This is a genomic window from Staphylococcus sp. AtHG25 (assembly GCF_003217445.1).
GTDB lineage: Bacteria > Bacillota > Bacilli > Staphylococcales > Staphylococcaceae > Staphylococcus > Staphylococcus haemolyticus.
Genome location: NZ_QJSN01000001.1, coordinates 1 through 57671 on the forward strand (window position 1 = coordinate 1; position 57671 = coordinate 57671).

Consider the following 57671-nt stretch of genomic DNA (forward strand, 5'->3'; position numbering starts at 1 on the left):
AAACTCATTAAAAGGGTATCTTTTGGTTATAGAAATTATGATAATTTGCGTAATCGAATTATTATAACTTCGCGACTATTTGCCTCAACAACAAAGAAAGAGATTAAACAACCTAAGGTTGCTTAATCTCAATATTTGGACTCATCAGTCCGATTTGACGTAGAGCCAAATAATTCTGTCCCACGCCCAACTCCATTTTTTAATTCACTCTTAATTTAGTAGTACCTGTATTAATAACATCAATGACTGCATCAAGTGCATCAACAATTAAATTCTTAACTGCCGCATCAGTATAAAACGCAATATGTGGTGTTAACCAAATATCTTCTCTAGCAATTAATTCATCTAATAAGTCATCATTAATCACTTTATCACGGTAATCTCCAGGGAATAAACCTCGTTCATGCTCATATGTATCTAATGCAGCACCTTTAATTTGACCACTATCAATTGCATCAAGCAATGCTCTGGTATCAACGATTGATCCCCTAGCAGCATTTACAAATACGGCACCTTTTTTAAATTTTGAAAATAAATCTCTATTGAAGAGATGTGGATTATATTTCGTTGCTGGAATATGAACTGTAACAATATCTGCATCACGTAAAGTTTCTTCCAACGTATCCTTATACTCAACATATTGCCCAACCTTTTCATTAGGAAATGGATCATATGCAACAACATGGCTTCCATATCCTTTTGCAAAAATGCTTGCCGCTATCGAGCCAATACGTCCTGTTCCTATAACAGCTACGGTCAAATCACTAATTGAACGTGACAATATTGAAGGTTCCCATCTAAAATCATATTCACGAAGTTTACGTTGAATATCGTTCTGATTTCTTACAATATTAATCGCTTGTGTTACTGCAAACTCTGCAATTGAACTCGGTGAATATGACGGTACATTAGATATAATAATGCCATATTGTGTAGCTAAATTTAAGTCGTAAGTATCAAATCCAGCACTACGTTGTGCAATATGTGTAATACCAAATTGTTGCAATTTGGCAAATACATCTTCCGATATTGGGTGTTGTTGAGATAAAGAAAAGCCATCAAATCCTTGAACACCATCGACATTATCTTCTGTTAATATTTCTTTATTTAACTCTACTTCGACATTATTTTGTTCCGCCCACTCTTCAATGTAAGGAATATCTTCATCTCGTACACTCATTATTTTAATTTTAGTCATAAAATTTCATCCTTTCTATTTGTGACTTCTTGTTACTCGTTATATAAATAAGATAAAGAAGCTAATCGTTTAGCCGCTTCAGTTAATATTTGGTCATCTAATGCTAGGGAAATACGAACGTAATGACGACCATTTTCACCAAATGGAATGCCAGGCGCCACTAAAATCGATTGTTCTTTCAACAAATACTGTTCAAATGATTCACTATCATACCCTGGTGGTGTTTGAAGCCATGAGTAAATGCCACCTTTAGAATGTACAAATGGTAAATTGGCTTCTTTTAATTGCTTTTCAAACATGTCACGACGACGTTTGAATGTTTCATTTTGTTGATCTAGAAAGTCATCATAGTGATTAAGTGCGTATGTTGCTGCATCTTGAAGGGCACCAAACATACCAGCATTAGTATGTGTTTGATATTTCTTCAGCGCTTGTATCATGTCTTTGTTACCTACTGCGAATCCTACTCTAAACCCTGACATATTATAGCCTTTAGATAATGAAAAGATTTCAATTGCTACCTCCTTTGCATCTTTAGAAGCAAGTATACTTGGGTTCTTTGCATCAAATCCAAAAGCACTATAAGCGAAGTCATGAACGATCTTTGTATGTGTACCTTTAAATCTTTGAATCGCTTCATCAAACACTGCTTTAGTAGCCGTTGATCCAGTAGGATTATTTGGGTAAGTCAAATAAACGAGTGACGTACGTGCTAATGTTTGTGCATCTACTTTGCTCCAATCTGGCAAATAATGTGGTGGCTCCAAATTAAGTGGTACTGGATTGGCATCAGCAAGCATGACACCAGCGAGGTAATCCGTATAACCTGGGTCTGGAAGTAGCACACTTTCTCCAGGATTAACAATACATGTAGGCAAAGCCACTAAACCATTTTTAGTACCATAAAGTATGCACACTTCATCATCTTTATGTAGCTCAACGCCATATTGTCGTTGATAGAAATTAACAATTGCTTCTTTAAAGGATTCCTTACCATGAAATGCACCATATTTTTGATTTTCAGGAATTCGAACAGCATCAGCAAAGTGATCAACGATGCCTTTAGGCGTTTCGCCATCCGGGATACCAACTGCCATATTAATTAACGGTAGTGGTCCATGCTCAACCTTACGTCCCATTGTCTTACCAAAGTAACTATCTGGAATATTGACTAGTTTATTAGAAATTGTCATTATTTACCCCCTTTTAAAATTAAAAAAGCTATATATCACTCTCAATTGATAGTGACATATAGCTTAGTTATGACTATGACACTTATCTTTGAGGCCTACCTCTTTGGAATTAGCACAGTACTTTTGTCTTTTAAGTCTGTTGCTGAAGTTTCATTGGGCCAAATCCCTTCACTTCTCTGGATAAGTCTATTGAATTAATATTTATTGTATCAGTTCAATAAGTATTGTCAATATTTATAATTTTCAGATTTATAGCAAGTTTTACTTTATTTTCCGTGTTCTATATCTTCTAACATTGCTTCGGCAGTAATTTTAGCACTGGTCAACACAGTTGGCACACCTGCACCAGGGTGCGTACTTGCTCCTGCAAAGTATAAGTCTTTATAATCTCTCGATACATTTGGAGGTCTATAATAATTACTTTGTGTAAGTGTTGGCATAAGTACGAATGCTGAGCCGAATTTGTCATTATAACGACTCTCAAAATCAAGCGGTGTAAATATTGTTTCAGATACAATATCCTGACGTATATCTTTAAGTGCCTCAATCGTTTCTAATTTGTTATAAATGACATCCTTCGCTTGTTCAACCATACTAGGATTGTTCCAGTCAATTTCACCTGTCTTCAACTCAGAGACTGGCATTAAGACATACATTCCTCTCTGGTCTTTAGGCACTAATGCCTCGTCTTCTACAGATGGGAAGTAAAGATATAATGATGGGTCATTAGGCATCTTACCACTAAAAATGTCATCAATATTGTCTCTAAACTCTTTAGCAAATACGACATTATGTACATGTAATTTATCACGTAATTGACGATTAATACCTGCATAAATTAAAAATGCTGAACATGAATAGTCTATGTTATCTACCTTTTCAGGAGAATAGTTCTTTAAAGGTGAGTGCGCAGGCATTAAGTTTTGTGCCACACATGGAAAGTCAGCAGTACATAGCACTTTGTCAAAACGTCGAATATCACCATTAACACGTAGACCATCTGCACGTTTAAATTTAGGATCAATAATGATTTCTTGTACATCTGCATTAAGTTCTACTTTAACACCTTAGTCTTGACCAAGTTGTAGTAAACCTTTTGCTAAGCCTTACATACCGCCTTTTATATAATGAACGCCATGTACCATTTCATTCATTGGAATAATAGAATAAATTGAAGGCTCTTGTTTAGGATCAATACCTATGTATAACGTTTGAAATGCGAATAACTTACTTATTTTTTCATTGGATACATAATTTATCTATTAATTGATTCGCATTATTAAATGTTTTTAATTTTAATCCACGATATAGCGTCAATGGGTTATAAAATTCACTTGGTTTACGTAATGTTCGTTCAAGGAAGTATTTGCGTGCCACTTCATATCGTTTATACACATCCGGTAAAAATTGCATAAAATCTTGAGTAGAACCTGGTTCTATCGCTTCTAACGTTTGTCTAAGTTGTGATAAATCAGTTGATACACTCACTTTATCTTTATCAGAAAATAAATATCAAAAATATGTGTAAGTTGCTTCATATCAACGTAATCTTCAAAACGTTTGCCACTTTCTTCAAATACGGCTTTATAAACATCCGGTACCATCACTTTGGTTGGTCCCATATCAAAAGTAAAGCCATCTTTCTTAAATTGGCTCATACGGCCTCCAACTTGTTCATTCTTCTCAAATATTGTAACTTGATGACCTTAGCGGCTAATCGTGCTGCAGCTGCTAAGCCGGTAACACCAGCGCCTACTACTGCTATATTCATATATCTCACCTAATCTTTATATTTTTTCTTTAAATTGCGGTAGATTTTATGTTTTTTCCATTTAGAAACGTACGCACGGCCTTTCAATGAGTAATCTGCTTTACGTACTTCGGTTAATATACCTCGATATACTTGGGCTGCTAACTCAATAATCATACGAGCTTCTTCGTTGTATACATTAAGATGATTTAAAACCATGTCATAGTTATTATCGGCTAGTGTAGCGTAGAATTCCCAAATTTTAATGTAATTGTCAGAGGGTTGATCACGTCCTATTTCATCAGCAATTGAAACATTAAATTCACTTAAACGCGCTTTACTAAAGTAAATACGTCCGTTACGATAATCTTCACCAACATCACGTAGTATGTTCGTTAATTGAAGTGCCTCACCTAATTGCTTTCCATACTCATACGCTTCATCTGACGGTGGCGTTGCCAGTATTGGGATCAGTAATACGCCTACAGTTCCCGCAACACCATAACAATAATCTAGTAGACCACGATCTGTTTCAAACATTTCGAAATGCTGGTCTGCTTCAACCGTATCAATTAAGTCATAGAGGGCTTGGAAATTCATTTGGAAATGTGTAGCTGCATCAGCAAATGCCATCATAATGCGGTCATCACTTTCAAATATCGTTGTAGTTTGATGTTCAATAGCTTTAACATCACGGTTAATCTTATGTAGATATTCCACGTCTTGGTGTACATCGATACTATCATCAACGATTCTACAAACTGCATAAATCGCCCAGATTGCTCGTCGTTGTTGTTCTGGTAACATATCAAACGCATATGAGAAACTCTTAGAGTAATCTTTCATAATTTGATGACAATATTGATAATTTTCTTCTAATGTGCTCATGGAGAACCCCCTGCTAAATATTATTTAATACTAAATTGTCGTCCTTTCCATTTTACCTGTTTCGTGTAATGAATATGACGATATGAATTTATATAAATTAAAACAAAAAATAAAAACAATATTGGGTTGATAGATAAAAATAAAATTGAAAAACGTCCTACTCGACGATGTAAACGAATAAATTGTAATATATATAAACTATATGATAACGCCATTCGCTTAAATGACAAAGTTTTCATAAATAAACTAAATGTTAATCCGCTATATGAGGTGATACTTCCCACCATCCATAAGATAATTAATATCATGATATGAGGTTGTGTTGACGAAGCACCTACCGCTAAGTGTTTCATCCATCCCTCTATCATTGTTTTAAATCCCGCTTCATACATTCTAAAGCTAACAAATCCCTGACCTTCAAATTGTGTCACTGGCAAATGGCAACGATGAAACGCTTTTCCTAAAGAAAATCCTTCAATAACATGAGATGTAGCATTTTTATGTCCTTGTGTCAGGATATAATCGGATTTGTTCATGACTGTAACAGGTCCAAATGCTAATGACTCCCCTTTAGATTTAGATAAACTTGAAAAATTATTTGTACCTACAACTGTCATAAGATTAAACATAGCCGATAAGTGTTCATAAGGTTTATAAACAACATGATACGTTTGAATACTCATTAATCCACGATATTGTTGTCGCGCATATGACTGAATAATTGCCTCTAGGGCGTGTTCATTATTCAATTCTACGTCCGCATCCATAAATATAAGAATATCTGACGCTGTATAAGAAGCACCTAGATAACATGCATATTACTTACCACCCCAGGTATTACTATTGTTGTCATACGTCACATTATACACTTTCGCGCCCATCTCTCGTGCTATCTCAGCTGTTCCATCATTTGAATCATCGTCCATGACTATATATTCAACTCGTATTGATTGCCGAGACAAACTTTTTAATAATTTGGATAATCTCATTTCCTCGTTGCGCGCTGGTATAATCACACTTATTGATTGTGCTGTTTCGCCCTTATGTTTCCTATTAAAAGAAAGTAAATGACGACGATTATACATTAAATAACCACTGACTAATGATAGACCTGTACTTGCATGAAGAAGTGACTCCAATTTAGTCATAGTTGCATTACCTCTAATCTCTTGAAGCATTAGTAACTTTACTTTCAAGTACATTAATTTTATCAGCTACTTGTTGTCCGCTTAATGTCACCATCGGCATACCACCACCAGGATTAACTGATCCTCCTACTAAGAATAAGTTATCAAAGTATTGACTATGCTTAGGAAACTTGAATCCTTTATTTTTCTTCTTATCTGCGACTACACCATAAATGGCACCTTTATTAGAAACATACGTCTGTTCAATATCATGTGGCGTCCAAATATCTTCATATATAATATGTTGACGCAAATCTGTAAGCCCCATTTGCTCTAATTTATCCAAAACACGCTCTCGGAAGTCACGATATTGTTCCTCTGTAAACGGTTCGTCTTGAATGTACGGAATATGTGGTAATACTTTTAAATTTTCATGTCCTTCTAGCGCTTGAGATGCATCCGATTTATTTGAATTAACAAGATAAATCGTTGGGTCTTGTGGCAATACTTTGTCATGAAACACTTCTCGATAATTACGCTTAGAATCATTTGAGAATAGGAAATTATGATGTGCCAATTGAGGGTATAATTTGTCTACTCCTAAATGCATCACAAAGCCAGATGCTGCAGGTTCATAAACTTTCTCTAATTGCGCTATTTTTTTATTTAAAAAGTGCAGTAAGTCACGATACGTAGGTCTCACTTCTCTATTAGAAACAATGTAATCTGCACTCACATGTAAACCATCATCTAATCTAACGCCTGTAACATGATTAAAATACGTATCAATACTATGTATATCCATACGGTATGAATGGTTACGCCCTCTTCAATCGCTAATTGTTCCAATGCACGTGCAAGTTTATGAATACCACCTTTAACGTACCATAATCCTTGTTCATATTGCATGTGAATTAAAAGCGAAAGTACTGCTGGTGCATCATAAGAAGAAGAGCCAACATACTTTATAAAGTAGCCAAGCATATCTCTTAATTCTTGCTTCTCAACATAACGATTAATAGCTTGTTACATTGTTGAGAAGTAATCCACACCTTTAAGTGAACGCAATGGTCCCTGGCATTTAATAATTTCAGAAACTGTATCAAGCCCTAGTGCAAAGTAGCCATTTTCCGTAAAACGATGTATTTTTTCTTCATGATTTAAAAATTGATGAAGTTGCTGAATATCGTCATTGGTAAGATAGGTATTGGCATTTAACATTTGAGACAAGTCTTCATATAAATCTATAACTTTACCATTAGTGAAGAAACTACGCCATTGCAAAGGTAATCGTTCAATAGTAACATAGTCTTTCATTTGCTTATCACTATAGTTAAACAAGTTTTCAAATATGTATGGCATCGTTAATATAGATGGACCTAAATCAAAACCGAATCCCTCTGTCTCTATACGATTTACTTTCCCACCAATGTGGCTATTCTTCTCATAAAGCGAGACATCAAAGCCACTTTGAGCAAGATGAATAGCAGCTGATATCCCACCTAGTCCTCCACCTATAATGGTGATTTTCTTTTGAGACATGTACGTTCATCTCTTTTCATTCATAGTTGATAGTAATGTTCTAACCTAGGACGATTGTATCGTTGCGTGAGTATGATCGGTAAATTTGCCGAAATCATATAACACACATCAATGAATAGTATATATTTAGGCGCTTTGATAAAAACAACAATCGGTATCATTGATAACCAATGAACAAGTTCTGCACGGCGCATTTCTAAAATCATAAAATGTATATCTTCCAATTTAAATGAAGCCAGTCGCCTTTTATATAGATACGGTAATTGAATTGAGCTGCTTCTGGAATGTAATGTTTCCATTTATTAATACGAAATAGTTTATTCCATAAAGCGCCTCTCTTTTCCCACGACCTTATTTTAAAAACTGATTCATATCTCACAAATAAAGAGGACGGGTATCGTAACATGATATTAGATAGCGATAATTGTACAGTTGTCCAGAACACACTATGTATTAAACCTAGTTTTAATACTTTTCTTAATGTCATTGATATTCAACACTTTCAATTTGTATATTGTCTTAGTATCTTCCCTATAATCGCGGTCGGTAAACGTTAAGCTACAGTGTCTATTAAAACACAAAAAAAGAGGCCGACCTTAAAGTCGACCTCTTTCGTGATAACTCAATGTACTATCCAGTTACCTTAGTAAATCCTACCACCAACCGTTGTTAGCACGGAATGCAATTGCTGCATCTAATGAACCGTAACGGCTATTAGCATAGTTAATCATACCTTTAGTTTGTGAAGCTACTGAACCAGTACCCCATGATTCCATAGTTTGACCTAAACCTCTGTAACCAGCTGGGTTAACTGCGTTAGGATTACCACCTGATTCAGGCATTACGATTGCGTTCCAAGCAGCTTCAGTACCACCATTAGCTAAGAATTGAGCTTTAACTGATCCACCAGTTGAAGCTGATGATGAAGTTGAAGCTGATGATGAAGTTGAAGCTGAGTATGAAGTAGTTTTTGGTGCAGATACTGCTTCAACGTTAGTGTTGCTTGCTTGTTGGTTTGAGCTTACTGATTGAGTTGAAGCTTCATTGCTGTAAGAAGCTGAGTAGTCAGTTGATTGAGCAGCTGGAGCAGCTTGTGTAGTTGCTACTGTGTCAGCTCCACCAACGTAAGTGTAATTCCAAGACCAAGATTGACCGTCTGAAGTGAAGTTGTATTTGAAACCATCTTTAACGAATGTGATGTTGTATGCACCAGCTTGTACTGGGTGAGCATTTAATTCAGATGGGTTGTTTTGAGCTAAGTTAGCTAATTGTGCATAGTTTGTAGTTGATTCAGATGCATGTGCACTGTTATCTGTAGTTAATGCATAACCTGTTACTCCTAAAGCTACTGCTAATGACGACGCGATTACTGTTTTTTTCATAATAAAAAATTCCTCCAAAAAAATTTAGTTTATATTTTCGTTTTGTTAAATTCTTAAGTTATTGTGTTTTGCTCTGTGTTTAACTTTTGACAATAAGTACTATATCATAAAAAAACGCCAATAGTATTACGCTTATCTTACAAAAAATTACAATGAACGACTTATTCTGTAACATTGAAATATTTATATTTCATTCTGTAATATTATTTTTTGAACAAATCGTTTAAAATTTCATTATGAAATGAGGTTTTACAATACTCTTTTAAGAAATTTACAACAATTTTACATATTCTGTAATATTACAAATTGCCGTTTTGTTACAATACCGTAATATTTCTAACAACTTAGAATATATTCAATTTATTTATATAACATAGAAAAACCAAGAAACGACTCTATCATTAACCGTTTCTTGGTTTATTAATCAACTCATTACAGTATAGTCTTATAAATTAATAATCCTTGACGCCCCATAATACTTTTTCGCATTTACGAATAATATACTTCATTATTTCTATTCTTGATGTTTTCTTATGATCTGCTGGTACGACTAGCCATGGTGCATGTGTTGTATTTGTTTTTTTAACCATGTCGTGGCTGGCTTCAACGTACAAATCCCACTTGTCACGATTACGCCAATCTTCATCAGTGATTTTCCATTGTTTATCTACATTATTTTGACGATCTTTAAAACGTTTAAGCTGTTCGTCTTTATCTAATGTCAGGAAGAATTTTAGGATGATCGCACCTTCATCGGTCCACATCTTTTCAAATGCGTTGATCTCATCATAGGCTCGTTGCCATTCATTCATTGTTGCAAATCCTTCAATTCGCTCTACTAATACACGTCCATACCAACTTCTATCAAACAATTCGATATGACCGCTTCTTGGCATATCCTTTGCAAAGCGCCATAAATAATGATGTTTCAATTCAACATCTGTAGGTGCGCTGATGCCATTAACTTCATAACCAGTAGGATCAAGCTTTTCTCTAATACGCTTAATATTACCACCTTTTCCTGCTGCATCCATTCCTTCAAATACAAGAATTAACGGAATTTTTCTATCATATAAAGCAAATTGTATTTCGCGCATACGTTTCTGCAGTTCAGTAATTAATGTTTTGTATTCTTCTTTAGAAACTTTTTCTACATCTTTATCAAACAGTTCAGTAGCAAAGTGCTCTGAGAATTCACCATCATAAACTTTATCCTTCGCATGATGTTTCGCTATGGCTTGTTCTAAACGTTCAATAATGTGTTCATACATCTTTTCAATCGCCATTTGGCGTTCTGTATAGTCAATAATCTTCCATTGTTTATCCTGTTTAATAAATTGATGCATGTCTTCTAAATACGTTTCTGTTGATAGTACACTTCCATACTCTTGAACTTTCCAACGCATCAGTGGATTTTCTTTTGTTTGTTTAATATGTTCTTGTCTTTTATCTTCATTGATTTCAATAAAGAATTTGATGATTTCATAATCATCCTCGATTAACATATCTTCAAAAGATGTAATTTGTTCTTTTAAAACATCATAATTTTTATATCTATCGTGTTTAATTTCGTTTTCTCGATAATCTAAATAATGAGAGTACCAGCTTCTAAAATAGACATTGATATCACCTTTTTTAGGTAATGTATTCCAATATTTTTGTAAAAACTGATAACGCAAATCATCCTTTTGCGGTGATTGTGTCGCAATAAAATATGTATATTTGGCATCAAAATTGAGTAATAATTCATTTGAAAGTCGTGTTTTTCCAGAAGCAGGGACACCTTCAAATAGAATCATAATTGGAATACCTAATTTGTGTGTCTGTCTTGTAAGTTCAGCTGTCTTTAGTGCTAATTTTTCGATTTTATTAGCCATTAACCATTCACCCTTTAAGTAACGTATTATTTCATTTTTATTGTAACACTATTTATTTCATATTTTATCTTAATTTCTATATGTATTCTCATTTTCAAAAAAAGAATTGATAAAATGCGATAATCAACACTTTATCAATTCCTATTTAACAAATGGTTAACCCATAAATTTATATATGTCGTTTGTATAAAGATGTAATACTTTTCGGAAAATAATATCTAAAATGAATGCAGTCACTAATGGTACAACAAAGAATCCCAAAATAATGAGTAAGATACTTAATATTGCAGAATCTACATGTAAGAATTTAAAAGCGCTAATTGGTCCAATCATCCCAATGAAACCAAATCCTGCAGACTCTTTAGTTCCCGCAATACCAATCAAGCTACCTGCAATTCCTGAAATTCCAGCAGTTATAAGAATTGGTAACATTATAATTGGATATTTCACCATGTTTGGCATCATCATTTTCACACCGCCGAAGAATATAGAAATTGGTACTGCAACTCGGTTCACTTTGCTTGTCCCAATAAGTAATACTGCTTCAGTAGCTGAAATACCAATAGATGCTGAACCTGCTGCCAGACCTGTAATCCCTATAGCAATAGCTATCGCAACAGTTGATAATGGTGAAATAATAATAAAACTAAAGACCATAGAAATAAGCATACACATCAATACAGGTTGTAGTTCTGTGAAGCTATTAACCATATTACCAATGCCAGTTGTAATCATATGTACGTATGGCAATATAAGTACACCAATTGTAGCGGATAAACCACCTACGATAGTTGGATACACAATCAGTGCCATGCTACCGACACGTTTTTCAATTAATAAAATAAATAATACAGCAATCGTTGCAGTAATCATCGTATTAATCAAGTCTCCGATGCCGGCAATTACCCAGGCACCATTCTTAAATTGTGCAGCCCCGCTTCCTACATAAGATGCACAAGCAACAACTGCAATTGCTAATGGTGTCATATCAAATTTCAAAGCAATAAGCGCTCCTATTAAAGCAGGTACTGTAAATTGCATTGCTTGTACGACATGTAACAATGTTCCAAAAAATGGGTGGTGATGCATGAACGCTTTAAAGATTTCTCCCAAAATAGCATTAGGTACTAATCCAACAACGATACCAATGGCTACGCCCGATAGCACTCTAAATGTAAAATCTTTAACGCCTATTTCTCTAAGTGTTGATGTCATATAAAAAACCTCCTATTGTTTAATCTGCACACTTAATATGTTGATCAGCCTACTTACTGATGATTGATGCCACATGTAAACAACTACTCACGTCAATCATTTGAATAAGTAATGATAGATTTTACTATATCATAAATTCTAAATTTTCAGAATATTATTTTTATTTTTTCTCAAAAAAGTAACATTTAACGATAATGATTGGATTCCAAAATTTACTTCTTGGTTAATAGGTATGAATTTTTGATGTTAAAAAATCTGAAACATGACTCAGGCTTCAGATTTTTAATACTATCTATTTTGTTTTTCATATCAGATATTAAATAAACTCTTTTCATTTTCTGGTAGTTGATCAATAAATGATTGTGGATCTTCGGCATAATCATTGCCTATGCCATCCTTCATTCTTTGAAAATGTAAATGCGAGCCAGTTGTCTGTTCACCTGTATTACCGGATAAAGCAATCACATCTCCGGCTTTAACTTGTTGACCTTGAGTTACCTTGAAATCATTTAAATGCATATACCATTGTTGATATCGGCCATTATCTTCAGAGATTTGTATCACTTTCCCTCCTAAATCATCTTCAAATATTCTTGTGACAACACCATCTGTCGCTGCTAACACTTTCGTATCTTCAGGTAAGTCATAATCATTACCATAATGTTTGTCATTACCTTCAAACTCTAAACCATGATTATATGTGCCATAACCATGCGTCAAACGTCCATCACTATTCCAATCACCATATTGATTATCATCATTAAAAGACATTTGAGATGGTTGCATATCAATTTCACGAATTAAATATGTTACGGAAACACCGATACCTACACATATCAGTATAGTCATAACTATTTTGATAAATTGTTTCAAACATCGCTCTCCTTTTTAATTCATTATTATTCTGTATATTATCAAACATCACGACAAGAAAGTGTATACTTTGCTTATAATCAGACTAATTGACTAGATAATAAACAAAATTGACTATTATAATAGTAGAAACTCATCTCATAATTAATTTTAACCATAATTAAATTAAAAATTTTATTAGGAAATTGAAGTTTGACTACTCCACAGTTTAGGTTGATAGTTACATATCATTGTAAGCGTGAACTTTGACAACCATCTCACTTCGACAGATAATTTAATGTAAGCTATAGGTCAACAAGGGAGGTGCCTATATTGACTACGACTAAAGTGGATCCTCGTATTATCAGAACAAAGAAGCTGCTGGTAGAAGCGTTTCAAGAGGTTTCCCGAGAGAAAAAGATGTCACAAATCACTGTTAAAGATATTACTGAACGTGCCACGGTCAACCGTGCTACTTTCTACGCACATTTTACAGATAAATATGATATTCTCAATTACACTTTATCCGAAACAATTTTGAAAGATTTAAATAATACATTATCCGTATCAGATATTATTAATGAAACTGTCATATCAAACCTATTTATTTCTATTGCTAATTATATGGTTGAAGTGCAAGACTCTTGCAAGATGAATAGTGAAACGTTTTGTAACCAAGCTCATCAACGTATTAATAATGAATTAGAAGATATTTTTACCATTATGCTTCGTAATAGCTACCCTGAACAGGATATTGACGTTCTCGTTAATAGTGCTAGTTTTCTAGCTTCAGGATTATGTGGTCTCGCTAGACATTGGCTCGATACCGGTTCGCTTACAGCAGAAGCTTTTATAGATAAAAATTTACCTTTCTTAATTCATCACATCACACACTTGTAATTAAACCTTTAAGGCGTTGCCTTAGAGGTTTTTTTATGGAAAAAGCTAATCTAATCAACAAATACTGAGCATTGTTGTCTAAGCAACAAATTTCATAAGCATGTATGTTGCATATTATTTAAATGGGGCGTATATTACATTTATACAACATGTGTTAGTTAGATAATAAGTGTTGTATAAATATTAAATGAAGTTAGGAGGTAAGGACATGTCAGATATTGATGAACACGAGGGATTTAAACGTACGTTTAAAAATAATAAATTGACGCTAGGTTTATCCATACCATTTGATAATAAACAACAAAACAATATTGATTTTGATGAGCAATTGAGACTCGCTCAAAAGGCAGAGTCTTTGGGATTTACAAGTTTGTCTGTGAGAGATAATCCATTGTATAGTCCTCATTTAGGCAACGTTACTACGAATTATGATCCATTCGTCTTTTTAACTTATCTGAGTGCCTTTACCTCAAAGATTGCACTGGGTACTGGTAGTACCGTAGCAACCTTACGACATCCCATTCATCTAGCTAAATCAGCTGCCTCACTTGATCTCATTTCCAATCAACGTTTATTACTCGGTATGGCTATCGGTGATCGCTCTTTTGAATTCCCTGCATTTAAAGTAGACGAAAATGAATTAACAGAACGTTATCAAACAACCATTCACTCACTAAGAGAACTGTGGCAATCACATTCTCCCAAAATCTCAAATTCAATTTTCGAATTATATGAAGATTCAGGGTTACAAGTATTGCCAAAACACCATTCAATTCCAATGTTTGGTACCGGATATTCAAAACAATCAATGGCTTGGCTTCAAGAAAATATGGATGGTTGGCTATTTTACGCACAACCTTTTCAAGATCAAAAGAAATTAGTAGAAGCTTGGCACAGTGGTACCGACCGATTTAAACCGTTTATGAATATTCTAATGATTGATTTATCTCAAAATACAAATGAAACCGTAAAACCGATTAAAGGTGGTTTCCGTACTGGACGTAAAAATTTATTACAAATATTAAAAGCTTATGAATCAATTAATACAAATCATATTATCTTAAGATTTACAAACGATGATCGTGATATCGAAACATTAATAGAAGAAGTTGGTGTGCACATTGTTCCCCACTTCCCAGCTCATACAAATTAGGAGGAATAAATAATGAGAGAATTATTAGATAGAATTAATCAATTAGCAAATAAAGAAAAAGTTGAAAGTTTGAGTGTTGAAGAAAAACAAGAACAACATCAATTAAGACAAGAATATTTAGGTATGATTAGAGGTCAAGTACTTCATACTTTCTCAACGATGAAAGTTTTAGACCCACTTGGCCAAGACGTTACACCTGATAAAGTGTATGACTTAAGAGAAGAATACAGCAACATTCAAGAAAATTAAAAGCATATTATCAAGACTTAGGCTGCCCTTAAAGTTCCAACTTTGAGGGCAGCTTTTTTATGTCCATATTTTTGAGTAAAATTCTTAGTTGATCACAGCTCATTTTGTTGAAACCCTTTCCTAGGGAAACTATAAAGTAGTTCTTTGATTTTAATAATTAAAACTACTTAATGAAGTGATTGCTCACTTATGTTCGTTTATGCGACTGATTCTCTATGCCGCTCAACAAATATATTTCATAGTCTATCGTAGAATAATTCAAGCCACAAATGTTTATTTATACGATGCATTCAGGTATAGAATCAAACATCCTAACTTATCACGATAATAATAATGATATTATATAAAATAAATATATAATAATATATAAAACAACTAAGAAAGGGCATACCATGAATAAGGTTAAAAAAGGGTATTTATTTAATATTATTTCCGTAGCAATCATGTCTTTAACCCCCAATATTCAACAAACTTTCACTCACTGATTTATCAGCTATTCAAGCAAGTTTTTTTAATGCTTTGTTTTCAACTTTAATATTATTAATAACTGTATTACTCGATAAAAGTAAAATAAAAATCTATCATAACAAATTTATATGGTTCTTAGTTATTACTAATACAATAGGTATTTTACTCCAATATGTAAGTTTAAGTTTGTTAGATCCAGTTAGTGTTGGATTATTAGGAAGATTTTATATTATATTTGCGTTGTTTCTTTCAGTGCTCTTGCTAAATGAAACGTTGTGCAAAAACGATACCCTTCCTATAATTTTTGCTGTTATAGGTACATTCTTGATTACTCATTTTTCAGGTGATTTTAACAGTATATTAGGTGTAATTGTCGCCCTATCTTATACATTCTTTTTTGCGCTAACGAATATATTAGCTAAAAAGACCGTCAAAGACATTGATTCTAAAACCATCTTACTATACAATCGGGCGACTTCTACTTTGTTGCTTATGAAAGAGTTATACTTTGATTTAGCTGGAAAAGCCCTACCTTATCAGCTTCCAAATATTACTCAATGTGTAGACATGGATAAAATTATATATGGTTCAGATGCACCTTATACAACCGATCAAGTTGTTACGATGTTAGCTGATGAACTTGAAAGAACTGATTTATTATCACATCATGAACTTGAGAAAATGTTCTATGATAATGGCAAACAATTATTAAAAACAATTAAAGAAGATTAATAAGCTTGAGCGGCACGGGTATCACTGTACCTGTACCGCCCATGCTTATTTTTTATGCCAATATTTCATCCATTGATCGATTTACGCTACTAGCGTACATTCCACCAAATTTTAGTAAATGGACCATAAATAAATATAGTCTATAAAATTCTAAACGCTTACGAGCACCTTTTCCTGAAGGATAGTGCTTCTCATATTCGTCATAAAATTCTCGGGTAAATCCACCAAATACAGTAGTGATTCCTAAATCAAACTCCCTATCGCCATAAAACGGTGCAGGATCGAATAAAGCGGGGCTACCATCTGTTAAGAACATATAATTGCCACCCCATAAGTCTCCATGCAATAATGACGGTTTACTATTGTGATTTTCTAGTTCATTTACCATCACTGTGCGTACTTGTTCATAGACTTTATTATCTTCGTCATTCCATAATCCTTTCCCCATGAGTTCATCTCTCAAATGATCCATACGACGTTCGACAAAGATTTCAATCCACGAATCAGACCAAGTATTATCAAATGAAATATCTCCACCTTCATGAGGTAAATCAAATCCAAATTTGCCGTCAGATTGTTGCTGGCTATGCATTTTGGCTACTAATTGACCTAGTTCTCGTTGACTACCGGTCGTTCCCTCATCTAAGTAACTCAATATTAAGAAAGCATCACCATTAATTTCACCGCTATCAATCACATGTGGTGCTGTAACACCTGCTTCCTCAAAAGCGTTAAGTCCAGCAATTTCAGCAGCATAGAATGATTTATCACGATTGCGTTGAACTAATAAGAAATACACGTCATCTTCTGTAGTTACTTTGAATGCTTCGTTCACATCTCCACCACTCACCGGCTTAATGTCTCGTATATGATTTAATGGTAATTGTTCTTGCCAATCTTTTTTCATGATGTTTCCTCCTTCGAATACATCTTCTCACTTTATTATTATATTTCCTGAAATAGGACTATTTAATCGTTAGCATATATATCCACATTTAAGTTGAGGCAAATTTTTAAACAGTTTCTAAATTAACTATGCAATTATTGTTGAACATGCTAGTCTTAGAGAGGAATGTTTTTTCAATGATATTAAATGAGGATAGTAAGCCTCAAATACAATGAAACAGGAGCATTAAAATGTATAAATTAATTAAACCACTATTATTTAAATTCGACCCTGAAAAAGCGCATGGCATGACCATTGATGCTTTAAAACTTGCCCAAAAACGCCCCTTTTTACTACCTATTATGCACAAAATCTTTAACTATGAAGATCCTTATTTAACACAAACAATTAAAGGTATCACATTTAACAACCCAGTTGGTTTAGCTGCTGGCTTTGACAAATCTTGCGAAGTACCTAAAGCACTTGAAAATATTGGATTCGGTGCACTTGAATTAGGTGGCATTACACCTAAACCTCAAGATGGTAATCCAAAACCTCGCATGTATCGTCTAGTTGAAGATAATGCATTAATCAATCGTATGGGCTTTAATAATATTGGTATGAACAGAGCGTTATGGAATTTACGTCGCCATTCATACAATATCCCTGTTGGCTTAAATGTTGGTGTAAATAAAACGACACCTTATAATGAGCGTTATCAAGATTACATTAAAGTAATTGATACGTTTAAAGCTGATGTCTCATTTTTTACAGTTAACATAAGTTCACCAAATACTGAGAATTTACAAAGTTTCCATGATAAAGATGAATTTTCAATGTTATGCAAAGCTTTGAAAGACTTTAAAGCCAATACAGAAGTAAATGTCCCTATTTTCTTAAAATTAACTTCTGATTTAGAACTAGATGGTTTTAAAAATATTCTACCAGCAATCACTGAAACATTTGATGGTATGATTCTAGCGAATACAACTCGTAAGCGTGATGGTCTCACTTCTTCTAATAAAGTAGAAGATGGCGGATTAAGTGGACAACCCCTTTTCAAAAGAAATTTAGAGTTAGTGAAATGGGCATATCAACAAACAAATGGCGAATTCTTAATTATCGGCACAGGCGGTATATTTAGTGCTAAAAATGCCATTCAAATGATGCGAAATGGTGCATCTCTTGTTCAAATCTATTCTTCATTAGTTATTGAAGGTCCTGGTTTGACTAAGAAGATAAATAAAGACATCGCTGCTTACTTAAAGCAACATAATTATAGTAACGTGAGTGATATTATTGGATTAGACGCGAAATAATATAGCTTTACTTAATTATAAAAAGTACTATACTTAAGCCAAAGATAACAAGTTTACCGGAGGGGTATACATATGACTGCAGAAGATAAACATACAAAACAAAATGCAGACCAACCGTCTAAAAGTAAAGAACAGCCATCAAATCAAAATGATAAAGTACAAAAAGATGACGATAATAGCATTGGTTACAATGGTGAAAAGAAAACTGCACTTGATCTTGAAATCGAACGTGAATTACTTGAAATGATGGAAAATGAAGATCCAGAACCTGAGAAGCAGAAAAAAGGTTTAAAAATTGCAGGTATCCTATCTGCATTTGTGATTGCCATTCTAGCCATTATACGTTTCATTAATCGAACAATATAAAATACGACTCCTAATTTGAAATGATTAAACTTCAAATTAGGAGTCATTTTTTCTAAAATTGTTGTAAAAAATCTTTAGCTTCTTGATTGATTTGTTTAAAATCAATACCTTGAGCCATCGCAGCGAAGACACATCCACAATAGCATTGTCGAAATATATGATAGTCATTACACATCTCTATTGAACGTTCATAGCCCTTATTTTTCTTGAAGTCACTCGGCAAGTAGCTCACGTCATATAAATGTTGTACTTCCATACCCAGTTCATTTATAAGTTGCGCATTCTTTTTAGGTGATAGTGTGAGTGCACTTCCAAAGTAATCATACCCGTATTTCACAGCAGCTTCAGCAACTAGCTCCAAACGCATTTCGAAACATACCGTACAACGTAACCCTCCTTCTGGTTCTTCAGTGAGGCCACGTGATTTTGCCATTTTCATAAATTCATGTGGTTTATATTCCGCTTCAATATATTTAACGTTCTTTCCGGTTCTCTCATTAAAATTATAAACAAATTGTTCCTGAACTTTTGCACGTCTTAAATATTCATTTTTAGGATGTATATTGGGATTCGCAAAATAAATTGCCACGTCAGCATACTCCGTTAAATATTCTAACGTATAAGTGCTACATGGCGCACAACAACTATGTAGTAAGATTTTAGGTCTTAAACCTTCCCTTTCCCATTGATTAATTAATTTTTTCAATACCTTATCGTAGTTAATTTTTTGATTCTTCATTTTAGCAATAATTGGATCAGCTTTTAACATAAAAAATGACTCCTTAAGCATTATATACATTTATTATATAATAATTAAGGAGTTGAATAATAGTTAATATTCTTTTTTTAGCATAATCATATAGTAAATAAACATGATACCGCCGAATAGCACACCAGAAATTGCACATTTGATTAATTATTCTTTGAAGTTAAACCCATCATTAAAAATATAAGGGAAGATAATCCCCGTAATAATAAACATCACCGTTGCAAAATAAACGACGAAAAACGAGCATTTTATTGCAAGCTGTTTCTCCCATTGTTTGTATTCTTCAGCTGAATGAGCTTTTAACTCATCTAAACGGTTTCTTCTATTAATCCAAAGAGATACAAACGTTAAAATAACACTCAACGCTAATAAGCATATTGTTCCAAAATTCGCTGTTTCTCTCTTCATATCAATAACCAAACTTATTGTACCTAAGATAACTATTGAAATATATGTCAATAAAAACATAACCGCTAACTTATGTTCAAGCACACATTGCTCAGGCTCATCACGACCTGTGGGATTTTGAGTGAACCAATTAAATAAATTTATCCATTTCTTAATCCCCCTCACCATATTCTTTAACAATTTTACCTTTACCAACGAAATAACTTACTACGCCGAAAATTAAAGCAGAAATAAAATTAAATGTTATGAAAAATCCTAATTCAATCTTTTGATCCGAAAAATATAGTCGCGTTAAATTAAGTAGGCTCATGATTACACCGAACATAATACCACCGAAAATACTGCCTAACTTATGCTTCTTTAATAATCTTTGATATGCTTCTTTAGAATAAACTCGATTTTCATCTAATTTATTTTTTCGAATGCCCCTCGATAAGAAAATACTAGCAATCGATTCTGAAAGTGATGACGATGAATTATGTTATGTTCATACTTTCGAACAAGATACAGAATTGACTGGTAATATGAAATTAAAACTGTGGATAGCTGCAGAAAATGCTGACGATTTAGATATCTTTGCAGTCATTAAAAAGTTAGACCGTCGTGGTAATGAGGTGCATTTCCCTGATTTCAATCATAATGAAAAAGGTCAAGTTGCAACAGGTTGGTTACGCGCTTCTCATCGCGAACTAGATGAAACGAAATCAACAATTGCACAACCACGGCATACACATAAACATGAACAAAAAGTTAGCCCAAATGAAATCGTGCCAATCGAAATAGAATGGTTACCATCTGGTACATTATTTAAAAAAGGTGAGTCATTAGCAGTTGTTGTTAAATGTAACGAAATTATCAAAGGTAATAGCACTCCTTTACCTAATACGAAAACACGTTATGAACACGAAGATACTGTAAACAAAGACAATCACCTTGTTTATACTGGTGGCGATTATGATTCACACCTAATTATTCCAGTAATTGAATAATTATTTAAAGTAAAACAAACATTAAGCATATTCCTTTTCTCAATACCTAAAAGCCAGTAAATGAATTATAAAATTCACTTACTGGCTTTTAAATTTATATATCATCTACCATTAATATTTATCTCAAGATATCATTAGAGCCAACGCCAAAATAATTGGTGTAAAATACCTAAATCATCATATCGATGAATGATAGTTGAACCAAATAAATGTAAGGCAAATCCAATAATTACAAAGAAAATCATTACACAATAGAAACTCGCAAAACGTAACGTATGATTTACACTATACTTTGAAATTAAATACACTGATGATGTTAAAAGTAAAATCACTGAAAAGGCAATCAATATACCACTGAAAATATACAACTCAAAGAAAAACACAATAAATCCCAAAAATAACATACTTACTGATAATGTATTAACTAATATATAATCAGATAAAACCTTTTTAAAGGAAATGCTTTCTACTATCATTAAGTGAATAACGGCGAATGTTACGATAAATAAAAACGCAAGTGCTAGCATAGTAGTTAATACAAATTTCAAGATAATTGTTGCAGTATCAACAAAATAACCATCAAATAAACTTGCTGAAAGTAAGTGTAAAAACATTCCCAATATAAGTAAACCAATAATGACTAATGATGATAGCAAAGTAATACTAAATGACTTATTCCCTTTCATCACTGCATCATGAGAAGTAAAAGCTTGTTTAAAAAATTGCTTACTTTCATTGAAGGTCGATTTTACCTTAATCGTGAATGGACCTTCAGCGTAGCGGTGTTCATAAGACATATATTTATGTGCAAACTCACCACGATCGTACTCACTATGATTCTGTTCTCCATTAATTTGTTCTTGCTTAACAGCTGTAGAATGACTTGTAGTTTGAATCTCCGAATTGAATGATTCTGTTGTTGATTGCGTTGATTGAGATAATGAACCATTTAATTTATTACCACAACTACCGCAATATTGATCTCCTTGTTGATATGTCTGATCACAATTTGGACATTGCATTAGGGCTCCCTCCATAAATATAAAATTCTAAGTTATTATACCATTATTTTATATTGTGTCATATATTATATTTTATAAATTAAAAAAGAAAGATGAATTCATTGAGAATTCATCTTTCTTTTATAGGTATGATTATTAATTATTCAGCTTCTCTAATCTCTGCATCTACATCTGCATAATCAATTTCTGTTTCTGTAAATGTTTTATTATTAACTGGGAAATGTTGTTCGAATGTTTCGAAATTCTGTATTTCAACAGTTACATCGTCTACTTCAAAGTCTAATACATGACCACCAAAGTTGCGATCATCATTAGCAAAGTGAATATGGAAGCCAGCTGATCCAATACCGTGGAATAATTCTGGAGTAAAGAATCCAATAATTGTTCCTTTAATATCTTCACGCGTTTCCTCTGGTTGTCTACGTGCTGAATCAATTAATCTAGTGTAAGGTGGTTCTTGTTTAGGCATCATGCGTACGTGCATTTTTTTAAACGTACCACTTATTTTCACTGCAGAGAATAAGTTATCACTTAACATATGTTCTTTAACTTCGTTTAACACTTTTTCAGAATCTTTATTTGAAGTTTGATATGTTTGATCTGCTTCAAAACGAGTAATTGTTGCATATGGCGTCATTTCATCACCATTTAGTTTCTTAAACTCCTTATGCTCGTTAGCATGGAATGCTTCACCATCTAAAAAGATAACCTCACCATTAGAACCTGTTAATGTAGCTAGTCCTGAATCACCATGTTCTAATAGTTCATCGATAGACGCAGTTCCTTCTAATAGACCTGCCATTAATGTACCTAAAGTACCATGTTGATATAATACGTGACTCATTGAATATTCACTCCTATGTTTGTTTGACTAATAATTAATTTAAAGAATCTGGTAATACATTCGTTGATAATTTGATATTGTCTTTATAATTCACTGGTATATCAATTAATACAGGGCCTTCAGTTGCATAGCCTTCTTTTAAAGCTGCTTCTAATTCTTCTTGATTAGTAACACGTAACCCTTTTGCACCGAATGATTCAGCATATTTCACATAATCAACTGGTCCAAATTCAACACCAGCTGAACGTTTATATTTCATTTCTTCTTGGAACTCTACCATATTATATTTACCATCATTCCAAATTAATTGGATGATGTTTAAATTTTTACGTACGGCTGTTTCTAAATCTTGACCTGAGAATAAGAAACCGCCATCTCCAGCTACTGACACAACTTGAGTATTTGGGCGCACTAATGCAGCTGCAATTGCCCAAGGTAAAGCAACACCAAGTGTTTGCATACCATTACTAAATAGTAAATGTCTTGGATTGTAACTTCTAAATTTACGTGCCATCCAAATATAATGACTACCTACGTCAACAGTAACAGTTGTATCGTCAGTTAGTGTTTTTTGCATTGTTTCAATAATTTCTAATGGATGCATTACGCCATCTTCATGTGTGTACTTAATACCTGTTGCTTCAATGACTTCTGCTCTCAAACGTTCTAAGTCATCTAAACGATTTTGATTAATAATAGGTTCATGCACATTTTCAGATAGGAGTTGAATTGTCCCTGCAATATTACCAATTAATTCTTTTTTAGGGCGTAAAAAGTTAGTGATTTCAGCCTGTACTTCATCAATAGCAATGATTTCTGTATCTAATTCTTTATTCCAGTTACTTGCTTCGTATTCAATTGGATCATAACCAATTGCAACAACTAAGTCAGCTTTTCTTAATAATTCGTCACCTACTTGGTTACGGAATAAACCGACTCTTCCAAAGAAGTGATTTTCTAATTCGCGGTTAAGTACACCGGCACCTTGGAATGTTTCAACAACTGGTAAATTTGATTTAGCAACTAATTTACGAATTGCTTCAGTTTCTTTCTCACTTGAACTTCTCATACCTACTAGCAAAACTGGGAATTTCGCATGTTTTATAGCTTTGATAACGTCTTGAATGTCTTCTAAATTTGGAACACCTAGTTGGGGTTGTTCACATAAATCAATTGCATTAGATGTTACTGGAGACTCGATAACATCTTGTGGGATACTAATAAAGCTTGCACCATTTTTACCTGAAGTCGCTGTACGAATAGCGTTTGTCATTACCTCAGATAAAGACTCAGGATCTTGTACTTCTGCACTATATTTCGTAGATGATCTTAAAAGAGAAGCGTTATCTACTGCTTGATGCGTCATACGTAATAAATCGTTACGTTTAACTTGACCACCGATAGCTAACACTGGATCACCTTCTGAAGTCGCTGTTAATAATCCAGTTGTTAAGTTACTTACTCCAGGGCCACTTGTTACTAATGCTACACCCGGTTTACCAGTTAAACGACCGATACCTTGTGCCATCATGGCAGCATTTTGTTCGTGACGTGTCACAATAAGTTCTGGACCATCATCTTCAAGAGCATTAAAGAGATAGTCTATTTTAGCTCCTGGAATACCAAATACGTAATCTACATTATTATTTTTTAAAGTATCAATGACCATGTTTGCAGCAGAATAGTTTTCTTTAGTCATCTGAATTCATATCCTTTCAAGTTTCGTTTTAAATTTTAATATTAAAAAGAAGCCACTTACATGTCTATTTTTTAAGGGAAAAAGAGGGAAAGACTTAGTTACATGAGTTGTGGCTTCTTTATATTTAAAGTTACTTCATTATTTCATTGTTGCTAGTAATCTCAGTTAGGGATACATATCTAAATGTGAGATGGGAGTCTTCTATCTATGTCAATGGGTATAATAAATCATAAAGTTTAGCACTACTATGCTAATACAATATAAGGGGATGGATTTACTACATGAAATAGAAGCATTTAAATATGATATAACTTTATTACATAACTAATTATAGTATGCGCTGAACTATTAATAAAATACATATTTTCGATAGAACCTATTCCATAATGGAATAGGTCAACAAACTTTAATTTTTTAGTAAAATGCCACTATATAAAGGTCTAATTACTTGACTTATTGTGTATTTTTAGTATGTTATTCTCAGTCGAAAGACTACTTTTTATATTTTGTGGATAATTTTACTCTTTTTTGTTGTTTTTATTTCTTATTAATCTGTTATAATCAAATCTATCATTTAAAATTTCCTTGTTACACTCTGTCATTTTATAAAAAGTAAGAAAACTTAAAATTTTCAGAAATTTTAGACAAAAATATAAAGTTTTGTGCTAATATAATAAATATTCTAGAGATAACAAGCTAATCTTATAACTCAATATATTAGTAAGTGGAGGTTCATAATTATGGCCAGTTTTTTCAAAAATTTAACTCGAAAAGAAGATCCCACAATCTATCAAAATAAAGATGGTCATTTAAAACGTACATTACGCGTTCGAGATTTTCTTGCATTAGGTGTTGGTACGATTGTATCAACTGCAATTTTCACATTGCCTGGCGTTGTAGCGGCTGAACACGCAGGCCCTGCCGTTGCATTATCATTCTTACTTGCAGCGATTGTTGCAGGTTTAGTTGCCTTCTCGTATGCCGAAATGGCATCAACAATGCCTTTCGCCGGTTCAGCTTATTCTTGGATTAACGTTTTATTTGGAGAATTTTCAGGTTGGGTCGCAGGTTGGGCACTTTTAGCTGAATACTTTATTGCCGTAGCCTTTGTAGCATCCGGATTCTCAGCCAATCTAAGAGGACTCATTTCGCCATTAGGTATTGTATTACCTAAAGCATTATCGAATCCATTCGGAGCTGATGGTGGTGTCATTGATATCATCGCTGCTGTTGTAATCATTATTACAGCAATCATTTTATCACGTGGTATGTCTGAAACAGCACGTGTAGAAAACGTCTTAGTTATCTTAAAAGTATTTGCAATCGTATTATTCATTATCGTAGGTTTAACTGCTATCCAAGCATCAAACTATGTTCCGTTTATTCCAGAACATAAAGTGACTGAAAATGGTGATTTCGGTGGGTGGCAAGGTATTTATGCTGGGGTTTCTATGATATTCTTAGCTTACATTGGTTTCGACTCAATCGCTTCCAACTCTGCAGAAGCCATTAACCCACAAAGAACAATGCCTCGTGGTATTCTGGGTTCATTAGCTGTGGCATTAGTATTATTCGTAGGTGTAGCACTAGTATTGGTTGGTATGTTCCATTACTCTAAATATGCAGGTAATGCTGAACCTGTAGGTTGGGCACTTCGTCAAAGTGGCCACGGTATTATCGCCGCTGTCATCCAAGCTATTTCAGTAATCGGTATGTTCACTGCTTTAATTGGTATGATGTTAGCAGGATCACGTTTACTTTATTCATTTGGTCGTGATGGTTTATTACCATCTTGGTTATCAAAATTAAACCATAAACATTTACCAAACAGAGCACTTTTAATTCTAACAATTATCGGTGTATTAATTGGTTCAATGTTTCCATTCGCATTCTTAGCACAACTTATCTCTGCAGGAACATTAGTCGCATTTATGTTTGTGTCTCTTGCAATGTATCGTTTAAGAAAACGTGAAGGTAAAGATTTACCGGTACCATCGTTTAAAGTACCATTCTTCCCTGTATTACCAATAATCACATTTATTTTAGTATTACTTGTATTCTGGGGATTAAGTTTCGATGCTAAACTATATACTTTAATTTGGTTCGTAGTTGGTATCATCATCTATTTATGTTATGGTGTTCGACACTCTAAGAAAAATGAAGAAGAAGACTACATTGTACCGAAAGATTAATTTAATCAAGTAAACTAGAAGAGGCTGGGACATCATTCCCAGCCTCTTCTTTACGTATTACCAACCTTGACCATCAATATTATAGTTATCCAGTTGTCCATCTTGTAACGCTTGCAATGCATTCTCTATTGTATTTAACGCATAATCTAATTGTTCATACGTAATAACTAATGGAGGTTGGAAACGTAATACATTACCAGCTACTGCAATCAATACAAGACCATGATCAAAACAATAATTACATATTTTAAGTGCTTCTTCAGAAGCTCTCGTCTTAGCTTGTTTATTTGATACGATATCAATACCAATTGATAAACCTTTACCACGCACATCTCCAACGAAATCATAAGCATTCACCCATTGATCCATTCGCTTACGCACGTAAGCCCCTTTTTCAGAACTAGCAGTTAATAAATCTTCATCTTCAATCATACCCAATGTAGCTAAAGCCGCTTCACAACTTACAGGATTCGCACCAGTTGTAAATAGATGTGCCGGTGCCTCAAGTGTCTCTATGATTTCTTTACGCCCAATAATAGCTGACATCGGTAACCCACCTGCTAGTGATTTACCAAATGTAATTAAATCCGGTGTGAAATTAAAGTGATCAATTGAACTCCATGTCCCAGTTCGCCCTAACCCCTGTTGAATATCATCTACAGCAATTAGAATACCATGTTCACGGCATAACGTTTCTAATGCCTCAAAGTAACCATCTACAGGTTCTAATAGACCTCCGTCACCTTGGATTGTTTCTACAACAATACAAGCCACTTCTTCCGCTGGCACATATTTCGCAAACATTTCTTTTAATGGTGCAAGATACTCTTCAACTGTATTTGCATTTGGCTGCTCATACATCCCTCTATATTTATCAGGGAATGGAATATGATAAAATCCATTCAATAATGGCCCATAATGTTTGCGCATATTTAAACTAATGGCAGACATGGATAATGACCCAAATGTTGACCCATGATATGCATTTGTAAAACTAATAATGTAAGGGCGTCCCGTATAAGCTCTCGCAAATTTAATAATACCATCATTCGCATCAGACCCACTCAATCCAAACGTTACACGCTTTTCATAGTCACCTGGAGCAATTTTACATAGCTTTTTAGATAATTTCACTGCTGGTTCATGATACATATATGCTGGTGTATAATGAATAAATTTCTCAGCTTGTTTCTTAATCGCTTCGGTAACTGGTTTAGGTGCGTGTCCTACATTTTGTGAACTTGCACTTGATAATAAATCAATATATTCTTTACCATCCACATCTACTAGTGTCGCACCATAACCATGGTCAATGGCTAATGGATAGTATTTTATTCTCCCTGATGCGGCGAAGTATTTACCATCTTCATTAATTAATTCCTCTGCTTTACTCATATCGGCTCATCCTCCCAAGATAGACCATCCCTTTTGCTTCCCTCTATTTGAAAAGTTCTTCGGCCCTCTATATAAACACTATTTCAGTGATAATATTCAATATATTACTAATAATTGTCAGATTTGTAAATATTTTCTGAATAATCAAAAATAATTAAAGTTTGTAATTTTTGGTATTTATTATTTTCTTTTTAAAAAGAACCCACAAAGCAATTACTTTGCGGGTAGTTTAATATGGATAATTATTTACTTTCGTATGGAATTACGTCGTCTCCATACTCTTTCTTAATATAATCTTTAATTTCTTTCGATTGCATAACTTTTAATAATTCTTGGAACTTTTTATCTTTTTTATGTCCTTCTTGTACAGCAATAATATTGGCAAACGGAGATGATTTACCTTCCATAACAATTGCATCTTTAGAAGGTTTCAAACCATTATCGATGGCATAGTTAGAATTCATAATCACTGCTGCTCCTTCACCATTTTTATATGTCTTTGGTAAAAACTCAGCCCCTTGTTGATGATTGAATTTTAAATTCTTTTTATTTTCAGCGATATCTTCAAACTTAGCATCTTCAATTTTGACACCTTTTTTCAACTTAATGAGACCTTCATCTACAAAGAATGATAAAAATCGTCCCTCTTCCGCTGGATTATTTGAAACATAAATCGTTGAACCTTCAGGAATATCTTTTAGATTTTTATATTTTTTACTGTATACGCCCATTGGAGTTGTAAATACTTTACCTAATTCTTCTATTTTATATCCATGACTTTTCTTTTCAGCTTTTAAATAAGGTACATGTTGGAAGAAGTTGGCATCTACATCACCTTTATCTAATAATTTATTTGGCACTTTATAATCATTGACCTCTTTAACTTCTAAATCATAGCCTTTTTTCTTTAATTGTTCTTTAGCTTTCTTCAACACATCTCCATGGGGTGCAGGTGAAGCAGCAACCGTGATTTTTTTACTACCCTCTTTATCTTTGCCACATCCTGCCAATACAATAACTAAAACTAAAATACTTATCACACTTAACCATTTTTTCATGTATATCGACACCTCTTTTTTAATAATGATTCAATTACACTTCAACTCTTAAATAGTTAGAAGACATAAAAAATACTTTCTATTATTTAAGAGAAAGTATCGATAGACTTTCTCTTATCTCTTAAAGTATTGTCTACTTTATGTGAATTAGCACCATTTCGTTAAACGACGGTTGCTGGGCTTCTTAGGGCACATCCCTCCACCACTCTTGATAAGAGTTAACAAGTTTTATTGAATTGATACCATATTAGCATTGGATTTTGTCTTGGTCAATATAATTTTTAAAATATTCTAAATTTTTAAAATGTGTGATTCATCTTGCCATAGGGAATAGCTTGTTAAACATACTTAAAGGATGGATATTTATGATACGATACGGCTACCACTTTCTTAGCGCATTGCTAATTAGCATTTTATTATTACCTATAATGTTTATTATGGATGTCGTAACACACACGACGCACCTAACCTTGTTATTGATCAATATCGATTTCATTGCTGACCCAAATCAAACACCATTGATTTTAGAACTATTGATTCATATTGTCATTGGATTTTTAATTTATATCACATTTCTATTTATTTATAAATTTTTCAAACCTTTTTACAAAATAAGTTATTTATTACTGATCATCATTTTTCTAATATTATATCCATCACTTATTATGTTGGCACAACGTCCATTTTTCCAATTTAGTTGGACAGAATATGGTTTATGGATAATTGCACATTTGATTTTCACTGTTTGTATGGCATGGTCTATCCCTTACTTTTCTAAAAAGAAATGGTAAGTTAGCATCTTTGAATTTTCTATAACGATTGTTTATATTCATAAAAATTTTAATATTGTAAATCTAACTTTACAAATATGTCATTCTTTAAGCTAATTTAAAGTTTCAATATGGTTTACTTTAAAGCCCTATTTTAATTAATTCTGAGTGTTACACTAAAGCTGTAAACGATAAATAATGAAATGGGGTTTTCATTGTGATGAAGGTTTCTCTATTTGCGTCAACACTTATTTCAAGTACAGTATTATTAACTGCGTTTAGCGGACATCAAGCTTTTGCTGCTGATATCGTTACTAAGAATAACGCACAAGAGGTTGCTTCAGAGGCGTTATCAAATAGTGGAGGTAATCCAGATTTACAAAACTTTGGAAAAGCAATCGACAAAGGGGACTATTTTGAAATTAAAAGCCATAATAAAGCAAATGCTGGTTTAGGTGTTTATAAAGTTCATAAAAATGGCCAAGTCGAATATAAAAATGATAAATATAGTAAGTTTAATCAACTTCAAAGTGGAGAAACATATGTTGAACACGGTATTGCAAATGCTGCTGAATTAGATGATCAAAAGGAAGAAATATCTAAAATCAATTCTGTAGATTGTGCACGTGAATTAAATTCATATTATGTAGGTAACGTCAAATCCAACGAAGTGCCTTCGTCTCAATCAGTAAAAAAACAAGAAAACCATGATAGCACTAACTCTCAATCTTCATTACCTGAAACTGGTCATTCAGACAGTGAACAATCCACTCAATTATTAGGTAGCATTTTCTTATTACTAGGCGGTGCGTTAGTAGCTAAACAATCTCATAAAAAAATCTCATAGAAAAAAGCGAGATGACTTCAAAGTCATCTCGCTTTTTTATTATTGATTGCTGTTCCCATTCTCTTCATTACTATCTTTTTTATTGTCGTCTTTATTGTCTTGCTGTTTTGTATCATGCTCTACACCTTCTGGGTCACGTTCTTTCGCGCTACCTTTTTTAGGATTATAGTTTGCACCTTCAGTATATTCGTTACCCGCATTCCATAGTAAGAACTCATTCACACCATTATCTTTTAAAGCCTGAACTTGTTCAGATACTGCTTTCGCATCATAATCAATATAATTACCATGACCTAAATATGATGCTGTGAAATCTTGAATCCATGGACGAGAAATTGGTTTTTTCTTACCAAGTGAATCTAGTAAACTGTTTTCTTTTTGAATGTATCGATTTACTGTTTTGTATGGTTCTGTATCCGGAGCATCTAATCCAAAGTCACCGTTACTCCAATGTGAAGGATAAATCATTGATGAAATCGCATCTACATTTTCAGACATTTTAGGGAAACTTTGACCAATGCCTGGTGCGTTTTTAACTAATGCAGAATAGCCAAATACGTCTGCCGATACGTTAACACCCATTGGTTTCAACTCTTTATTAGCATGTTCTAAGAATTTTGTAATTGTATCAACACGTTGTTCACCTGAACTTAACTTGCTATTTTTGTAGTCACCCTTACTATAAGTTAAACTGTCTGCTTCATTTTCAAAGCCTTCTGGGAAACGTACATAGTCAAATTGGATGTCTTGGAATCCAGCTTTAGCTGCAGCTTTAGCGACAGTAATATCATAATCCCATACTTCCTTCATGAATGGGTTAACAAAGCTATCGCCTTTACCATTTGCCCAAACTGATCCATCACTTTCTTTAAATGACCATTCAGGATGTTCTTTAGCTAATTTAGTGTCCTTAAATGTAACGATACGAGCAATTGGATAAATATTGTTATCATGCAATTTTTTCAACAATTTCTTACCATCTACAATATTTAATGTGTTCTTATCCACTTGTTTATTTCCCGTGTTAAGTTTCATTGTGATATTACCTTCATCATCTTTAACATCGATAACCATTGTATTTAATTTAGAATCTTTAATGAACTTAATTAATTCATCAATCTTATCGCCTTGTGTCGAATTGCTTGTGACATAAATTCCTTTAACGCCATCTTTAGGGTAATCGACTTTATTCTCATTCTTGTTTTTGTCATTATTCTTTTTCAATTTCTCGCTTTGACTGTTAGTTTGTTCGTTCTTCTGGCTGTCCCCTTTTTGCCCGCTACTAGATGAATTATCACCATTACTGCACGCAGCGAGTAACAAAGCACTTGTTGTTAATACAGCAAATATTTTGTTCTTTTTCATTCCCTTAGCCTCCGAATATACTTTATAAGTATAAATAGGTTCTCATTATTTAGAATAGTAAGCGATTTAAATAGTTTAATTATCCTAAATAAGAGAACCTAACTTTCTTATAGAATAGCATACTTTATGAACTATTAATCAATATGGCAAAATTTTATATAATAAATTATCTAATATTTGCATGAATTTAATTTTTAAAAATTAATGATACACTGATTATGTTACAAGAGTTCTAAGATGAGAATTGTCTATCACGCATAAAAATAGAGTGTACAGAAAATGATTACTTTCTATACACTCTAATTTTCGTAATAAACTAGTTATAAATTGTTAAATCTTTATATTCATCATCAAAGAGCTTTTTTAGTAGAACTTCAATATTATCTTCGCAATAATAAAGTCCATCTTTTATATTTAATTCTGTATCTTTATCAGAATTCGTTAACCAAATGGTAGCCATATTAACATTTAATGCTCCCGTGATGTCATTTCTATAAGAATCTCCTATAAACAAGCACTCTTCAGGATTAACGTTTAGTCTAGACGTGACATTTAAAAATGCTTTAGGATCAGGCTTTTCGCAACCTATATTTTCAGATATAAAAATATTCTTTTCAAAAATTGATCTAATATCGAGATTATCAATTTTAGTGTTCTGTTCTTTAAGCTTTCCATTGGTAAGTATGGCGATGTTTACATTTTCTTTTAATGACATAAGTAAATCATTCATTTTTCTATTAACAGTTATACTAGACAGTAGCTTAGTAAAAAAGGATTCAAAATACTCGTTGGCTTCTTCTCGAGAAATATTTATATCAAAATGCTGTAAAGTTTTAATTAGCCTTAACTCTCGCAATTCATCTAAAGTAATAACCCCTTCATCATGCTGTTTCCAAAAGTATAAATCATATTTTTTAAATAATTTCATAAAGTAACTATAATCTATATCTTTAAATAACGTATACGCTTCAAACGTATCTTTATTCGCTTTTATCCATAATTTATTAAAAGAAAATAGCGTATTATCTAAATCAAAAATAACCAATTTAATTTTTTTAATCATTACTCACACGCCTTTTTAAATGAATGAAGGTTAAAAAACTCCCTACCTTTAAAATAAATGATAATATAAAACAAACTATTATTCACGTTTAATATAAATAGTTTGTTTTCTATCAGGTTTTTTATATCGTTAATAATAAGAAATTATGTTAAATATTTGTAGGTATTTTTTAACTAATGACCATCTTGATGATTATGTTATAAGTTTTTGAGACGTGAATTACTTATAAACCCATTTAATATGACCTTGCGTTTTCAGTTGTTGTAATTTGATGAATTCATTATTATTTTCAGGAAATTGCCACACATATTTTATAAATTCAAAACTAATTGTATTCGGATTACCCCCAATGCGATGTCATTTCAAATTGTGAATAATCACCCTTTTTATGACACGGTAAATACACTTCCATCTAGGTTCTTTTAACCATATAACGACAGTTGCTCTCTTCAACCTTAAAGGTAGTGTGTCCGAATAATTGCCATCAATAATCCAAGTATTTTTAGCAATAATTTGATTAAGCTGTTCAATTAATTCTTCTTGACTAATCATCATTTTGTTATCAATCCAATTGATGTTATCCATATGATATAAAGGTATGCCATACGTTTTATGTAAATGATGAGCTAATGTCGATTTACCAGAGCCTGGACTTCCAATAATTAAAATACGTTTTTCCATTTTTCCCTCACTTAATAAGATTAATTAACTTTATTATCGCTAAATGCGTCTAATTTATGAAACTATAAACTGTAAAATATGAATTTTCAATAAATATAAGTTTTATAACTTGAGAATGAGCTTTATTTTTATCATAATAAATATGAAAGTTAATTAAAGGAGTGAAAAGAGTAATGAATAAAGAACAATTAGAAAAAATGACAAATGGGAAAGGTTTTATCGCAGCATTAGACCAAAGTGGCGGTAGTACTCCTAAAGCATTAAAAGAGTATGGTGTAAACGAGGACGAATATAGCAATGATGACGAAATGTTCCAACTTGTGCACGATATGCGTACTAGAGTTGTAACTTCACCTTCATTCTCTCCAGACAAAATTTTAGGTGCTATCCTTTTCGAACAAACTATGGATCGTGAAGTTGAAGGCAAATACACTGGTGACTACTTAGCAGACAAAGGTGTTGTACCTTTCTTAAAAGTCGACAAAGGTTTAGCTGAACAACAAAACGGTGTTCAATTAATGAAACCTATCGATGATTTAAACGATACTTTAGACCGTGCGGTTGAACGTCATATCTTCGGTACTAAAATGCGTTCTAATATCTTAGAATTAAATGAACAAGGTATTAAAGATGTTGTTGAACAACAATTTGAATTCGCTAAAAAAATCATCGCTAAAGGTTTAGTACCAATCATTGAACCTGAAGTTAACATTAACGCTAAAGATAAAGCTGAAATTGAAGAAGTATTAAAAGCTGAACTTAAAAAAGGCTTAGATGCTTTAAACGATGATCAATTAGTAATGTTAAAATTAACTATCCCAACTAAAGCTAACTTATACAAAGAATTAGCAGATCATCCAAATGTTGTACGCGTGGTTGTATTATCAGGTGGTTACAGCAGAGACGAAGCTAACAAATTATTGAAAGACAATGATGAATTAATCGCAAGCTTCTCACGTGCATTAGCAAGTGACTTACGCGCTAGCCAATCACAAGAAGAATTTGATAAAGCATTAGGTGACGCAGTAGATTCAATCTACGACGCATCAGTAAATAAAAACTAAGGTGCGAAGAAAAGCGTTCAGGTCGTGAGCAATAACAAGCTATGAGCAAAAATCGCTCTTTGATTTTAGCGATTAGCGTATTATTGTCGAACGACCTGCTTTTCGTAGCCCGTTTATCACCAGGTGCGAAAGTGAGCGCTTAGGTTTTGACCAGAATCGAAAAGTGAGCAAAACTGTTCTTCAAGTTTTGTCGAACTTTGAGTATTTCTGCCGAAAAACCTGCTCACTGTAGCCCGTTTATCATTCCGGCGAGGTGCTCTACAACTTCACTCGAATATTTAAAAGCCGACTGGTTATTTCAACCGGCCGGCTTTTCTAATATTTATTATTTATAGAAACGTTCTAATTTTTGTTTAGTTTCCTCAATAAATACATTTAATTCTTTTTGTTTTTCTTCATCTTGTAATGCGCTTTGACTTGCTTTCATAAATCCATGGAATAATCCTTGTAATTGTTCACAAGATGCTTTCATTTGTTCAAAATCTGCACTTTTAAATTGTTCTAAGCGTTTTGTAAATTCATCTTGGTCTACATTCTCTTTTAAAAAAGTTTTACCTTCATCTGTAATTGTGTAGATTTTTTTGTTACCTTCTTTAGAAATCGGTACAAAGTCTCTATCTTGTAACATTTGTAATATTGGATAAACTGAACCAGGACTTGGTGAATAGAATCCTTTGAAACGTTCTTCTAAATCCTTAATGATTTGATAACCATGACGTGATTCCTCTTCTAACATTTGTAAAATTATAAATTGTAAATTTCCCTTTTTGAAGAATCTATCTCGACCTCCACCACGTCGTCCAAAACCACCAAATCCCGCAAAACCTTGTGGCCCTTTACTTCTACCAAATTGTTCAAAATGATCCATTCCTTATCTTATATCTTGCATATGTCTTCTAAACATTATTAAAATCACCTTTTCTTTTATATTTAATTAATCACTTTTTCGATATATCGTTATAAGTAAAGCGATATATCGAAATAATTTTAATAAAAATAAATACTACCCCAACAAACTCTGTCAGAATAGTATTTACGATTATTATTCATTATTAAATTCTTCGTTTGTGAGTTGATCGAGATTACCGAATAATGGTTTTCACTCTTCAATGGTATAATTCGAAATCAATCCCTTATACCAAAATGGATTTTTCTCAAGTAATGTCATTAAGACGTCTCGATTTTTAACTTTAAATATTAAATAAGCTTCCTTCTTATCTTTCCGCGCATTCACTGTAGGACCAGAAACGATTAAATGTCCTTGTTTGATTAATTTCTTCAAATATAAAACATGTGGAACAACATACTTTTTCCATCTTTTTAAATCAGTGCGTTCAAATTTTACGAGGTAGTGTTTCATCGAATGTCTCCTCTAAACGTGAATCAATACTTTACCAAATTTACCCCCAGTGATAACGGTATGGTATTGCCATATTTATCTCGTAAATAGTGTTCTACGTTTGCAAGTTGCTGTTCATCTAATTCCACTTCTACTTCTTTTAACCATTGTGGCAATTGTTGCATCACATCTTCAATTGGTTTGTCATTATGTTGCGTATGGCGTTCGATTAATGTTTCATAAGTATAATCATTAAAGTATAACAACTGTAATAAATAATACATATCCGCCGTCATAGGTTGACTTTCTTCATCTAAAAATACCACGACTTCATCGACAATTGAGTTTTCCTTAGGTCCTGCAATTAAACTGACATAAACATATTTCTGTGCAATATCGATTGCCTTGCTAACCGCTTCCCACGTCGTCACTGCTGGACACATTGACGCAAAACTAATTCATGCTGCCCTAATTCTTCTAGCCGAGCATCTTCAAACGATTGATTTAATGTTTTAAGTGCTACACCGTAATGATTTGCATTATTTTTAACATGTCATGTAAAATTGGCGATGCTTCCAACGCTGTAACTTTAGCACCTTCTTTAGCAAACGGGACACTAAACACTCCTGACGCAACCCCTATGTCTAATACACTTAAATTACTAAATCGACCTGTTTGTTGCTCAATCCAATTCATAATCCGTTTCGTACGTTGCTGGCTTTCTTCAGTAAAAGAATTTTTATTAAAGTTTTCTGCCCACTTTTCAAAACCTGGTGCCGATGGATTACCTAAACCTGCACGTTTCATCCTTTTATCCTGAGTATTAGGGTCAGCTTCCCACGCTTTCTCCCAATATTGATTACTAAATCTATCTTTTGTCATAAGTAATCTCCTTTTTATTTGATACCCTCATCTTAACCACTCTTGTATAGTTCATAAACTAATGCGCATTCTCATTAAAAAAAGCTTTCAACCAATCCAAAGCAAGTTAGCTACGCTTTGAAAATGATTTAAAGCTTATGTTGTATTCTGTTATTCCTAATAATTTCAAAAGTTACAGTTTCTATATTGATTTTCTTACTGAAGGTGAAGCGCCGCAATTGGATCTCAATCCAAATGATCCTTGTATGCGTCATGATTTGACCTTTTACACTAATAAAGGGATAGCATTCGATTATTAGAAGATTGTTTACCATTATGAATATGCTAACTTCTTTATCCCTATAGAAAGTTAGAAAAAGAGTCGCTTGAGCTATAACTCTCAAGCGACTCTTATTTATTAAAACATCTTACTTAGCGTCTTCATAGTATCCTAATTCAAGATCTTTAGACGTTTGACGACGTATTTTTCTCATTAATTCAACATCTTCAATTAATGATTGACCGTATGATGGAATCATTTTTTTAATTTTAGCATTCCATTGGCCGATTTGTTCTGGGAAGTTTTTCTCAAGAACTTCTAAAGCTACTGATACTGAAGTTGATGCCCCTGGTGATTCACCAAGTAAAGCAATTACTGAATGGTCTTCAGAGTTAACCACTTCTGTACCGAATTGAATAAATCCTTTACCTTCTTTTTCAGTGTCTTTAATTACTTGTACACGTTTACCTGCTGTGTATAATTCCCAATCTTCATCACGAGCTTCAGGGTAGAATGTACGTAAGTGGTTCATACAGCCCTCTTTAGTCATGATAATTTGATCAAATGAATATTTAATCAATGGTAAGTTTTTAACTGCAGCAGCTAACATCGTTGTAATATTATAAGGTTTAATAGATTTAAATAAATCTAAGTTTGAGCCATTTTTAAGGAATTTAGGTCCAACGTTCGCAAATGGTCCAAATAATAAAGTACGTTTACCTTCAATGTAACGTGCATCAAGGTGAGGTACTGTCATTGGTGGCGTGCCTGGTGGTTCTTTACCATATACTTTCGCATCATGTGCTTCAATCACTTGTGGATTAGTACATGTTAAGAATTGACCAGTAATAGGGAATCCACCTAAATGTTTACTTTCAGGGATACCTGTTTTTTGTAGTAATGGAATTGCAGCACCGCCTGCACCAATGAATACATAGTCAGTAACTTCTTCAAATACGTTACCAGTTTTAAGATCTTTGATTTTAACTTGCCATTTACCATTTGATAAACGTTCAAAGTCAAGTACTTGGTGACTATATTTAACTTCAACATGCTCGTCTAATTCTAAGTGACGTGACATTTTACGTGTTAATTCACCAAAGTTAACGTCAGTACCTTCGTCGATTTTACTAGCGGCCATTTTGCCGTCATCAACGCGACCTTGCATCATTAATGGAATCCATTTTCTCATTACTTCAATGTCTTCAGTATATTCGATGTTATCGAACATTGGTGATTGTTTCATTGCTTCGTAACGTTTCTTCAAGAATTCTTTATTGTTAACGCCTCTAACAAAACTAATGTGTGGAAGAGGATTAATAAATTCTCTTGGATTCTCGATATGTCCTGCTTTCACTAAGTGACTCCAGAACTGTTTTGAAATTTCAAATTCTTCGTTGATTTCTTTTGCTTTATCAATGTCAATTGAACCATCAGGTTGTTGAACAGTATAGTTCAATTCACAAAGTGCAGCATGACCAGTACCAGCGTTGTGGCGTTCATTAGAACTTTCTAGACCTGGTCGATCCATACGTTCATAAAGCTTGATATTCCAATTAGGCTCAAGCTCATTTAACATAGAACCAAATGTTGTACTTAAGACACCCGCACCAATTAAAATGACATCTTTTGATTCTGCCATGGTTGTACACCTCTCCAAATTTATTAGTTAACAACTAAAAAGTTATTACTTACTACTCTTTCTCCCTAATATAAAGTAATATCTTTTTATATTAAGATTGTTAAGCCTTTCATTTCTATGTTAAAACAAATATGGTAAATTGTAAATTGGAGAACCTTAATTAAAATTATTTTTTTATATAAAATTGAAAGTATTAACGCTACCTAATTTTAAAATAAAAATACTTAGTTACAAATATGCAACTAAGTGTTTTTATTTATCGACTTTCTACTATCTAAACTGCAATCTAAAACTTCTTTCCTCTTGCAATTACAATTTAGGTTGTAAAAACTTCTCAATATAGAATGCTGACTCTTCAATCGATTTATATTCCGTATTGATAACAGTCGCATTTAATTTCTTAAAGACTTCCTCAGCATATACAAGTTCTTTCTTAATACGATCCAAGTTATTGTATCGTGATTCACTAGATAAACCTAACGTTTCCGCACGATTCTTTCGTATGTTTGCAATATACTGTGGACTCGCAGTTAATCCAAATACTTTTAACCCTTTTTGTTTATAAACATTATCAGGAATTTCAATTTCAGGTACCAATGGAATATTAGCTATTTTATAACCTTTGTTAGCTAAATACATACTTAATGGTGTTTTAGATGTTCGTGACACACCAACAATTAATGCATCCGCTTCACCTATATCAGTAAAATGTTTACCATCATCGTATTTAACAGAGTATTCAATCGCTTCAATACGCTTGAAATATTCATCATTTAATTTACGTAACGCACCACTCTCCATAAGCGGTTGACTGTGTGTTACCTTCTCAATAATGCTGATTAAATCAGACATGTAGTCAACATAAGGAATATCATGTTCATGTGCAAATTGATGTCCCAATGCATTAAAAGATTCACTTACTAACGTCGTCGCTACAATCGCATGTTGTTCACGTGCTAAATTTAAAATATTTAAGAATTCCTCTTCATCTTTAATATATGGAAATTTCTTAATTTCAACATTATGCAAATCAGGGAATTGTGTTAATGTTGCATGAATCATTCGTTGTGCTGTTTCGCCAATGGAATCTGATACGATAAATAACTTTAGAATTTGTTCATTTGATTGAGTTTCGTTCACTTTACTGCTCGCTTTCCTCCGCTTGACTCTGAGCTGTTGCTAAAATTGCACCTGGAACTCGGAATGGTGAGCATGAAACATAGTCTATAGCTAATTGATTGAAGCGACGGATAGACTTAGCATCTCCACCTAATTCACCACATACACCGATTTTGATTTTCGGATTCACTTTTTTAGCTTGTTCAACTGCAATCTCGATTAATTTTCCGACACCGTCTCTATCTAACGTTTGGAATGGGTCAAGCTTCAATATATTACTTTCAGTATACACATTTATAAATTTACCTGCATCATCTCTTGAGAAGCCAAATGTCAATTGCGTTAAATCATTTGTACCGAAACTAAAGAAATCACAATGTTTTGCTAATTCATCTGCTATTAAACATGCGCGCGGCGTTTCAATCATTGTACCAATTAAATATGGTACGCTGTCACCTTGTTCATCCTCTAATTGTTCAATGGTTTTAACCAATTTCTCTTTAAGAGTTGTGAATTCTTCCACAGTTGATACTAGGGGAATCATAATTTCAGGTTTACATGTTATACCCTCTTTTTTAAGTTTTAATACGCTTCCCATAATCGCTTCAACTTGCATTTCATATAACTCAGGGTATGTGATTGCAAGTCTACAACCACGATGTCCTAGCATTGGATTCACTTCATGAAGATCTACAATGCGTTTATTCAATACTTCTTTAGGAATGTTGAGTTGTCGTGCTACATTTTCAACATCTTCATCAGAATTAGGTAAAAACTCATGCAAAGGTGGGTCAAGCAAACGGACAATTGTAGGACGCTCTCCAGATAATCGGAATATTGCTTCAAAGTCTTCTACTTGATACTTACGAATATTATTCAAAGCTTCTACTCGTTGTTCATATGAAGATGAAAGAATAAATCGTCGCATTTCAACTAAACGTTCTGCTCCGAAGAACATATGCTCCGTACGAACTAAACCAATACCTTTAGAACCAAAGTCATAACCCGCTTTAATATCTTGAGGCGTCTCTGCGTTCATTCGAACATTCAAGCGTGCAATATCCTCTGACCATTCCATAAATTGAGTGAACTCTTCACTGTGTTCAGCACTGACTGTTTCAATCTCACCTATGTAGATGTCACCTTTAGAACCATCAACTGAAATTGTATCGCCTTCATGAAGTTCCCCACCATCATAGTAAACTGTCTTTGCTACAGTATTGATTTCTAAATCCGAACAACCTGTCACACAACATTTACCCATACCACGAGCTACAACTGCTGCGTGAGATGTCATACCTCCGTGTGTTGTTACGATTGCTTCACTCGCAATCATACCTTCTATATCTTCAGGAGACGTTTCCGGACGCATTAAGATAACTTTCTTACCTGCATCAGCTTGTGCCTTAGCATCTTCAGCTGAAAATACAATTTGCCCTGTAGCTGCCCCTGGACTTGCAGGTAAACCTATTTTTGAAATTTCAGTCGCTTGTTTTAATGCTTTTTCATCAAAATTAGGATGTAATAATTGGTCGATTGATTTCACATCAACATTTGACATCGCTTCTTCTTTTTTAATGACACCTTCATCTACTAAATCTACTGCTATTTTAATTGCTGCACGTGCCGTACGTTTACCATTACGAGTTTGTAATAAGTATAACTTTCCATTTTCAATTGTAAATTCAATATCTTGCATATCTTTATAATGCTGTTCAAGTTGTTTCGTTACTTCAACAAATTCTTGATGTACATCAGGCATTTGATCGTGTAAAGTTGAAATGTCTTTTGGTGTACGGATACCAGCTACGACATCTTCACCCTGTGCATTTAATAAATATTCACCAAATAATTTATTTTCTCCGCTCACAGGATTACGAGTAAATGCAACACCTGTTCCACTATTATTACCACTATTACCAAATACCATTTCTTGGATATTAACAGCAGTACCTATGTCATGTGGAATATCATTTAAATCACGATAAATTCGTGCACGGTCATTATCCCAAGACTTAAAGACCGCTTCGATTGCTTCTTCTAATTGTTTCAAAGGTTCTTGAGGGAACGGTTTATAAACTTCTTCCATATAAATGTCTTTGAAACGTTCACAAATTTCTTGTAAACCTTCAGCTGTAATTGCAGCGTCATTTTCAAAGTTGTGACGTTGTTTATAATCTTCAAAATATGTATCAAATGCTTGCATCGGAACGTTGTATACCACTTCACCGAACATTTGTAGTAATCGACGGTAACAGTCATATGCAAAGCGAGCATCACCTGTTTTATCTGCAAGTTTCTTTACGTTATCATCATTTAATCCCAAGTTAAGAATTGTATCCATCATACCAGGCATCGATATTTTCGCACCGCTTCGTACAGATACAAGTAATAAGTTAGCATCTGATGAGAATGCTTTCCCAGTTCTCTCTGAAAAGTCAACAAGATGATCAATTAATTGTGTTTTTACATCAGTTGATAATGATTTGCCTTGCCTTAAGTATTCAATACAAGCGGCAGTTGTTATTGTAAAACCGTCTGGCACAGGTAAACCTAAACGTTTCATTTCAGATAGGTTAGCACCTTTACCTCCAAGTAAATCTTTCATCGATTTTTGTCCTTCATCAAAAGCATAAATATATTTCGTCATTATAATGTCACCTCAATTAATTATTATGTCATACTAATTATTATTAAGTATGTCATACAATCGAAATAAATACAATTAAAAACATCACATTACGTTTCAAGATTTATAAAAAAGACACAATTAAAGCATAAAACGGCCTTATGAGAATAACTAAAAGTCTGTTTTGCACGCTTTAATTGTGTCATACTATTTATATATTATTCAGTTTAAGTGATATGATTTTGAAAATAATTAGTAGCAAATGTCTTAAATGACGACGCTACTTCTGTAAAGTAATGAGATTTTTATAAGCTAAACCAATCTCCCGATAACAATGTTCATTGTTAATAGGTATTGCTACAATTTGCTTATCCAAATTTCTTAAAGCTTGTTTAGGTGTGAATGAGATGCCTATATTCATAGCTACTAGTTTTAAGATAGCGCTCGAATCCTCAACCTCTACTTGATAATTAGGAACAATCCCTTCTTGTTTTAAAATGTGATCTATCGTATCTCGAAAACTATAACCTTCAATTTGACCTATCAATCGTTCATCTTTAATTTGTGTTAATTCAAGAGAAGTACATTGAGAGAGAGGATGTTCTTTACTAACAGTTAAATAAATATCATCTTGTATGATAGGTTCCCAACTAATATCGCGATGTTCAATTTTAAAAGATGATATAGCAAAATCTACTTCGTTATTTAAAATCAAATGAGTTGCCCGTTCAGATATTGCTGGATATTGCTTAATTTTAATATTGGGATGTCGTGACACGTAATTTTGAATGAGTAATGGCATGACATGTGGAAATGTTACTGCAAAAGTAACTTGACCACTTTCTAAAGAAACTAATCAAAAGGTATATGGTTATGTTTTAGACGTTTCTAAAGAAGCTAGTGTTGATGAAACATTTACACATATTAAGCGTGATATTGGTAAATTAGACATACTCATTAATTGTGCGGGTATAACTGGTGCAGGTAAAACGACAGACCAACTCACTGAAGAAGAATGGGTTCAAGTATTTGCAGTCGATGTAAAAGGCGTATTCTTCTGTACTAAACATGCTGTACCACTCTTACGTGAAAACGGTGGCGGTTCAATCGTCAACTTCTCATCTATCTTAGGTTTAGTCGGTACAGATGAACTCACACCATACGCAGCTGCTAAAGGTGATGTTACAAATATGACACGACAAGATGCCATCAGTTTTGGTAAAGATCACATTCGTGTTAACTATGTACATCCAGGTACAATATTAACACCTTTAGTGAAAAAAACTCGTTGCAGAAACAGAAGGTGGTTTAGAGGCCTATACTGCTAAAATGTCTGAACGCCACCCTATTGGCTATTTAGGTGAACCTGTAGACGTTGCCAATGCAGTATTATTCTTAGCGAGTGATGAAGCTCGATTTATTACAGGTGCGGCATTAACTGTAGACGGTGGATATACTGCAAGATAATATGCTTCATCAATTGGTATCGATTACTCAATCAAATACAAACTTATACACAAAAATAACACCTCGTTAGATGACCAAAGCAATTAACGAGGTTTCTTTTATACATTGAAATCGATATTATTTAAATCCATTTTCTTTATTATATTTCTCACGTTCAGCATCGCGTAATTCAACACGACGGATTTTACCTGAATTTGTTTTAGGTAATGAGTCTACAAATTCAATTGCACGTGGGTATTTATATGGTGCTACTTCATTCTTCGCAAAAGTTTGTAATTCTTTAACAAGGTCATCATTACCTTGATAATTATCTTGTAAAATAACGAATGCTTTAACAATGTTGCCTCGAATTTCATGAGGACTTGCTACAACAGCACATTCTTTAACGACCGGGTGATTTGTTAAGGCATCTTCAACTTCAAACGGTCCAATCGTATAGCCTGAACTGATGATAATATCATCTCGTCGACCTTCAAACCAGAAATAGCCATCTTCATCTATATGCGCTAAGTCTCCAGTAATGTAATAGTCACCCGCTTGAGCTGCTTTCGTACGTTCTTCATCTTTATAATAACCTTTAAACAAACCAGGGAAATCAAGTGGCAAAGCAATATTTCCTTTAACATTTGTTTCAACCGGTTGTCCTTCATCATCAACAATAGTAACACGGCTACCTGGGATTTCTTTACCCATTGAACCTGGTCGTGATTTAGTGTCTTTTAAGAACCCGATTAATAAAGTACTCTCTGTTTGTCCATAACCATCACGCACCGTTAAATTAAAGTTATTGCGGAATTGTTCTACAACTTCACGGTTTAATGGCTCTCCTGCTGATACAGCACTGTGAAGGTGTTCTAAGTTATATTCTTGTAAATTGTCTAATTTCGCCATCATACGATATTCTGTTGGTGTACAACATAAGACATTGATTTCAAAGCCTTGTAGTAATTCAAGATAACGAGAAGGGTTGAATTTACCATTATAAACAAATGCTGTTGCGCCTGAACCCATAATTGATAAGAAAGGACTCCATACCCATTTTTGCCAACCTGGTGCAGCTGTCGCCCACACTAAGTCGTCTTCTTTAATACATAACCAATGTTCTGGCGCCATTTTCATGTGTGCAAAGCCCCAACCATGAGAATGTGTAACAGCCTTAGGATTTCCTGTCGTTCCAGATGTATATGATAAGATGGCTAAATCGTCTCTTGAAGTTTTTTCAATATCTAACGTATCACTTTGTGATGCTTTTTCATCTTCAATATTAATCCAGTCCGTTTCGTGTCCGTCAATAATAAATTTCGTTAATGCGTCATACTCTTTAACGCCTTTGAACTCTTCAATAAAATCAGATTTAGCAATTACTGCTTTAATCTCACCATGTGCAATTCGATATTGTAAATCTTTAGTTCTTAGCATTTCTGAACTAGGAATAATCGCAATACCCAGTTTTAATGCAGCAAGATAAAGTTCATATGTCATAATTGCTCTCGGCATCATGATTAATACTTTATCACCTTTTTTAAGTCCATGATTTAATAAGACATGTCCCACTTTATTGGCATTTTTAATTAATTCTGAATATGTCACTGTAATTGGTTCGTCTACCCCATTTTCATAAATTAGGGCTTTCTTCGATGTATTAGAAGCATGTTTCTCTATTTCAGAAACAATATTGTAAGTCTCTGGTGCTAATAAACTTGAATTATCCATTACTATACTCCCTTTCAGTTCGACCTTATTTATTATCTTATCAAACGCTTTAGTCTGATGAAATCAAAATAATTTATGTAAACGTTTTTACAATTTGATTTGAAATTGAAAAAGATTAAGCACATATGTCGATAACAATGACATTGGCTTAATCTTTATATCTGTACTAGAAAATATGACTTAAATCTAATTTTGACTCTAAACCAGATAGCTCAATACGCACATTATAAGATAAATCACGATTAACAATGTTGTGATCAACACCACGTTCAGTGCCTCTATGTTTATGGGTTTGACTATATTCATTAGAATTCTGCCAATCATAAAATGCCTGACGTTCTTCCCATAAAGTTAAAATAATATAGTGTCGTCCTGCTACTTGTGGAAGTAAAAATCTTAAAGCTTTAAATCCTGGAACATTTTTCAAGTATTTAGGACGTTCTAAGAATTTCTTCTCGAATTCATCTTCCATACCTTCATTAATAAATAAATGATTTAACACACAAAAAGAATCATTTGATAAATCATCAATCACTTCTAACACATCATATTGATGTTCATCATTATTTTTCTTTATTGAAATCGTGTTATCTCCTTTTTCTTCTACTACATAAGTTTTGTAAAAATCTTTTAAAATCATGATTCTTATCCTTCATTTCTAAACTAGCACTGAGCTACTATTAAATTTGTATATCTATATGCGTTCTGTCATTATAATTGGCTTTGTTCATAAAGCGAGATAGAACGCTTTACGATTTCTAAAAATTCGTGGTCCAATGTTGTAATTTTCGTAAAATAACTAAGTATGTTATCAGAAACTCGTTCGTACTTAGGAAAATGCTGATCTTGGTTAATCCGATGTGCAAGTTCTCCTAAAGGGGTTTGGTCACCAATAAATCCTTGCATAAATTCGTAAAAACTCATTATCTCACCCCAGTGTTTAGATATACGCTAATACTATCATGATACATAGCTTTACACTAGTACTGGAAAGACAACAATTTCTGAAGTTTTGTTGGCTAAGGTTGAGATAAGCATTTTTTATTTAGAATTTAAGTAATCTAACACAACTGCACCCACAGCTTCTGCTGCGACTAACATACTTTTCTCATCAATTTTAAATTTAGGATGATGATGAGGATACGCTTTTCCATCTTGAGGCGCAGCACCTGAATAAATAAATGTGCTTGGCAATGTTTTAGCATAAAATGCGAAATCTTCTGATGGCGGTTGTGCTTCACATTCTTCTACCCCTTTTACATCATCTAAATCAGCTTTTTTAATAGTTTCTGCAACATAATTTGTAAAATCAGGGTCATTATATAATGCTGGATAGTCTTTACTAAACTCAAAGTCACATTTAACACCAAATGTTGCTTCAAGACCTTTGACCATTTGTTGTAATTCGTCAGCAATTTTATCACGTGTAGCATCGGTTAATACACGCACATCACCTTCAAGCTCGATTTTATCTTTAATGACATTAAATTGACCTTTACCATCAAATGAGCCAATTGTTACAACACCTGTTTCAAACGGGTTAAGGCGACGTGAAACGATTGTTTGTGCAGTAGTAACAAAGTTAGCACCAGCGACAATCGCATCGTTTGCTGTATGAGGTGATGAACCATGACCACCTTCACCTTGTATCGTTAACTTAAAGTATGAACGTCCTGTTTGAACATTTTCAGGACGATAGAACACTTTACCCGGTTCCATATTTGTCATTACATGTGTACCTAGCACATGATCGACACCATCTAGCACACCATCTTCAATCATGCCTTTGGCACCGCCTGGAGGCATTTCTTCAGCTGGTTGGTGAATAACAATCACTTTACCATTAAATTGATCTTTCATTTCAATTAACGTTTCAGCTAAAATTAACATATACGCAGTATGCGCATCATGACCACATGCATGCATCACACCATCATTTTTAGACGCAAATGACAATCCAGTATCTTCTTGGATTGGTAAAGCATCAAAGTCTGCTCTAATCGCAATTGTTTTTCCAGGATTACCGCTATCGATAGTCACTCTCACACCATTTTCACCGACATTTGTTTTAACTTCACAATCTTTGTCTTTATAGAAATTAGCAATATATTTAGGTGTTTCTGATTCTTGGAATGATAATTCTGGATGTTCATGTAAGTGTCTACGAATTTCAATCATCTTTTCTTCTTTCTCTTGTAGACGTTTTACTAGTTCTTTCATCATTATATCCACTCCTTTTCCCTCATTATATGCTTTTCTCTTTTAACAATGTTGCGTCACGGTTTCATATGTTCCAAACATGATTCAATGTTACATCCATTTTATAGTCTGCTTTTCCCGAAAAAAGAAGCATATGCAAGCTTTGATAAATGCTTGTATACGCCTCTGTAAAATGATTATCGTTAATTATTTAGATTGTTGTTTAGGAACACCGATTCAAAATGAAAATAAACATTCTTATCTTCAATGTAATGAGAAAAATAATTATTAGACAGTCGGAGCGACATATAACTTACATCTGAACCTTCTAAAATCAAAAGTTTTGATAGCTATTGATTAATATTAAATCTCCAACATGATAGTGCTTATTTTGATTTTCACTCTGACATGTGACGTTACCTTTTAAAATTAAATTAAGTGATAAATAATCAGAGGCTATATCATCCTTCTTAGTGTCAAACGTGATTTCATAATTAGTATTCAAGAGGTATTCATCCGCCCTTCTCAATCACTTCTTTCTATCTATAATATCAAACTTTGATGACTAAGAAGGTTTTAATAACGTGATATTGTTCTGAATGTTTAAAATCAAAAGTTAAATAGAAAAGGGAGAGTGAGTCAGAATTCATTTTGAATTCATTGTCCCACTCCCCCTTCAGGGATAACTAGAACTAAGAAAAGCTTGATTTAAATGCCTTCTCAATTCAGTCAGCTACTGCAAATTTGTAAAGTAACATTGATTTATTAATTATACTGGTTCTAGATAATTAATATAGTGTTTTATAATTAATGTTGGTAATATGGATCAAATTCCATTGCGCCAGCATTTTCATCGCTTACGCCATGTTTATAATAATCTACATATTGTGGTTCCAATGGTTTCTTACCACGGATGATATCTGCTGCTTTTTCAGCAAGCATTAATACTGGTGCATGAATATTACCGTTTGTTGTACGAGGCATAGCCGAAGCGTCAACAACACGTAAATTTTCCATACCGTGAACTTTCATTGTTAATGGGTCTACAACAGACATTGGATCTGAGGCAGGTCCCATTTTAGCACTACAAGATGGATGCAATGCTGTTTCACCATCTCTACGTACCCAATCCAAGATTTCTTCGTCTGTTTGTACTGATGGTCCTGGTGAAATTTCACCACCATTAAATGGATCCATTGCTTTTTGCGCTAATATATTTCTAGCTACTCGAATAGCTTCTACCCACTCTTGTTCGTCTTCTTTAGTTGAAAGGTAATTAAAGACAATACTTGGTTTTTCAAACGGGTCTTTTGATTTAATTTTCAAGCTACCACGTGAATTGGAATACATAGGACCTACGTGAACTTGGTAACCATGTGCTACTGGTGCTTTTTGTCCATCATATCTTACAGCAATTGGTAAGAAGTGGAACATTAAGTTAGGGTATGCAACTTGATTATTTGATCTTACGAAAGCACCACCTTCAAAGTGGTTTGATGCTGCTGCACCTTTACGCGCGAATATCCATTGTAAACCAATCCATGGCATACGTTTAACATCTAAGCTAGGTTGAAGTGAAACAGGCTCTTTACATTCGTGTTGAATATATACTTCTAAGTGGTCCTCGAAGTTTTCACCAACACCTGGTAAATGCATACGTGGTTCTATACCTTTAGATTTCAAGAATTCTGCGTCACCAATACCTGATAATTGTAATAATTGAGGCGTGTTGAACGCTCCACCAGATAAGATAACTTCACCAGCCTCAACAGTATGATATCTACCATTACGTTTAAATGTTACCCCTGTTGCTTTGTTACCATCAAAATGAATTTCAGTGACAAATGCACGAGTCTTAACAGTTAAGTTTTTACGTTTCATTGCTGGGTGTAAGTAAGCTCTTGATGCTGAAACACGACGACCATTATGCACTTGGCTATCAAACGGTCCAAACCCTTCTTGTCTATATCCGTTGACATCTTTTGTTTTATGGTAACCTGCTTCTACACCGGCATCAAAGAATGATTTGAATAAAGGATTTGTTGCAGGTCCACGTTTTAATTTAATTGGACCGTGATGTCCTCTGAATTGATCAAATGGTGTAGCACCGTATGTTTTCTCTAGACGTTTAAAGTATGGTAAACAATGTGCGAAGTCCCATGATTCCATACCTTCTGGTTCAGCCCATCCTTCATAGTCCATTGGATTCCCTCTTTGGTAAATCATACCGTTAATTGAACTAGAGCCACCAAGCACTTTGCCACGTGCATGGTCTACTTTACGTCCCATATGCGGTTCTTCTTCCGTTTGATAAATCCAATCGTAAAAACGATTACCTGATGGGAACATTAATGCTGCTGGCATTTGAATGAATAAATCCCAAGGATAGTCACTACGTCCTGCCTCTAACACTAATACCTCTTTATCTTTATCTTCTGTTAAACGATTACCTAATACTGATCCTGCACTACCACCACCAATAATGACATAATCATATGAATTCTTTTTACTCATTATAAATTCGTCCTCCCTTAAATTGATTATTATGTCTTTTTATTTCATGTTTTAAGTTCGATACGTACAACTTTATAACTCAAATAAATAGAGTCGCATAGTTAATTAATATAACGACTCTAAAGTTCTAGCATGGACTTGTTATTTACTAAAGAAGTTGACTGGTTCTGGGTTTGTGTTAGTTAAGATGTGTTTACTAGTTAAGTACTCTTCCAAGCCTTCTTTACCTAGTTCACGTCCAATACCTGATTGTTTATAGCCACCCCAAGGTGCCTGTGCAAAGTATGGATGGAAATCATTAATCCAAACTGTACCAAGTTTTAATTTATTAGCTACACGTTGTGCTTTACCGATATCTTTAGTGAATACTGCACCGGCTAAACCATAAATAGAATCATTAGCTAATTTAATTGCTTCTTCTTCACTATCAAATCCTTCAATTGTCACAACTGGTCCAAAGACTTCTTCTTGAACGATACGCATTGAAGTATCACAATCTGTAATCACTGTTGGTTCAAAGAACAAACCAGCTTGTAAATCTTCTCGTTCTGGACGTTTACCACCAATCGCGATTGTAGCGCCTTCTTCTTTTGCAATTTCCATGTAACCTTCAATCTTATTGCGATGTTCTGTAGAAATCACTGGTCCCATTTCTGTATCATCATCGAAACCATTACCAAGTTTAATTTTACCGACACGATCGATTAATGCCTTTTCAAAGTCAGCTTTAATATCGTTGTGTACTAATATACGTGAACCTGCTGAACATACTTGACCTGCGTGGAAGTAACCACCATTTAACGCTTGATCTACTGCAACTTCAAAGTCAGCATCATCAAAAATGATATTAGGGTTCTTACCACCAAGTTCTAAAGCGATGTTAGTTACATGATTGGCCGCATTCTTCATGATATGTTTACCTGTTTCAATTCCGCCTGTGAATGAAACTAAGTCTACTTCTTCATGACCTGATAACGTATCTCCAATTTCCTCACCGCTACTTAATACTAAGTTGATAACGCCTTTAGGGAAGCCAACTTCCTCCATTAATTCGAATACACGAATGGTAGTTAATGGCGTAATTTCACTTGGTTTCATAACGAGTGAACATCCTGTTGCTAAAGCTGGTGCAATCTTCCATGAAGCTTGAAGTAACGGATAGTTCCAAGGTGTGATTTGAGTAACTACACCTACAGGTTCTTTAACTACTTTACTCTCAGTGTTAGGAATTGGTGAATTTATCATTTCACCACCATCTTTATCTGCTAAACCTGCAAAGTAAGTAAATACATTAGCTATATCATCCATATCCGCATATGATTCTTCTAACGTTTTACCAGTATCTAAAGTTTCTAATTTGGCTAATTCATCACGGTTTTCTGTTATTTTATCCGCAATTGCTCTTACTTTTTTACCTCTGACTTCACTTGTTTCTAGTGACCACTCGGCATCTTCAAATGCGCGACGTGCTGCAAGTATTGCTCTTTCTGCATCTTCAGCAGTACCTTCTGCAACCGTAAAGATAACTTCTTGGTTATAAGGATTAATAATATCTCTTGTATTTTTATTTGAACTTTCTACCCATTCACCATCGATATATTGACGATTAGACAATTTCTCTACAAGTTCCATCAAATGACCTCCGTTAAGTTTGTTAAATTTTTATTTAACGAATTTTACAAAACTAGGTTATCACACTTTTCACAGCCTTGCAAACGATACATATCTGCACATTTTTTACATAAACTTGAAATTTTAGTATCAAAAGTGCTAATAATGAATATGCGATTTTGAAACTTTTCATCAAACACTTTATAATGATTTAGAATCGAAAAATGAACATCAACGTTTATTTCTCTTTTGAAAAATTACTAAGTAACAATGGAGGTGCACTATGGCACGTTCAACGAATTATGATCAAAAAATTGAAGAAGCAAAAGACCTTGTGATTAACTCAATCGGTGAAACGATGGATTTGTACGGTACGAATCGTAGCGTTGGCAATTTATACGGCACAATGGTCTTCGAAGGAAGCATGACGCTTGATGAGATGCGTGAGCATTTACAAATGAGCAAACCTAGCATGAGTACTGGCGTCAAGAAATTACAAGAATTCGACATCGTAAAACAACAATTTACGCGTGGTAGCAGAAAACAACATTTCATTGCAGAAAAAAACTTCTTCCATTTTTTCCGAAATTTCTTTACACAAAAGTGGGAACGTGAAGTTGATACTAATTTAGAAGCGGTCGAAAAGGCACAATTACTGTTAGACGAAACATTAAAAAATGCTGACTTAGACGAACATGCTAAAGCAGAAGTCGATAAAATCCAAGCTCAATTAGACCACACAAAGCAATATTGTAAATGGTTAGAAAACTTAAGTAATGCCATTGAAAGTGGACAGATATTCGAACATTACCCAATTCCAGAAAAAGAAGATATTTAAAAAAGCTAGCAGATTTTCTAAAGTGTAAAACTTTGAAGAATCTGCTAGCTCTTTTTATTTATAAGTTGTCACCATCATCTGATTTTTCTTTAACTTGCACAATACGTAATGAACGTCTCTCAATTTCTTTATGTTTATCCGCTCTTGTCTCCAGTTTAATCCGATCTGTATTAAGCGTAATAATAAACGATATCATCATAAAAATAAATATGACAATTAACGGTACACTCGCCAGTAAGGATGCTGTTTTTAATACTTCTAGCGCACGTTCACCACCAACTAACATAAGAGAGAACGGTAAAAGACATAACGCAAATGCCCAGAATAGACGGTTAGCCTTTAATGGTTCTCCAACAACTTTTTTCTGAGATGCGGCAGCTAAAATATATGAACCTGAATCAAATGTTGTCGCCAAGAATAAGAAAGCAGAAATCAAGAACAATACAAGAATAAATGATGAGAATGGTAATTGATGCATTACTTGAATAATCGTTGCTTCAGTGCCGTGTGTATTTAAAAAGTTAATCACATTAAATTCACCTGTAATTTGTAAATACACAGCATAGTTTCCAAATATACCAAAGAACAATAGACAGCCTAGTGTACCATAAATAATAGTACCTAGAATGACTTCTTTAAGACGACGTCCTTTTGAAATACGTGCGATGAATAGTCCGATAAACGGTGCATATACTAACCACCATGACCAATAGAATATTGTCCAGTCTTGTGGGAAATTCGTTTCTTTACGTCCCTTAATGCCACCAAAAGGTTCCATCCAAGTGGCCATATGGAAGAAATCTCTCAACATATTACCAAAGCTTGTAATCGTTGTTTCCATAATAAATACAGTAGGCCCAACAATAAATACAAAGCCTAATAATAAGAATGATAGCCATACGTTAACATCACTTAATTTTTGAATCCCCTTTTTCAAGCCAGAATACGAACTGACTGCGAATACTACTGTGATTGTTAATAAAATGATTGAACGCACAACCATATTCTCTCCATCGATTCCTGTAAGTTTCTCTATACCAGCAGAAATCATTGGCACTCCAAGAGCAAGTGATGTTGCTGCGCCTCCTAGTAAACCAAAAATAAATAATATATCCACTAATTTACCTAAGAATTTATCCGTTTGTCCTTTTAAAACTGGACGACATGCTTGACTGATTTTATAAATTGGTTGTTTCTTAACAAATACTAAATAACCAATAGGTAACGCTGGCAACACATAGATTGCCCAAGCGATTGGTCCCCAATGGAACATCCCATATTGTGTTGCATATGTAAGTGCTTCATCAGACATCGCTTTCGCACCATTCGGTGGTACTTGATAATAGAATGCCCACTCAATGACACCCCAATATAAAATATCCGATCCAATACCTGCACAGAAGAGCATAGATGCCCAACTAAAGTTATTGAATTCTGGTCTATCAGTCGCCTTTCCAAGTGTTACATTGCCATAACGACCGAATGCAATATATAGTACAAAGAATAGAATGATTAATCCCATAAATAAATACACGGATCCAATTGAATTGGAAATTGCGCTATTGATATCGGTAATTACTTTTTCACTAGCTTTAGGAAATACCATCATCGGTGTAACAGCTACAAGTAATACGATTACCGTCCCTATAAAAGTCGGCCAATCCATAATTTTTTCTCGTTTCAATTATGTTCCTCCTCAAAATTGTTGTTTCGATAAAAATTAAAAACCACTTTCTTGTCACGGTTTATTCACATATTGACGATATCTAAAATTAAATAAAAATGCAAATTCCATTCAAATTATACTTTTCTGTTTATTGAATAAATATATATTTCAGACATATTTTAAAGCTTTAAAAATTGCCATAACAACAGTGTTAAATTTAAACTTAACGTATTTAACAAATTTTATATTGTATTAATTTTGCATAATAATACTGTTATTGTGAATTTATATTTATTTGAATTCTTTTAAAATACCTGTTCATTTTCAAAAGAAAAGACCACTAAACTTTGAGCATTTACCCAAAATTAGTGGTCTTATAATCTATAATCCCAATAAAAATTTAATTAGAAATCCAATCACGATTGATACACCAATCGCAAAGAATCCTGGAATAATAAAACTTGTTGCACGTGTGCGTCCAGTCTCATCTAGATTAACTGCAAATAATAATGTTGGCTGTGCTGGAATAACGAAATTGACATTAAGCGTTTGGACCATTGCAATGAAATACATTGGTGGAATACCCATACTCATGACAATCGGCACCATAATGGAGGCTGTTGCAGTTTGCGAGATAACGATCATTGCCACTATGGCAACCAAGACAATGACTAACCAAGGTATAGATTGAATTGTTTGTCCAATATCGTCTCGTATAATTTTTAAATTTTGCGGTGCATTAAATACAGTAGCACCTAACCAACCTGGGCCAAGTACTGCAAAGAGTGCACCAATAGCTGATTGCGCAATATTAGATGACAATATATCACTCGTGTTAATCTTCATCATTAATAAATTAATTGCGACACTCAAATACATAAAGAATTGGACGATTTCCGTCATAGTTACTTTAACTTGTTCACCATCAACATTAAATGAAGGCATTAAATTTGGAAAAATACCAAAAGTTAATATACCTGCAACACATAATAAAAATCCAACTACGCCTAATTTGGTTTTCATTGTAAATGATTGTTTGACTGGCACTTCAGGCGTATGTGCAATTTCACTTACAGTGACCGTTGTCTTACGACCAACAAATGTACAAAAGACACTTAACATTAACATCGTAATAATCGCTGTAGGTAATACAATACTTAAATATTGTCCCATTGAAATGTGATAACCAGCCATTACTGATATGATGTAAGCTGTTGCTGATGCTGCAGGACTACATAATAAAGCTAAATTTGCAGTCAAAACAGATGCGGTGAGTGGTCGTTTAGGTTGGATATTTGCTCTAACAGCAGTCTTAGCAATAATAGGTTCTAAAGATAACGCAATATTTGCGGTACCTACACCAAATACAAACAGAAAGACAATCATTGGTGCGATAAAAATAATGGATTTCGGGAAACGCTCGATAATTTTAGAAGCAAGAAAGACTAAATAGTCTATTCCTCCTGTAGCTTGTAAAGTACCACCTGCGATACCAATAGATAAAATGATTAAAACTGCAGTGACAGGCGCTGAACCTGGAGGCAATTGAAAACCAAAAATCATAATGAGTTGTGCCACAATGGCGAAGATACCACACCCTAATGCACCAGCTGTGCGAAGCCCTAATATAATAGCCAGTATCATTATGATGATTTCTACTACAAACAGTAGCATGATGAAAGCTCCTAACTTTTCTGAAAATTATTGTGATTTTTTTAACATACATAGTTTATCACTTGCAGCTGTTAAAAGTATAGAAATGAAGAAAAATTGAGATATTAAATGTAAATAAAATGTGAACATTCAACCTTACTATTCAATTTATTTCTCATAAATTTCAATTTAAAAAACCTTGAAAGTATGCTTGATATCGCATCTTCCAAGGGTTTTATAATCATTATTTCTCACGATGATTAATATGCTCATCTTTGAGCGTTCCTTCTTTAGTTGGTGCCTCTTCATAGTCACCATCTACACCTTTATTATCAGTATGACCTTTTGCCATTTCTAAATTTTTCTCAGTTTCTTTTCGTTTTTCTTTTTTAGAGCGTTTATCATATGCTCGTTCTTCTAATAATGAACCCCAAATGAGGCCACAAATAATCGCAATAGTTACAATAGCAATTAGAGCTAATATAATCCACTTAATCACATCAAACGTCATCTCTACTCACCCTCCTTCACAATTAAACATAATATTCTTTAAGCATTATTCTTCTTTATATTATGTTTCCCTTTATGCTTGGGCTTCAATCACACGAAGACCTATCTTGTCACAGTCTTTTCTCAAAAGAAAAAACCACGACTCCGTATGATAAGGAATCGTGGTTAAAAGTGATTTCAAATTATGAAATGTAGTTGTATGAACCAGCTTGGCTAGCTGAGATTGTACGTGATGAAACGACACCAGGTCCACCATTATAGTTCATTTCTGAAACTTTAACTGAACCATCATCGTTTACACTTTCAACATATGCAACGTGACCGTATGCACCTTGAGATGTTTGCATTACTGCACCTGCTTTAGGTG

46 protein-coding genes, 8 pseudogenes and 2 riboswitches (1 of these 56 running past the window's edge) are annotated in these 57671 nt (G+C 33.7%); of the genes and pseudogenes, 14 read left to right on the top strand and 40 right to left on the bottom strand.

Annotated elements, in window-relative coordinates:
* Positions 1–199: 199 nt before the first annotated feature.
* The 11 genes and pseudogenes from BDW31_RS00005 to BDW31_RS00055 all read right to left on the bottom strand — a co-directional run bounded on the left by BDW31_RS00005 (position 200) and on the right by BDW31_RS00055 (position 13045).
* The gene (locus tag BDW31_RS00005; RefSeq protein WP_053024539.1) at positions 200–1198 is read right to left on the bottom strand and encodes a D-lactate dehydrogenase; all 999 of its coding nucleotides are present in this window, start codon (positions 1196–1198) and stop codon (positions 200–202) included.
* Between the two features lie 32 nt (positions 1199–1230).
* Positions 1231–2391 carry an aminotransferase class I/II-fold pyridoxal phosphate-dependent enzyme gene (locus tag BDW31_RS00010; RefSeq protein ID WP_053024540.1) on the bottom strand — a complete coding sequence of 387 codons (1161 nt, stop codon included), beginning with the start codon at positions 2389–2391 and terminating at the stop codon, positions 1231–1233.
* A gap of 79 nt (positions 2392–2470) precedes the next feature.
* Positions 2471–2578: riboswitch (SAM riboswitch) on the bottom strand.
* Between the two features lie 79 nt (positions 2579–2657).
* A pseudogene (locus BDW31_RS00015) lies at positions 2658–4162 on the bottom strand (phytoene desaturase family protein).
* A 9-nt stretch (positions 4163–4171) separates the two neighbouring features.
* Positions 4172–5029 (bottom strand): phytoene/squalene synthase family protein, encoded by an 858-nt coding sequence (locus BDW31_RS00020; RefSeq protein WP_053024541.1) that lies wholly within the window; start codon positions 5027–5029, stop codon positions 4172–4174.
* Between the two features lie 20 nt (positions 5030–5049).
* Positions 5050–6177: pseudogene (locus BDW31_RS00025) on the bottom strand (glycosyltransferase family 2 protein).
* 13 nt (positions 6178–6190) lie between these two features.
* Positions 6191–7698: pseudogene (locus BDW31_RS00030) on the bottom strand (phytoene desaturase family protein).
* A 20-nt stretch (positions 7699–7718) separates the two neighbouring features.
* A complete protein-coding gene (locus BDW31_RS12590; RefSeq protein ID WP_245154752.1) occupies positions 7719–7904 on the bottom strand; it encodes a glycosyl-4,4'-diaponeurosporenoate acyltransferase CrtO family protein in 186 nt (61 codons plus the stop codon).
* A gap of 447 nt (positions 7905–8351) precedes the next feature.
* Entirely contained in the window at positions 8352–9080 is a 729-nt protein-coding gene (locus BDW31_RS00040) for an aggregation-promoting factor C-terminal-like domain-containing protein (RefSeq protein ID WP_110708883.1), read from the bottom strand.
* 452 nt (positions 9081–9532) lie between these two features.
* A complete protein-coding gene (locus tag BDW31_RS00045) occupies positions 9533–10957 on the bottom strand; it encodes a phosphate--AMP phosphotransferase (RefSeq protein WP_053024543.1) in 1425 nt (474 codons plus the stop codon).
* A 156-nt stretch (positions 10958–11113) separates the two neighbouring features.
* Positions 11114–12172 carry a PTS sugar transporter subunit IIC gene (locus BDW31_RS00050; RefSeq protein ID WP_053024544.1) on the bottom strand — a complete coding sequence of 353 codons (1059 nt, stop codon included), beginning with the start codon at positions 12170–12172 and terminating at the stop codon, positions 11114–11116.
* Positions 12173–12481: 309 nt separating this feature from the next.
* On the bottom strand, positions 12482–13045 hold the full coding sequence (locus tag BDW31_RS00055) for a M23 family metallopeptidase (RefSeq protein ID WP_053024545.1): 564 nt from the start codon (positions 13043–13045) through the stop codon (positions 12482–12484).
* Positions 13046–13357: 312 nt separating this feature from the next.
* Between BDW31_RS00055 and BDW31_RS00060 the strand changes: the two genes are divergently transcribed.
* The 4 genes and pseudogenes from BDW31_RS00060 to BDW31_RS12595 all read left to right on the top strand — a co-directional run bounded on the left by BDW31_RS00060 (position 13358) and on the right by BDW31_RS12595 (position 16526).
* Positions 13358–13924 carry a TetR/AcrR family transcriptional regulator gene (locus BDW31_RS00060; protein ID WP_053024546.1) on the top strand — a complete coding sequence of 189 codons (567 nt, stop codon included), beginning with the start codon at positions 13358–13360 and terminating at the stop codon, positions 13922–13924.
* Positions 13925–14132: 208 nt separating this feature from the next.
* Entirely contained in the window at positions 14133–15077 is a 945-nt protein-coding gene (locus BDW31_RS00065; protein ID WP_053024547.1) for an LLM class oxidoreductase, read from the top strand.
* A 12-nt stretch (positions 15078–15089) separates the two neighbouring features.
* Positions 15090–15326: a DUF896 domain-containing protein gene (locus tag BDW31_RS00070; protein ID WP_053024548.1), complete on the top strand. Its 237-nt coding sequence runs from the start codon at positions 15090–15092 to the stop codon at positions 15324–15326.
* Positions 15327–15718: 392 nt separating this feature from the next.
* A pseudogene (locus BDW31_RS12595) lies at positions 15719–16526 on the top strand (DMT family transporter).
* Positions 16527–16578: 52 nt separating this feature from the next.
* Here the strand turns inward: BDW31_RS12595 and BDW31_RS00080 are convergent.
* The gene (locus tag BDW31_RS00080; protein WP_037551550.1) at positions 16579–17433 is read right to left on the bottom strand and encodes a fructosamine kinase family protein; all 855 of its coding nucleotides are present in this window, start codon (positions 17431–17433) and stop codon (positions 16579–16581) included.
* 230 nt (positions 17434–17663) lie between these two features.
* Here BDW31_RS00080 and BDW31_RS00085 point away from each other — a divergent pair, with 230 nt between their 5' ends.
* Positions 17664–18731 carry a quinone-dependent dihydroorotate dehydrogenase gene (locus BDW31_RS00085; protein ID WP_053024550.1) on the top strand — a complete coding sequence of 356 codons (1068 nt, stop codon included), beginning with the start codon at positions 17664–17666 and terminating at the stop codon, positions 18729–18731.
* Positions 18732–18803: 72 nt separating this feature from the next.
* The gene (locus BDW31_RS00090) at positions 18804–19097 is read left to right on the top strand and encodes a hypothetical protein (RefSeq protein WP_037551548.1); all 294 of its coding nucleotides are present in this window, start codon (positions 18804–18806) and stop codon (positions 19095–19097) included.
* Positions 19098–19149: 52 nt separating this feature from the next.
* Here the strand turns inward: BDW31_RS00090 and BDW31_RS00095 are convergent, their stop codons facing one another.
* Together BDW31_RS00095 and BDW31_RS00100 are read right to left on the bottom strand one after the other, a co-directional pair.
* Positions 19150–19866 (bottom strand): epoxyqueuosine reductase QueH, encoded by a 717-nt coding sequence (locus tag BDW31_RS00095; RefSeq protein ID WP_053024551.1) that lies wholly within the window; start codon positions 19864–19866, stop codon positions 19150–19152.
* Positions 19867–20013: 147 nt separating this feature from the next.
* Positions 20014–20454 (bottom strand): hypothetical protein, encoded by a 441-nt coding sequence (locus BDW31_RS00100; RefSeq protein WP_245154751.1) that lies wholly within the window; start codon positions 20452–20454, stop codon positions 20014–20016.
* 272 nt (positions 20455–20726) lie between these two features.
* On the opposite strand from BDW31_RS00100, the pseudogene BDW31_RS00105 reads away from it, so the two are divergent.
* A pseudogene (locus tag BDW31_RS00105) lies at positions 20727–21263 on the top strand (CocE/NonD family hydrolase C-terminal non-catalytic domain-containing protein); the annotation flags it as partial.
* A gap of 134 nt (positions 21264–21397) precedes the next feature.
* Here the strand turns inward: BDW31_RS00105 and BDW31_RS00110 are convergent.
* The 3 genes from BDW31_RS00110 to alsS form a co-directional block, all read right to left on the bottom strand.
* Positions 21398–22285: a zinc ribbon domain-containing protein gene (locus BDW31_RS00110; RefSeq protein ID WP_053024553.1), complete on the bottom strand. Its 888-nt coding sequence runs from the start codon at positions 22283–22285 to the stop codon at positions 21398–21400.
* 139 nt (positions 22286–22424) lie between these two features.
* Positions 22425–23129 (bottom strand): acetolactate decarboxylase, encoded by a 705-nt coding sequence (budA, locus tag BDW31_RS00115; RefSeq protein WP_037551544.1) that lies wholly within the window; start codon positions 23127–23129, stop codon positions 22425–22427.
* A 34-nt stretch (positions 23130–23163) separates the two neighbouring features.
* Complete coding sequence (alsS, locus tag BDW31_RS00120; RefSeq protein WP_037551543.1) at positions 23164–24828, bottom strand: acetolactate synthase AlsS; 1665 nt, start codon at positions 24826–24828, stop codon at positions 23164–23166.
* Positions 24829–25568: 740 nt separating this feature from the next.
* Between alsS and BDW31_RS00125 the strand changes: the two genes are divergently transcribed.
* Positions 25569–27020: an APC family permease gene (locus BDW31_RS00125; protein ID WP_053024554.1), complete on the top strand. Its 1452-nt coding sequence runs from the start codon at positions 25569–25571 to the stop codon at positions 27018–27020.
* Positions 27021–27077: 57 nt separating this feature from the next.
* On the opposite strand, the gene BDW31_RS00130 is transcribed toward BDW31_RS00125, so the two are convergent.
* A complete protein-coding gene (locus BDW31_RS00130; protein WP_037551541.1) occupies positions 27078–28415 on the bottom strand; it encodes an aspartate aminotransferase family protein in 1338 nt (445 codons plus the stop codon).
* A 242-nt stretch (positions 28416–28657) separates the two neighbouring features.
* On the bottom strand, positions 28658–29473 hold the full coding sequence (locus BDW31_RS00135) for a MetQ/NlpA family ABC transporter substrate-binding protein (protein WP_053024555.1): 816 nt from the start codon (positions 29471–29473) through the stop codon (positions 28658–28660).
* A gap of 111 nt (positions 29474–29584) precedes the next feature.
* Positions 29585–29691, bottom strand: a riboswitch (SAM riboswitch).
* Between the two features lie 147 nt (positions 29692–29838).
* On the opposite strand from BDW31_RS00135, the gene BDW31_RS00140 reads away from it, so the two are divergent.
* Together BDW31_RS00140 and BDW31_RS00145 are read left to right on the top strand one after the other, a co-directional pair.
* Positions 29839–30264: a hypothetical protein gene (locus tag BDW31_RS00140; RefSeq protein WP_053024556.1), complete on the top strand. Its 426-nt coding sequence runs from the start codon at positions 29839–29841 to the stop codon at positions 30262–30264.
* Between the two features lie 199 nt (positions 30265–30463).
* Positions 30464–31090 (top strand): cell surface protein, encoded by a 627-nt coding sequence (locus BDW31_RS00145; protein ID WP_245151294.1) that lies wholly within the window; start codon positions 30464–30466, stop codon positions 31088–31090.
* Positions 31091–31129: 39 nt separating this feature from the next.
* Here BDW31_RS00145 and BDW31_RS00150 read toward each other — a convergent pair whose 3' ends face one another.
* The 3 genes from BDW31_RS00150 to BDW31_RS00160 form a co-directional block, all read right to left on the bottom strand.
* Positions 31130–32455 (bottom strand): putative glycoside hydrolase, encoded by a 1326-nt coding sequence (locus BDW31_RS00150; protein ID WP_053024558.1) that lies wholly within the window; start codon positions 32453–32455, stop codon positions 31130–31132.
* A gap of 316 nt (positions 32456–32771) precedes the next feature.
* Positions 32772–33518, bottom strand: a complete 747-nt coding sequence (locus tag BDW31_RS00155) for an HAD family hydrolase (RefSeq protein ID WP_053024559.1) — start codon at positions 33516–33518, stop codon at positions 32772–32774.
* A 357-nt stretch (positions 33519–33875) separates the two neighbouring features.
* Positions 33876–34199, bottom strand: a complete 324-nt coding sequence (locus BDW31_RS00160; protein ID WP_240556881.1) for an AAA family ATPase — start codon at positions 34197–34199, stop codon at positions 33876–33878.
* A 173-nt stretch (positions 34200–34372) separates the two neighbouring features.
* On the opposite strand from BDW31_RS00160, the gene BDW31_RS00165 reads away from it, so the two are divergent.
* A complete protein-coding gene (locus tag BDW31_RS00165) occupies positions 34373–35263 on the top strand; it encodes a fructose bisphosphate aldolase (RefSeq protein WP_053024560.1) in 891 nt (296 codons plus the stop codon).
* 325 nt (positions 35264–35588) lie between these two features.
* Here the strand turns inward: BDW31_RS00165 and BDW31_RS00170 are convergent, their stop codons facing one another.
* The 8 genes and pseudogenes from BDW31_RS00170 to BDW31_RS00205 all read right to left on the bottom strand — a co-directional run.
* On the bottom strand, positions 35589–36131 hold the full coding sequence (locus tag BDW31_RS00170) for a PadR family transcriptional regulator (RefSeq protein WP_258365711.1): 543 nt from the start codon (positions 36129–36131) through the stop codon (positions 35589–35591).
* Between the two features lie 231 nt (positions 36132–36362).
* A complete protein-coding gene (locus tag BDW31_RS00175; protein ID WP_053024561.1) occupies positions 36363–36623 on the bottom strand; it encodes a YciI family protein in 261 nt (86 codons plus the stop codon).
* A gap of 23 nt (positions 36624–36646) precedes the next feature.
* Positions 36647–37033: a hypothetical protein gene (locus tag BDW31_RS12600; RefSeq protein WP_240556880.1), complete on the bottom strand. Its 387-nt coding sequence runs from the start codon at positions 37031–37033 to the stop codon at positions 36647–36649.
* 88 nt (positions 37034–37121) lie between these two features.
* Positions 37122–37484, bottom strand: coding sequence for a class I SAM-dependent methyltransferase (locus BDW31_RS12605; protein ID WP_240556879.1), 363 nt, complete (start codon positions 37482–37484; stop codon positions 37122–37124).
* A gap of 407 nt (positions 37485–37891) precedes the next feature.
* Entirely contained in the window at positions 37892–39385 is a 1494-nt protein-coding gene (gene lqo / locus BDW31_RS00190; RefSeq protein WP_053024562.1) for an L-lactate dehydrogenase (quinone), read from the bottom strand.
* Between the two features lie 309 nt (positions 39386–39694).
* Entirely contained in the window at positions 39695–40525 is an 831-nt protein-coding gene (locus tag BDW31_RS00195) for a pyruvate, water dikinase regulatory protein (RefSeq protein ID WP_011274768.1), read from the bottom strand.
* A 1-nt stretch (position 40526) separates the two neighbouring features.
* Positions 40527–43154: a pyruvate, phosphate dikinase gene (gene ppdK, locus BDW31_RS00200; protein ID WP_053024563.1), complete on the bottom strand. Its 2628-nt coding sequence runs from the start codon at positions 43152–43154 to the stop codon at positions 40527–40529.
* Positions 43155–43413: 259 nt separating this feature from the next.
* A pseudogene (locus tag BDW31_RS00205) lies at positions 43414–43962 on the bottom strand (LysR family transcriptional regulator substrate-binding protein); the annotation flags it as partial.
* A 70-nt stretch (positions 43963–44032) separates the two neighbouring features.
* On the opposite strand from BDW31_RS00205, the pseudogene BDW31_RS12895 reads away from it, so the two are divergent.
* Both BDW31_RS12895 and BDW31_RS12550 read left to right on the top strand, forming a co-directional pair.
* Positions 44033–44461: pseudogene (locus BDW31_RS12895) on the top strand (SDR family NAD(P)-dependent oxidoreductase); the annotation flags it as partial.
* Positions 44451–44600 (top strand): annotated as a pseudogene (locus tag BDW31_RS12550) (SDR family oxidoreductase); the annotation flags it as partial. The pseudogenes BDW31_RS12895 and BDW31_RS12550, both read left to right, overlap by 11 nt.
* A gap of 117 nt (positions 44601–44717) precedes the next feature.
* On the opposite strand, the gene mbcS reads toward BDW31_RS12550, so the two are convergent.
* From mbcS to betB, 6 genes are all read right to left on the bottom strand, one after another.
* Entirely contained in the window at positions 44718–46313 is a 1596-nt protein-coding gene (gene mbcS, locus BDW31_RS00215; RefSeq protein WP_053024565.1) for an acyl-CoA synthetase MbcS, read from the bottom strand.
* 166 nt (positions 46314–46479) lie between these two features.
* The gene (locus BDW31_RS00220) at positions 46480–46953 is read right to left on the bottom strand and encodes an antibiotic biosynthesis monooxygenase family protein (protein ID WP_053024566.1); all 474 of its coding nucleotides are present in this window, start codon (positions 46951–46953) and stop codon (positions 46480–46482) included.
* Between the two features lie 71 nt (positions 46954–47024).
* Positions 47025–47237, bottom strand: coding sequence for a YozE family protein (locus BDW31_RS00225; protein ID WP_053024567.1), 213 nt, complete (start codon positions 47235–47237; stop codon positions 47025–47027).
* Between the two features lie 117 nt (positions 47238–47354).
* Positions 47355–48536 (bottom strand): amidohydrolase, encoded by a 1182-nt coding sequence (locus tag BDW31_RS00230; protein WP_053024568.1) that lies wholly within the window; start codon positions 48534–48536, stop codon positions 47355–47357.
* Positions 48537–49319: 783 nt separating this feature from the next.
* Positions 49320–51026 carry a choline dehydrogenase gene (gene betA / locus BDW31_RS00240; protein WP_053024569.1) on the bottom strand — a complete coding sequence of 569 codons (1707 nt, stop codon included), beginning with the start codon at positions 51024–51026 and terminating at the stop codon, positions 49320–49322.
* Between the two features lie 141 nt (positions 51027–51167).
* The gene (gene betB / locus BDW31_RS00245; RefSeq protein WP_016930658.1) at positions 51168–52658 is read right to left on the bottom strand and encodes a betaine-aldehyde dehydrogenase; all 1491 of its coding nucleotides are present in this window, start codon (positions 52656–52658) and stop codon (positions 51168–51170) included.
* 262 nt (positions 52659–52920) lie between these two features.
* Here betB and cudC point away from each other — a divergent pair, with 262 nt between their 5' ends.
* The gene (cudC, locus tag BDW31_RS00250; RefSeq protein ID WP_053024570.1) at positions 52921–53475 is read left to right on the top strand and encodes a choline uptake/conversion transcriptional regulator CudC; all 555 of its coding nucleotides are present in this window, start codon (positions 52921–52923) and stop codon (positions 53473–53475) included.
* Positions 53476–53533: 58 nt separating this feature from the next.
* On the opposite strand, the gene BDW31_RS00255 is transcribed toward cudC, so the two are convergent.
* The 4 genes from BDW31_RS00255 to BDW31_RS00270 form a co-directional block, all read right to left on the bottom strand.
* Complete coding sequence (locus BDW31_RS00255) at positions 53534–55159, bottom strand: BCCT family transporter (protein ID WP_110708885.1); 1626 nt, start codon at positions 55157–55159, stop codon at positions 53534–53536.
* A 363-nt stretch (positions 55160–55522) separates the two neighbouring features.
* Entirely contained in the window at positions 55523–56815 is a 1293-nt protein-coding gene (locus BDW31_RS00260; RefSeq protein ID WP_053024571.1) for an anaerobic C4-dicarboxylate transporter family protein, read from the bottom strand.
* Between the two features lie 223 nt (positions 56816–57038).
* Positions 57039–57305: a hypothetical protein gene (locus tag BDW31_RS00265; RefSeq protein WP_037551523.1), complete on the bottom strand. Its 267-nt coding sequence runs from the start codon at positions 57303–57305 to the stop codon at positions 57039–57041.
* Between the two features lie 181 nt (positions 57306–57486).
* Positions 57487–57671, bottom strand: partial view of a CHAP domain-containing protein gene (locus BDW31_RS00270; RefSeq protein ID WP_053024573.1) — the 3' portion only. The gene runs 607 nt beyond the window's last position; the window shows 185 of its 792 coding nt (coding positions 608–792); its start codon lies off the right edge, out of view — the gene reads right to left on this strand; it ends in the stop codon at positions 57487–57489.

Coding starts and splice junctions, on each gene's coding strand:
- BDW31_RS00175 (WP_053024561.1), bottom strand. CDS start 36,623: ATGAAACACTACCTCGTAAAATTTGAACGCACTGATTTAAAAAGATGG.
- BDW31_RS00135 (WP_053024555.1), bottom strand. CDS start 29,473: ATGAAAAAATGGTTAAGTGTGATAAGTATTTTAGTTTTAGTTATTGTA.
- mbcS (WP_053024565.1), bottom strand. CDS start 46,313: ATGGATAATTCAAGTTTATTAGCACCAGAGACTTACAATATTGTTTCT.
- BDW31_RS00040 (WP_110708883.1), bottom strand. CDS start 9,080: ATGAAAAAAACAGTAATCGCGTCGTCATTAGCAGTAGCTTTAGGAGTA.
- BDW31_RS00155 (WP_053024559.1), bottom strand. CDS start 33,518: ATGATTAAAAAAATTAAATTGGTTATTTTTGATTTAGATAATACGCTA.
- BDW31_RS00110 (WP_053024553.1), bottom strand. CDS start 22,285: ATGCAATGTCCAAATTGTGATCAGACATATCAACAAGGAGATCAATAT.
- BDW31_RS00160 (WP_240556881.1), bottom strand. CDS start 34,199: ATGGAAAAACGTATTTTAATTATTGGAAGTCCAGGCTCTGGTAAATCG.
- betB (WP_016930658.1), bottom strand. CDS start 52,658: ATGGAACTTGTAGAGAAATTGTCTAATCGTCAATATATCGATGGTGAA.
- BDW31_RS00050 (WP_053024544.1), bottom strand. CDS start 12,172: ATGACATCAACACTTAGAGAAATAGGCGTTAAAGATTTTACATTTAGA.
- BDW31_RS00220 (WP_053024566.1), bottom strand. CDS start 46,953: ATGATTTTAAAAGATTTTTACAAAACTTATGTAGTAGAAGAAAAAGGA.
- BDW31_RS00125 (WP_053024554.1), top strand. CDS start 25,569: ATGGCCAGTTTTTTCAAAAATTTAACTCGAAAAGAAGATCCCACAATC.
- BDW31_RS00260 (WP_053024571.1), bottom strand. CDS start 56,815: ATGCTACTGTTTGTAGTAGAAATCATCATAATGATACTGGCTATTATA.
- BDW31_RS00045 (WP_053024543.1), bottom strand. CDS start 10,957: ATGGCTAATAAAATCGAAAAATTAGCACTAAAGACAGCTGAACTTACA.
- budA (WP_037551544.1), bottom strand. CDS start 23,129: ATGAGTCACGTATTATATCAACATGGTACTTTAGGTACATTAATGGCA.
- BDW31_RS00005 (WP_053024539.1), bottom strand. CDS start 1,198: ATGACTAAAATTAAAATAATGAGTGTACGAGATGAAGATATTCCTTAC.
- BDW31_RS00080 (WP_037551550.1), bottom strand. CDS start 17,433: ATGAAAAAAGATTGGCAAGAACAATTACCATTAAATCATATACGAGAC.
- BDW31_RS12590 (WP_245154752.1), bottom strand. CDS start 7,904: ATGATTTTAGAAATGCGCCGTGCAGAACTTGTTCATTGGTTATCAATG.
- BDW31_RS00140 (WP_053024556.1), top strand. CDS start 29,839: ATGATACGATACGGCTACCACTTTCTTAGCGCATTGCTAATTAGCATT.
- BDW31_RS00095 (WP_053024551.1), bottom strand. CDS start 19,866: ATGTTAAAAGCTGATCCAATTATTGCTAAAATGAAGAATCAAAAAATT.
- lqo (WP_053024562.1), bottom strand. CDS start 39,385: ATGGCAGAATCAAAAGATGTCATTTTAATTGGTGCGGGTGTCTTAAGT.
- betA (WP_053024569.1), bottom strand. CDS start 51,026: ATGAGTAAAAAGAATTCATATGATTATGTCATTATTGGTGGTGGTAGT.
- BDW31_RS00130 (WP_037551541.1), bottom strand. CDS start 28,415: ATGAGTAAAGCAGAGGAATTAATTAATGAAGATGGTAAATACTTCGCC.
- BDW31_RS00265 (WP_037551523.1), bottom strand. CDS start 57,305: ATGACGTTTGATGTGATTAAGTGGATTATATTAGCTCTAATTGCTATT.
- BDW31_RS00090 (WP_037551548.1), top strand. CDS start 18,804: ATGACTGCAGAAGATAAACATACAAAACAAAATGCAGACCAACCGTCT.
- ppdK (WP_053024563.1), bottom strand. CDS start 43,154: ATGACGAAATATATTTATGCTTTTGATGAAGGACAAAAATCGATGAAA.
- BDW31_RS00020 (WP_053024541.1), bottom strand. CDS start 5,029: ATGAGCACATTAGAAGAAAATTATCAATATTGTCATCAAATTATGAAA.
- BDW31_RS00085 (WP_053024550.1), top strand. CDS start 17,664: ATGTATAAATTAATTAAACCACTATTATTTAAATTCGACCCTGAAAAA.
- BDW31_RS00145 (WP_245151294.1), top strand. CDS start 30,464: ATGAAGGTTTCTCTATTTGCGTCAACACTTATTTCAAGTACAGTATTA.
- BDW31_RS00065 (WP_053024547.1), top strand. CDS start 14,133: ATGTCAGATATTGATGAACACGAGGGATTTAAACGTACGTTTAAAAAT.
- BDW31_RS12605 (WP_240556879.1), bottom strand. CDS start 37,484: ATGACAAAAGATAGATTTAGTAATCAATATTGGGAGAAAGCGTGGGAA.
- BDW31_RS00010 (WP_053024540.1), bottom strand. CDS start 2,391: ATGACAATTTCTAATAAACTAGTCAATATTCCAGATAGTTACTTTGGT.
- BDW31_RS00170 (WP_258365711.1), bottom strand. CDS start 36,131: ATGGATCATTTTGAACAATTTGGTAGAAGTAAAGGGCCACAAGGTTTT.
- BDW31_RS00225 (WP_053024567.1), bottom strand. CDS start 47,237: ATGAGTTTTTACGAATTTATGCAAGGATTTATTGGTGACCAAACCCCT.
- BDW31_RS00150 (WP_053024558.1), bottom strand. CDS start 32,455: ATGAAAAAGAACAAAATATTTGCTGTATTAACAACAAGTGCTTTGTTA.
- cudC (WP_053024570.1), top strand. CDS start 52,921: ATGGCACGTTCAACGAATTATGATCAAAAAATTGAAGAAGCAAAAGAC.
- BDW31_RS00070 (WP_053024548.1), top strand. CDS start 15,090: ATGAGAGAATTATTAGATAGAATTAATCAATTAGCAAATAAAGAAAAA.
- BDW31_RS00165 (WP_053024560.1), top strand. CDS start 34,373: ATGAATAAAGAACAATTAGAAAAAATGACAAATGGGAAAGGTTTTATC.
- alsS (WP_037551543.1), bottom strand. CDS start 24,828: ATGACTAAAGAAAACTATTCTGCTGCAAACATGGTCATTGATACTTTA.
- BDW31_RS00230 (WP_053024568.1), bottom strand. CDS start 48,536: ATGATGAAAGAACTAGTAAAACGTCTACAAGAGAAAGAAGAAAAGATG.